General features: G+C 62.2%; 54 protein-coding genes and 1 tRNA gene (1 of these 55 only partly in view). 38 read left to right on the top strand and 17 right to left on the bottom strand.

Annotation, left to right across the window (positions count from 1 at the left end):
- A protein-coding gene (locus QSV46_RS34655; protein ID WP_314962310.1) for a glycosyltransferase family 4 protein crosses the window boundary here: on the bottom strand, positions 1 to 928 show its 5' portion. It extends 206 nt beyond the left edge of the window; 928 of the gene's 1,134 nt are visible here — the first part of the coding sequence; the start codon lies at positions 926 to 928; the stop codon falls past the left edge of the window.
- Between the two features lie 201 nt (positions 929 to 1,129).
- Between QSV46_RS34655 and QSV46_RS34650 the strand changes: the two genes are divergently transcribed.
- Positions 1,130 to 3,436: an exopolysaccharide transport family protein gene (locus QSV46_RS34650; protein ID WP_314962307.1), complete on the top strand. Its 2,307-nt coding sequence runs from the start codon at positions 1,130 to 1,132 to the stop codon at positions 3,434 to 3,436.
- Positions 3,437 to 3,625: 189 nt separating this feature from the next.
- Here the strand turns inward: QSV46_RS34650 and QSV46_RS34645 are convergent, their stop codons facing one another.
- The 3 genes from QSV46_RS34645 to QSV46_RS34635 form a co-directional block, all read right to left on the bottom strand.
- On the bottom strand, positions 3,626 to 4,066 hold the full coding sequence (locus QSV46_RS34645; RefSeq protein WP_314962304.1) for a hypothetical protein: 441 nt from the start codon (positions 4,064 to 4,066) through the stop codon (positions 3,626 to 3,628).
- Between the two features lie 82 nt (positions 4,067 to 4,148).
- Positions 4,149 to 6,848 carry a LamG-like jellyroll fold domain-containing protein gene (locus tag QSV46_RS34640; RefSeq protein ID WP_314962302.1) on the bottom strand — a complete coding sequence of 900 codons (2,700 nt, stop codon included), beginning with the start codon at positions 6,846 to 6,848 and terminating at the stop codon, positions 4,149 to 4,151.
- A 567-nt stretch (positions 6,849 to 7,415) separates the two neighbouring features.
- The gene (locus QSV46_RS34635; protein ID WP_314962299.1) at positions 7,416 to 8,597 is read right to left on the bottom strand and encodes a GNAT family N-acetyltransferase; all 1,182 of its coding nucleotides are present in this window, start codon (positions 8,595 to 8,597) and stop codon (positions 7,416 to 7,418) included.
- Between the two features lie 127 nt (positions 8,598 to 8,724).
- On the opposite strand from QSV46_RS34635, the gene QSV46_RS34630 reads away from it, so the two are divergent.
- A complete protein-coding gene (locus QSV46_RS34630; protein ID WP_314962297.1) occupies positions 8,725 to 9,768 on the top strand; it encodes a polysaccharide deacetylase family protein in 1,044 nt (347 codons plus the stop codon).
- Positions 9,769 to 9,773: 5 nt separating this feature from the next.
- On the opposite strand, the gene QSV46_RS34625 is transcribed toward QSV46_RS34630, so the two are convergent.
- Complete coding sequence (locus QSV46_RS34625) at positions 9,774 to 9,995, bottom strand: DUF2842 domain-containing protein (RefSeq protein WP_027529931.1); 222 nt, start codon at positions 9,993 to 9,995, stop codon at positions 9,774 to 9,776.
- Between the two features lie 109 nt (positions 9,996 to 10,104).
- Between QSV46_RS34625 and QSV46_RS34620 the strand changes: the two genes are divergently transcribed.
- On the top strand, positions 10,105 to 11,187 hold the full coding sequence (locus QSV46_RS34620) for a COX15/CtaA family protein (protein WP_314962289.1): 1,083 nt from the start codon (positions 10,105 to 10,107) through the stop codon (positions 11,185 to 11,187).
- A 24-nt stretch (positions 11,188 to 11,211) separates the two neighbouring features.
- Here the strand turns inward: QSV46_RS34620 and QSV46_RS34615 are convergent, their stop codons facing one another.
- The 4 genes from QSV46_RS34615 to QSV46_RS34600 all read right to left on the bottom strand — a co-directional run bounded on the left by QSV46_RS34615 (position 11,212) and on the right by QSV46_RS34600 (position 14,675).
- On the bottom strand, positions 11,212 to 11,556 hold the full coding sequence (locus tag QSV46_RS34615) for a hypothetical protein (protein ID WP_314962286.1): 345 nt from the start codon (positions 11,554 to 11,556) through the stop codon (positions 11,212 to 11,214).
- Positions 11,557 to 11,735: 179 nt separating this feature from the next.
- Positions 11,736 to 13,016, bottom strand: a complete 1,281-nt coding sequence (locus tag QSV46_RS34610) for an O-acetylhomoserine aminocarboxypropyltransferase (protein WP_314962284.1) — start codon at positions 13,014 to 13,016, stop codon at positions 11,736 to 11,738.
- Positions 13,017 to 13,154: 138 nt separating this feature from the next.
- The gene (locus QSV46_RS34605) at positions 13,155 to 13,739 is read right to left on the bottom strand and encodes a CoA-binding protein (RefSeq protein WP_314962281.1); all 585 of its coding nucleotides are present in this window, start codon (positions 13,737 to 13,739) and stop codon (positions 13,155 to 13,157) included.
- 111 nt (positions 13,740 to 13,850) lie between these two features.
- Positions 13,851 to 14,675 carry an enoyl-CoA hydratase gene (locus tag QSV46_RS34600; protein ID WP_314962279.1) on the bottom strand — a complete coding sequence of 275 codons (825 nt, stop codon included), beginning with the start codon at positions 14,673 to 14,675 and terminating at the stop codon, positions 13,851 to 13,853.
- 85 nt (positions 14,676 to 14,760) lie between these two features.
- Here QSV46_RS34600 and QSV46_RS34595 point away from each other — a divergent pair, with 85 nt between their 5' ends.
- The 6 genes from QSV46_RS34595 to QSV46_RS34570 all read left to right on the top strand — a co-directional run bounded on the left by QSV46_RS34595 (position 14,761) and on the right by QSV46_RS34570 (position 18,436).
- Positions 14,761 to 15,189 (top strand): PaaI family thioesterase, encoded by a 429-nt coding sequence (locus QSV46_RS34595; protein ID WP_314962275.1) that lies wholly within the window; start codon positions 14,761 to 14,763, stop codon positions 15,187 to 15,189.
- A gap of 157 nt (positions 15,190 to 15,346) precedes the next feature.
- The gene (rplM, locus tag QSV46_RS34590; protein ID WP_166815729.1) at positions 15,347 to 15,811 is read left to right on the top strand and encodes a 50S ribosomal protein L13; all 465 of its coding nucleotides are present in this window, start codon (positions 15,347 to 15,349) and stop codon (positions 15,809 to 15,811) included.
- Between the two features lies 1 nt (position 15,812).
- The gene (rpsI, locus tag QSV46_RS34585; RefSeq protein ID WP_314962271.1) at positions 15,813 to 16,292 is read left to right on the top strand and encodes a 30S ribosomal protein S9; all 480 of its coding nucleotides are present in this window, start codon (positions 15,813 to 15,815) and stop codon (positions 16,290 to 16,292) included.
- A gap of 230 nt (positions 16,293 to 16,522) precedes the next feature.
- Entirely contained in the window at positions 16,523 to 17,743 is a 1,221-nt protein-coding gene (locus QSV46_RS34580) for a GGDEF domain-containing protein (protein WP_314962268.1), read from the top strand.
- A gap of 57 nt (positions 17,744 to 17,800) precedes the next feature.
- Positions 17,801 to 18,037 (top strand): hypothetical protein, encoded by a 237-nt coding sequence (locus QSV46_RS34575; protein WP_314962265.1) that lies wholly within the window; start codon positions 17,801 to 17,803, stop codon positions 18,035 to 18,037.
- 102 nt (positions 18,038 to 18,139) lie between these two features.
- The gene (locus tag QSV46_RS34570) at positions 18,140 to 18,436 is read left to right on the top strand and encodes an antibiotic biosynthesis monooxygenase family protein (RefSeq protein ID WP_314962262.1); all 297 of its coding nucleotides are present in this window, start codon (positions 18,140 to 18,142) and stop codon (positions 18,434 to 18,436) included.
- Between the two features lie 6 nt (positions 18,437 to 18,442).
- Here QSV46_RS34570 and QSV46_RS34565 read toward each other — a convergent pair whose 3' ends face one another.
- Positions 18,443 to 19,579 (bottom strand): AI-2E family transporter, encoded by a 1,137-nt coding sequence (locus QSV46_RS34565; RefSeq protein WP_314962259.1) that lies wholly within the window; start codon positions 19,577 to 19,579, stop codon positions 18,443 to 18,445.
- A 247-nt stretch (positions 19,580 to 19,826) separates the two neighbouring features.
- On the opposite strand from QSV46_RS34565, the gene QSV46_RS34560 reads away from it, so the two are divergent.
- The 6 genes from QSV46_RS34560 (at position 19,827) to QSV46_RS34535 (ending at position 24,302) form a co-directional block, all read left to right on the top strand.
- Positions 19,827 to 20,600 (top strand): gamma-glutamyl-gamma-aminobutyrate hydrolase family protein, encoded by a 774-nt coding sequence (locus QSV46_RS34560; RefSeq protein WP_314962256.1) that lies wholly within the window; start codon positions 19,827 to 19,829, stop codon positions 20,598 to 20,600.
- A gap of 262 nt (positions 20,601 to 20,862) precedes the next feature.
- The gene (locus tag QSV46_RS34555; protein WP_314962254.1) at positions 20,863 to 22,251 is read left to right on the top strand and encodes a nodulation protein NfeD; all 1,389 of its coding nucleotides are present in this window, start codon (positions 20,863 to 20,865) and stop codon (positions 22,249 to 22,251) included.
- Positions 22,251 to 23,006: a slipin family protein gene (locus tag QSV46_RS34550; RefSeq protein WP_409997248.1), complete on the top strand. Its 756-nt coding sequence runs from the start codon at positions 22,251 to 22,253 to the stop codon at positions 23,004 to 23,006. Before QSV46_RS34555 ends, QSV46_RS34550 begins: the two co-directional genes overlap by 1 nt.
- 101 nt (positions 23,007 to 23,107) lie before the next feature.
- Positions 23,108 to 23,410, top strand: coding sequence for a type II toxin-antitoxin system HigB family toxin (locus QSV46_RS34545; protein WP_314962250.1), 303 nt, complete (start codon positions 23,108 to 23,110; stop codon positions 23,408 to 23,410).
- Positions 23,411 to 23,419: 9 nt separating this feature from the next.
- Entirely contained in the window at positions 23,420 to 23,797 is a 378-nt protein-coding gene (locus QSV46_RS34540; protein ID WP_314962247.1) for a type II toxin-antitoxin system HigA family antitoxin, read from the top strand.
- Positions 23,798 to 23,876: 79 nt separating this feature from the next.
- A complete protein-coding gene (locus QSV46_RS34535) occupies positions 23,877 to 24,302 on the top strand; it encodes a DUF6188 family protein (RefSeq protein WP_314962243.1) in 426 nt (141 codons plus the stop codon).
- A 71-nt stretch (positions 24,303 to 24,373) separates the two neighbouring features.
- Here the strand turns inward: QSV46_RS34535 and glnA are convergent, their stop codons facing one another.
- Complete coding sequence (gene glnA / locus QSV46_RS34530; protein ID WP_314962240.1) at positions 24,374 to 25,783, bottom strand: type I glutamate--ammonia ligase; 1,410 nt, start codon at positions 25,781 to 25,783, stop codon at positions 24,374 to 24,376.
- 153 nt (positions 25,784 to 25,936) lie between these two features.
- A complete protein-coding gene (locus QSV46_RS34525; protein ID WP_007603495.1) occupies positions 25,937 to 26,275 on the bottom strand; it encodes a P-II family nitrogen regulator in 339 nt (112 codons plus the stop codon).
- A gap of 382 nt (positions 26,276 to 26,657) precedes the next feature.
- On the opposite strand from QSV46_RS34525, the gene QSV46_RS34520 reads away from it, so the two are divergent.
- On the top strand, positions 26,658 to 28,157 hold the full coding sequence (locus QSV46_RS34520; protein WP_314962196.1) for an NAD(P)H-hydrate dehydratase: 1,500 nt from the start codon (positions 26,658 to 26,660) through the stop codon (positions 28,155 to 28,157).
- 4 nt (positions 28,158 to 28,161) lie between these two features.
- Here the strand turns inward: QSV46_RS34520 and QSV46_RS34515 are convergent, their stop codons facing one another.
- On the bottom strand, positions 28,162 to 29,463 hold the full coding sequence (locus tag QSV46_RS34515) for a multicopper oxidase family protein (RefSeq protein WP_314962363.1): 1,302 nt from the start codon (positions 29,461 to 29,463) through the stop codon (positions 28,162 to 28,164).
- Between the two features lie 154 nt (positions 29,464 to 29,617).
- On the opposite strand from QSV46_RS34515, the gene QSV46_RS34510 reads away from it, so the two are divergent.
- The 3 genes from QSV46_RS34510 (at position 29,618) to QSV46_RS34500 (ending at position 32,142) form a co-directional block, all read left to right on the top strand.
- Positions 29,618 to 29,702, top strand: a tRNA-Leu gene (locus QSV46_RS34510).
- Between the two features lie 173 nt (positions 29,703 to 29,875).
- Positions 29,876 to 31,237, top strand: coding sequence for a trigger factor (tig, locus tag QSV46_RS34505; RefSeq protein WP_314962193.1), 1,362 nt, complete (start codon positions 29,876 to 29,878; stop codon positions 31,235 to 31,237).
- A 269-nt stretch (positions 31,238 to 31,506) separates the two neighbouring features.
- Positions 31,507 to 32,142: an ATP-dependent Clp protease proteolytic subunit gene (locus QSV46_RS34500; protein WP_314962191.1), complete on the top strand. Its 636-nt coding sequence runs from the start codon at positions 31,507 to 31,509 to the stop codon at positions 32,140 to 32,142.
- Between the two features lie 62 nt (positions 32,143 to 32,204).
- Here QSV46_RS34500 and QSV46_RS34495 read toward each other — a convergent pair whose 3' ends face one another.
- The gene (locus QSV46_RS34495) at positions 32,205 to 32,411 is read right to left on the bottom strand and encodes a hypothetical protein (protein ID WP_314962188.1); all 207 of its coding nucleotides are present in this window, start codon (positions 32,409 to 32,411) and stop codon (positions 32,205 to 32,207) included.
- 177 nt (positions 32,412 to 32,588) lie between these two features.
- Here QSV46_RS34495 and clpX point away from each other — a divergent pair, with 177 nt between their 5' ends.
- The 3 genes from clpX to QSV46_RS34480 all read left to right on the top strand — a co-directional run bounded on the left by clpX (position 32,589) and on the right by QSV46_RS34480 (position 37,084).
- The gene (clpX, locus tag QSV46_RS34490) at positions 32,589 to 33,860 is read left to right on the top strand and encodes an ATP-dependent Clp protease ATP-binding subunit ClpX (protein ID WP_314962185.1); all 1,272 of its coding nucleotides are present in this window, start codon (positions 32,589 to 32,591) and stop codon (positions 33,858 to 33,860) included.
- Positions 33,861 to 34,185: 325 nt separating this feature from the next.
- Entirely contained in the window at positions 34,186 to 36,609 is a 2,424-nt protein-coding gene (gene lon, locus QSV46_RS34485) for an endopeptidase La (RefSeq protein ID WP_314962184.1), read from the top strand.
- Between the two features lie 70 nt (positions 36,610 to 36,679).
- On the top strand, positions 36,680 to 37,084 hold the full coding sequence (locus QSV46_RS34480; protein WP_314962182.1) for a GFA family protein: 405 nt from the start codon (positions 36,680 to 36,682) through the stop codon (positions 37,082 to 37,084).
- Between the two features lie 255 nt (positions 37,085 to 37,339).
- Here the strand turns inward: QSV46_RS34480 and QSV46_RS34475 are convergent, their stop codons facing one another.
- A complete protein-coding gene (locus QSV46_RS34475; protein WP_314962181.1) occupies positions 37,340 to 37,930 on the bottom strand; it encodes a tyrosine-type recombinase/integrase in 591 nt (196 codons plus the stop codon).
- Entirely contained in the window at positions 37,927 to 38,193 is a 267-nt protein-coding gene (locus QSV46_RS34470; protein ID WP_314962179.1) for a hypothetical protein, read from the bottom strand. The genes QSV46_RS34475 and QSV46_RS34470 overlap by 4 nt, the downstream gene beginning before the upstream one ends.
- 1,041 nt (positions 38,194 to 39,234) lie before the next feature.
- Here QSV46_RS34470 and QSV46_RS34465 point away from each other — a divergent pair.
- The 14 genes from QSV46_RS34465 (at position 39,235) to QSV46_RS34400 (ending at position 52,174) form a co-directional block, all read left to right on the top strand.
- Positions 39,235 to 39,780, top strand: coding sequence for a hypothetical protein (locus tag QSV46_RS34465; RefSeq protein ID WP_314962176.1), 546 nt, complete (start codon positions 39,235 to 39,237; stop codon positions 39,778 to 39,780).
- Positions 39,781 to 40,179: 399 nt separating this feature from the next.
- Positions 40,180 to 40,686, top strand: a complete 507-nt coding sequence (locus tag QSV46_RS34460; protein ID WP_314962174.1) for an A24 family peptidase — start codon at positions 40,180 to 40,182, stop codon at positions 40,684 to 40,686.
- Position 40,687: 1 nt separating this feature from the next.
- Positions 40,688 to 41,593, top strand: a complete 906-nt coding sequence (cpaB, locus tag QSV46_RS34455) for a Flp pilus assembly protein CpaB (RefSeq protein WP_314962171.1) — start codon at positions 40,688 to 40,690, stop codon at positions 41,591 to 41,593.
- An 11-nt stretch (positions 41,594 to 41,604) separates the two neighbouring features.
- On the top strand, positions 41,605 to 42,804 hold the full coding sequence (locus QSV46_RS34450) for a CpaE family protein (RefSeq protein WP_211398566.1): 1,200 nt from the start codon (positions 41,605 to 41,607) through the stop codon (positions 42,802 to 42,804).
- Between the two features lie 146 nt (positions 42,805 to 42,950).
- Complete coding sequence (locus QSV46_RS34445; protein WP_314962360.1) at positions 42,951 to 44,201, top strand: CpaF family protein; 1,251 nt, start codon at positions 42,951 to 42,953, stop codon at positions 44,199 to 44,201.
- Positions 44,201 to 45,130, top strand: a complete 930-nt coding sequence (locus tag QSV46_RS34440; RefSeq protein WP_314962166.1) for a type II secretion system F family protein — start codon at positions 44,201 to 44,203, stop codon at positions 45,128 to 45,130. The genes QSV46_RS34445 and QSV46_RS34440 overlap by 1 nt, the downstream gene beginning before the upstream one ends.
- Positions 45,127 to 46,038 carry a type II secretion system F family protein gene (locus QSV46_RS34435; RefSeq protein ID WP_314962163.1) on the top strand — a complete coding sequence of 304 codons (912 nt, stop codon included), beginning with the start codon at positions 45,127 to 45,129 and terminating at the stop codon, positions 46,036 to 46,038. Before QSV46_RS34440 ends, QSV46_RS34435 begins: the two co-directional genes overlap by 4 nt.
- Before the next feature lie 11 nt (positions 46,039 to 46,049).
- Positions 46,050 to 46,685 (top strand): methyltransferase family protein, encoded by a 636-nt coding sequence (locus QSV46_RS34430; RefSeq protein ID WP_314962157.1) that lies wholly within the window; start codon positions 46,050 to 46,052, stop codon positions 46,683 to 46,685.
- Positions 46,686 to 46,709: 24 nt separating this feature from the next.
- Positions 46,710 to 47,210, top strand: a complete 501-nt coding sequence (locus tag QSV46_RS34425; protein WP_314962154.1) for a hypothetical protein — start codon at positions 46,710 to 46,712, stop codon at positions 47,208 to 47,210.
- An 8-nt stretch (positions 47,211 to 47,218) separates the two neighbouring features.
- Positions 47,219 to 48,709: a pilus assembly protein TadG-related protein gene (locus tag QSV46_RS34420; protein WP_314962152.1), complete on the top strand. Its 1,491-nt coding sequence runs from the start codon at positions 47,219 to 47,221 to the stop codon at positions 48,707 to 48,709.
- Positions 48,709 to 49,131: a pilus assembly protein gene (locus QSV46_RS34415; RefSeq protein WP_314962150.1), complete on the top strand. Its 423-nt coding sequence runs from the start codon at positions 48,709 to 48,711 to the stop codon at positions 49,129 to 49,131. Before QSV46_RS34420 ends, QSV46_RS34415 begins: the two co-directional genes overlap by 1 nt.
- A 399-nt stretch (positions 49,132 to 49,530) precedes the next feature.
- Positions 49,531 to 51,147, top strand: coding sequence for a type II and III secretion system protein family protein (locus QSV46_RS34410; protein ID WP_314962147.1), 1,617 nt, complete (start codon positions 49,531 to 49,533; stop codon positions 51,145 to 51,147).
- An 11-nt stretch (positions 51,148 to 51,158) separates the two neighbouring features.
- Complete coding sequence (locus QSV46_RS34405) at positions 51,159 to 51,557, top strand: hypothetical protein (RefSeq protein ID WP_314962145.1); 399 nt, start codon at positions 51,159 to 51,161, stop codon at positions 51,555 to 51,557.
- A gap of 47 nt (positions 51,558 to 51,604) precedes the next feature.
- Positions 51,605 to 52,174 (top strand): tetratricopeptide repeat protein, encoded by a 570-nt coding sequence (locus QSV46_RS34400; protein WP_409997247.1) that lies wholly within the window; start codon positions 51,605 to 51,607, stop codon positions 52,172 to 52,174.
- Between the two features lie 48 nt (positions 52,175 to 52,222).
- On the opposite strand, the gene QSV46_RS34395 is transcribed toward QSV46_RS34400, so the two are convergent.
- A complete protein-coding gene (locus QSV46_RS34395) occupies positions 52,223 to 52,828 on the bottom strand; it encodes a hypothetical protein (RefSeq protein WP_314962142.1) in 606 nt (201 codons plus the stop codon).
- A gap of 1,098 nt (positions 52,829 to 53,926) precedes the next feature.
- Here QSV46_RS34395 and QSV46_RS34390 point away from each other — a divergent pair.
- Positions 53,927 to 54,559: an NYN domain-containing protein gene (locus QSV46_RS34390; protein ID WP_314962139.1), complete on the top strand. Its 633-nt coding sequence runs from the start codon at positions 53,927 to 53,929 to the stop codon at positions 54,557 to 54,559.
- A gap of 780 nt (positions 54,560 to 55,339) precedes the next feature.
- Positions 55,340 to 55,657 (top strand): hypothetical protein, encoded by a 318-nt coding sequence (locus QSV46_RS34385; protein WP_314962136.1) that lies wholly within the window; start codon positions 55,340 to 55,342, stop codon positions 55,655 to 55,657.
- Positions 55,658 to 56,076 lie beyond the last annotated feature (419 nt).

The following is a 56,076-nucleotide window of genomic DNA, read 5'->3' as shown; positions in this document are numbered from 1 at the left end:
CGGGGATGCCACCGACGCGGGCCGCGATCATGGGAACGCCGGCCGCTCCGGCTTCGATCACCACGTAAGGCATGGAATCGCCGCGCGAGGGAACGACCAGCAGCCGCCCCTTGGAGAAGCCGTAGCGCGCCTTGACGTGGCCGATGAAGCGGATGGCGGCGGTCAGGCCGAGCCTCTCGACCTGCGACTTCAGCGCCGCCGTTTCCTCGCCGTCGCCGCCGAGCGTGAGCGTGACCTTCTTGCCGCCTGCGTGCAGGCGCGCCACCGCATCGACCAGCAGATCCGCGCCTTTGATGTGCCTGAACTCGCCGACATAGGCGAGGTCGGTGGCATCGCCGGCGATGGCCACCGGCTCGAATTCCTCCGGCGTCACGCCGTTGAAGACGCAATGCACCACGCCCTTGGGCGTGCCGACGATGCGTTGATAGGTATCGCGGGCAAACGCGCTCTCGAACAGGAACAGGTCTGTCGCGTCCATCAGCGTACGCTCGAGCCGTGCGTAAAACTCGCCCTTGAAGGTGTTGAGCGGGTAATGCAGCGAGCCGCCATGCGGGGTGTAGATGCGGATGGCGTCGTCCGAGCGCCGCCGCATGCGGACGAAGGCGCCGGCCTTGGCGCCGTGGCCGTGCAGGACGTCCGGCTTGAGTTCGCCGATCAGGCGGCGCATCCGCAGCCAGACAAGAAAATCATCGGGCGACGGTTCACGGCGGATCGCGATCCGGTGCACGCCGAGTTTCAGCCGCGGCGCGAGCTCGGTCAGCGCCTTGTCCGCGCGCTCGCCGCCGGTGAGGCTGTCGGCGAGAATCCCGACGTGATGGCCGCGATCGACCTGGCCGTTGGCGAGGTCGATGATGTGGCGGAAGATGCCGCCCACGGGCGCGCGCACGGCATGGAGGATACGGAGCGGCCGGTCGGGAGAGGGGGGCATGATCAGAACCAGCGCTCGAAGGCGAATGCTCGAACAATTCTCGAAATATCCGGATGGATTAAGAGCCCTCGTGGTTAACAAACGGTGACGAGGATGCGCGCGCCGGTCGCGGCGCGACGCGATTAACCCAGCGGCAACCTTAATGGAGTGTAATCGCTCCGGTTGAGGTAGAGTCGCAGCGTTGCCCTGCGGGAGTGTTCGATGCGTTTAGCGTTCTGGCGTGCCGGCAAGGACAAGGCGGTGGTCGAGCGGGCTGTTTCGAAGTCCAGAGGCGAAGCCAAGGTGATCGAGGCCGCGCCGAAGGTCGAAGCAAGACCCGAGCCCGTTGCTGTAAAGCAGGCGCCGGTCGAATCCGGCGATATCGACCTGCACGCGCTCGGCGGCGCGCTCGCGCGCAAGCGCAGCTGGATCATCGTGCCGACGGTGCTCGCGCTCGTCGCCTCCGTCGCCGCAGTCAATCTGGTCACCCCCCGTTTCAAGTCCGAAGCCCGCATCCTGATCGACGGCCGCGAGAACGTGTTCCTGCGCCCGAGCAGCGACCGCGCCGAGGAGCGGCAGGCGCTCGACGCCGAGGCCGTCACCAGCCAGGTGCAGCTCGTTTTGTCGCGCGATCTCGCGCGCGAAATCATCAGGAAGAACAAGCTCGCGGAACGGCCCGAATTCGATCCGGTGCTGCAAGGGATCTCGCCGCTGAAGTCGCTGGCGGCGCTGATCGGCATCGGCCGCGATCCATTCTCGATGACGCCGGAAGAGCGCGTGCTGGACGCCTATTACGAGCGCCTCCAGGCCTACGCCGTCGACAAGTCGCGCGTGATCGTGATCGAATTCCAGTCCGCCGATCCGGATCTTGCCGTGCGCGTCGCCAATTCGATCGCGGACGGCTACCTCGTGCTCCAGCAGAGCGCGCGTCAGGAGCAGGCCAAGAACGCCAGCCAATGGCTTGCGGGCGAGATCGAGAGCTTGCGCAAGAAGGTCTCCGATGCCGAGGCGCGGGTGGAGGACTTCCGTTCCAAGTCGAGCCTGTTCGTCGGCACCAACAACACGACGTTGTCGAACCAGCAGATGGGCGAGGTCAACACCCAACTCAACAATGCGCGCTCGATGAAGGCGGATGCGGAATCCAAGGCGCGGCTGATCCGCGAGATGATCCAGAGCGGCAAGCCGATCGAGGCCTCGGAAGTCCTAAACTCGGAATCGATGCGCACGCCGTCCCAACAGCGCGTGGCGTTGCGGGCCCAACTGGCCGAGCAATCCTCGACGCTGCTCGGTAATCATCCGCGCATCAAGGAATTGAAGGCGCAGCTCGCCGACCTCGATACCCAGATCCGGGACGAGGCTGCCAAGATCGCCCGTTCACTGGAAAACGACGCGCGTTTCGCCAGCGGACGTGTGCAGGAATTGACGGTGAGTCTCGAACAGCTCAAGAAGCAGGCGACGTCCACCAACGGCCAGGACGTGCAGCTCCGCGCGATGGAGCGCGAGGCCAAGGCGCAACGCGATCTGCTGGAAACCTATCTCGCCAAGTATCGCGAGGCCAACACCCGCGAGACCATCGACACCGCGCCGACCGACGGGCGCATCATCTCGCGCGCCGTCGTCTCGAACACGCCGGCCTATCCGAAGAAGCTGCCAATCGTGCTGATCGCGACGATCGCAACGCTGCTGCTCTCGTCCGGCGTCGTCGTCACCGGCGAGCTGCTGCGCCAGACCGCGCCGCGAGCGGCGTCCGTGTTCACCCCGGCGCAAACGCAGGCGTCGGTTCGCCAAGAATCGGTTCGCCAAGAATCGTTTGCCGGATCGTTTGCCGAACCGTTGGTCCAGCCTGAGGTCGAGCCGATCGCGGATCCGGTCAGGACTGAGCCCGCGCCCCTTGCGCCGGAGATGACGGCCGATGCCGATGTCACCGAATTCGCCGAGATCGAACGTCTGGCCGGCAGCCTGCGCGCCGCAGGCCCGGCGGCGAAGAAAGTCACGGTGCTCGGCACCGCGGCCGGCGAAGCGATTACGCTCTCGACGCTGACGCTGGCCCGGCACCTGGCGCGTGATGCACGCGTCGTCGTGGTCGATCTCGCCGCGTGCTCGCCGACCATTGCCGCCGTGTCCGTCGACGCTTCCGCGCCCGGCCTTGCCGAGCTGATGCAGGGTGAGGCCTCGTTCGCGCAGGTCATCACGAGGGACAAGCTGTCGCGGCTGCACCTGATCATGGCGGGCCGTCCGGGCTTCGACCGCAGTCTGCTGCAATCGCCCCGCGTGACCCTCGCAATCGACGCGCTGCTGCGCGCCTATGACCATGTGCTGCTCGATGCCGGCAGCGCCTCGGATCTTCCGGCGGAGCTGCTGACGGCGCAAGCCCGCGCCGTCGTGGTGCCCGATGCGTCGATGGCGCCGGATGCGCGCGCGCTGATGTGCGAGCAGCTCAGGGCCGTCGGCTTCAGCGAGGTGACGATGCTGAGCAGGTCCGTGCAGCCGTCGAACGCGATGGAAACACCGCGCGTGGTCGCGGCTTGACGTTCTTTCCCGCTCCCCTTGTGGGAGAGGGTGGCTCGCCGCAGGGCGGCGAGGCGGGTGAGGAATATCTCTCCGCGAATCTTGTTGTCGTTTGAGTCTGCGGTGCGACCCCTGATCCGGCGCCATAGCCGATGCGAAGCATCGGCGTTTTTAAGAAACGGCGACCGAAGGCCGCCTATGCCGTGCGGCCTAGTTCCGCCGAAACACCTCCGTACACCACGCCTGCTGATCTTCGGGCTTGCCCACAAAAGCACACGCAAAAGGGCCACCGGTTACGCCGGCAAGTTTTCCAGTTCCCGTGACGATGTTCTCGCCTGTTGCCTTGCCATCGGTAACCGTGATTGTAAACGACCCCTTTAATTGGTCGTCGCCGTCGCCCCAGGTGAGTTCGCCCTCACCCTTACCGGTCTGTTGCGTAAGACGGTAGGTCCCCGAGGCTGGTGCCAGGTGCAGAGGACCGCTGCCTGTGTCGTTGAAGGTGATCCCCCACAGGGTGCCGTAGGCAACACCGTTTTCCACACGTTCTTGGATCAGCTTCCACCCAGCGTGGATTTTAATCGCGCCGGCGTCGTCCGCCGATGCCGGCACCATCAACGCGGCGGCCAACATCGAAGCAAAAAAAGCCTTCATTTTGCTGTCTCCTTTGGACTTGTGGGTCCCAGCAAAGGCACGCTGTCCGTATGGTTTTCCGCCTGAATGACGCGGCCATTACCTACAGCAAAAAGTCCGAGGCGCTGAGATTGAGGTTGGTGCCGGTCAATTGGATCAGAAAGTCCGCCGCCGTATTGCCGTTCACATCGGCCTGCACGAAAGTATTCCCGCCGCTCTGATACCAGGTCACGCTGTTAGCAACGACGCTGCTGTTTTGACCGGCGAATGAAAATGCCTGGTTGCCGTTCTGCGAGGCGTTTGCGTCGATGGCGGCAATATCAATCTTGTCGGTGCCATGAACGAAATCTTGTAGGATATCAAACTGGGCGGGCGCGCTGTCCGCGGAGGCGGAAAAGGCAAAATTGTCGGCACCGGCCCCACCGGTCAACGTATCCGCTCCAAGCCCGCCGACTAAAGTGTCGTTACCTGCTCTTCCGTCGAGAAGGTCGCTTCCAGCAAGGCCCGACAGCATATTCTTTCCGCTGTTGCCGGTGATGTTGTTGTCCAGAGCATTGCCGGTCCCGTCGATGTTGCCAGGCGCTCCCGGGCTGAGCGTCAACCACTCGAAGTTCGCACCCAGCGTAAAGTTGATGGAGGACAGCACGGTGTCAGTGCCGCCACCGGTATTCTCTATCAGGACGTCGCCGATGTTATCGACGAGGTAGGTGTCGTTACCTGCACCGCCGGTCATCGTGTCCTTTCCTGATCCGCCGTCGAGGGTGTCGTTTCCAGCTAACCCTTGAAGGGTGTCGTTGCCGCCGAACCCGCGGATGAAATCCTCTTCGTCCGTTCCAGGCGGCAACGTCTCCGCTTTATCAGTCCCAGTGATAATGGCTCCGGGTACATTCTGCACGGTGACCGCAATCGCCTGCGCGTCGATGCCGCCGTTGCCGTCGAAGGCTTGGACGGTTACGTCGTAGACGTTATTGCCGCCGACATCGGTCGGAGCCTCGAAGTTCGGCGCCGTGAGGAAGGCGAGCGCACCGGTCGTTGCGTTGATCGTGAACTTGGTGGCGTCTGCACCGCCAATGATTGAATAGTTCAACGTCTGTCCGGCATCCGGGTCGGTTGCCGCAACCGTCGTCACCGCGGTGGTATTTTCGGATATCGAGATTGCACCCGGCGCCGCCGCACCGTGCTGATAGCCCTGTTGGATCTCGGCTTGCGACAGCGCGGAATGGTAAATCCCAACGCCATCAAGGCTGCCGCCGAATGTGATTCCAAGGCCGTCATTGGTATAGCCGATAGTCAACGGTGTAGAAGCGTCCGGAATGGGTACGGCAGGGGCAGTGCCAATCAGGTCTCCATTGACGTAGAATTGGTACGTCGACCCAGTTTCGGTCAGATCGATAAGGTACCATTGTCCCGGTGTCGGGTTAAATGGCACCTCGGCGAAATAGGCCTGGCCAGCAGTGTTATTGACGTGGAAGCCGAGATGTCCAGAGTAGGCATCAAGAACCCATTTGTTTGTAGACCCACCTCCCTCGTCATGCGCCACAAGGACGTCCCCAAGTTGTCCTGCAGAACCGCTTGGAATTGAGCTAAAATTGGCCCAGACCTGAATGGAAAAATCGCTGCTGCCGAAATTCCAATCAGAAGAATTCGGGACGCTGACATAACCAGGATTGGAGCCGTCAAACTGCAGCGCATTCCCGGTGACGCCCGGTACGTGAGTAGTGCCTATGATTGTGCCGTCGTGCTCGCCTTGCTGATCGCGCGCGATCGAACCACTGGTTTCATCGAAGGAGTAGAAGGCAGCCACCTCATTGTTGCTACCTCCATTCGAGGTGATCGTCGGCGCCTCATTCGCATTCTGCACGGTAACCGCGATCGCTTGCGTATCGGTACCGCCGTTGCCGTCCGAGGCTTGGACAGTCACGTCATAGACGTTGTTGGCACCGGCATCGGTCGGCGCCTCGAAGTTCGGCGCCGTGAGGAAGGCAAGCGCGCCTGTCGCTGCGTTGATCGAGAACTTGGTTGCGTCCGCGCCGCCAGTGATGGAATAGCTCAAGGTCTGTCCGGCATCTGGATCGGTCGCCACAACCGTCGTCACCGCGGTGGTATTTTCGGATATCGAGATTGCGCCCGGAGCTGATGCGCCATCCTGATAGCCCTGCTGGACCTCGGCTTGCGACAACGCGCGGTGATGGATTGCCACACCGTCAATCTTGCCGTCGAAGTAAAAAGCATCCTCGGCCTGGCCGATTGTCAACGGCGCGGCGACATCCGGGATGGCTAATGTCTCATCGGCCGAGCCGACAAGTCGCCCGTCGACATAAAATTGGTAGGACGATCCAGACTTGGTGAGAGCGAACGCGTACCACTGGCCGATTGTGGGCTGAAATGGTGCCGAAATAGAGAAGCTCCCTCCGATGGATGGGTTGACTACGTGAAAGTCAATGCTGCTCCCGTTGAAATTTATGAGCCATTTATTTTGTGTTCCACCACCTTCGTCTTGCGCTATGGGGACGTCACCATTGAGACCGCCGCCGGGGATGGAGTTAAAATTGACCCAGAACTCGATCGTGAAGTCGTCGCTTCCCAAATTCCATTCGGATGAATCCGGCACGCTGACATAGTCCGACGATCCGTTGAATTGCAGGGCATTGCCGCTGACACCCGGCACGTGAGTGGCGCCAATAATCGTCCCGTCGTGCTCGCCTTGCTGATCTTGCGCGATCGAACCACTGGTTTCATCGAAGGAGTAGAAGGCAGCCACCTCATTGTTGCCGCCCCCGTTCGAGGTGATAGTCGGGGCCATATTAGGGTCCTCCTGCACGGAGTGGAGCGAAAGCAAGGCGCTCATACATACAAACACGAATGCGGTTTGCATTCAGAAAGGCTGAAGTTTCGAAAAAGTGCCTGCCGATGGCACCAGCGCTGCCACTTCGAAAGAAACGGCGAGATCGGTACGTCGCCGTTTTGCGGACAGCAGATGGCAAAAAATGCCTGCCTGCGGTGCCTATGCTCTCGATACAATAGAAATGCAATATGCCGGATTGGGTACTCAGGGATGATTAGTGAGTTCGCCCGGTTATGGGCGAGGTGACCGTTTGGCAGAGGCACCCGAGAATCGGCAGGATAGCAAACATGACCGTGATCCCATTTCGGCGCCGCCGCACATTCCTGAGCTGGCCCACTATTCCGGGCACACTAGTTGCCCGCGGCGCAGGTCGTGGTGCGGCTGACGTTGCGTCCGCCGATGCGGCTAGGGCCGCCTCACCCGCGTTCAATGGCGGATAAAGAAAATAGCTCCGGGCGAATCGACCAGAGCCGCTCCCTTCCATAGAGCGTTTCGACGAGGGGCGGCTTTGCGGCTGCCGGAAGCCTACCCGAACGCCTGCCGCAGCCGGCGCGCCAAATCAAACAGCATCTGGTTCTGCTTCACCAGGCGCTTGCCGTGGCTGAGCGAAGACATCGCCATCGCCGCGAGTTTTCCGCGCGAGGTCAGCGGAACAAAACTGTCGAAGATGGCTTCGTCGTCCTTGCAGAACATGCGCTTGTACTCGTCCGAGCCGATGCCGAGGTCGAGCGAGCGGTAGCCGCGCTCGGCATAGCGGTCGATGATGTAGCGCATCAGGATCAGGCCCGGGCTGTAGCGGGCATGCTCGGACATTGTGTAGGTGTTGAACATCGTCGAAAAGCGCTCGCCGTCGGCGACGCCGGCGAAGATCGCGATCACCTCGTCGTCGCATTCGAGTGCGTGGATGTCGATGATGCGGCCTTCGCCGCGCGGCGCAAGGCACGCGCTGCGGATGAATGCTTCGACGCCCGGCTCGGCGAAGACGTTCGGCAGTTTTTGCTCGGCCATCCGCGCCGGCTTGACGCGGAAGAACCACTCCAGCAGACGGGTGACGTCCGCATCCGTCGTGGCAAGGTGATAGCGATAGCCGGCCAGCGCCTGGAGCTTCTTCTCCTTGCTCTTGAGGCGGCGGCGAAAGGAACTGCTGATCCGCGACGCTGGCGGCCCGCCCGGCTCCATCGCCAGCAGCGGGCAGCCGTTGATCGCGCTCTGCCGCGGCAGCAGCGCAAGCGGATTTTGCTGGTCGTGCCAGTGCAGCGGCTGCTGTGTCAGCGAGAGCACGTCGGCATGCTCGCGCAGCGGCGCAAGCAGCACGTCGAGATCGGCGGTCACCGTCTGCGCTGCGAACTCGGCGTTCCACAGGCCCATGTTGAAGGTGGTATGCTTGCCGCCCATGAAGCAGGCCGTGCGTACGCCGTGACTTTGGCGCAGCGAGAGCGGCAGCAGCAGCAGCGGCCGGCGATCCGCGTCGCGGGCGATGACGATGAAGGGATTGGAGCCTTCGCGGCTGCCCACCAGTTGCTGCCACGGGCTGAGCAGGTCGAAGCGCTGGTAGGGCGTGAAGAGGTGGCCGCTCTCCTCGAAGGCGCGCCAGACCGCCTCGGCCTCGCGGAGATCGGTGACGATATCGACATGCGCGATACGGCTCGCGTGCGACTGCGCGGGCGATTCTGCCGTCCGGCTTTGCATCGCCGCAGCCATGGTCATTCACGAAACCTGTCGAGAAATCAAAATAAGCGTATTTCGGCCTGGGGCCGACCTTTGCAAAGAAATGTCAACAAAGGGTAATGACAATAGCTGAGGGAACAGGCCGCCGAACGCAAAGGTGGGGATCGTGGCATCCGACGACAGCTGGCTGGAGCGGTTGCGGCTTGAGCTGGCCTGGTTCAGCGGCCAGGCCGCACTGCGCAGCCGTGGCGCCGGCGCCATCCTGCGCTTCCAGCGCGTGCGGCCGCGGCGGCGCGGTGGGTTCCAGCCGCTGCGTGAGAACGAGATCAGTCCGCAATTTCTCGACCGCGTCATCCGCGCGCTGAAGCGGTGGAAATATGACGTCCTCGGCATGGACGATGTCTGCGGCCGTGCGGTGACGCTGCCGGAGGGGCGGCGCTTCGCGGCGCTCACCTTCGACGGCGCCAACAAGGACCTGATCAGCTTCGCCTATCCGGTGCTGGCGCGCCACGCGGTGCCGTTCACGATCTTTGTGCCGACTGCGTTTCCCGATGGCGTCGGCGAAGCCTGGTGGCTCGGGCTCGAGCAGGTGATCGCGCGCGAGAGCCGCGTCAGCCTGATGATGGGTGAGAGAGAACAGCGCTTCACCGTCACTGATGATGCCGAGAAACAGGCACTGTACTCGTTCATCGAAGGCTGGCTGCGCTCGTTGCCGCCGGCGGATCTGTCGGCCGCGATCGCCGATCTCTGCACGCGGTACCGGATCGATCTTGCCGCGCTCTCGCGCGAGGCGTCGATGGATTGGGAGGATCTGTCGAAGCTGGCGGCCGATCCGCTCGTCACGATCGGCAGTGCGACCGTGAACTATCCGGTTCTCGCCAACATGAAGGATGCCGCTGCGCTGCGCGAGATGACGATGGGCAGGGCGGTGGCGGAAGCGACCTTCCACCGCGAGATCCGGCATCTCGCCTTTCCGTTCGGCGACCGCTCCTCGTTCCGGCGCAGCCATGTCGTGATGGCGGAGGAGGCCGGCTTTGCCAGCGCGGTGACGACAATCCCGGGCGTCGTGGACGCGGAGGGACGCACCAATCTGCGCGCGCTGCCGCGCATTTCCTGGGATGGCCGGGTGCGCTCGCTACGCATGCTGCGCGTACTGGTATCGGGCGTTGCCTTTGCGCCGGTGAAGCCGACGGGCCGCGCTACGAACTAGACGCGCTACGAACTAGACTTGGCGCGATCCGGCCGCTGCATCCAGCTCACGATCGGCATCGCCGGCAGCACCCAGCCCATGCCGACCACCACGTAGTAGATCGCCTGCCGCCAGCCGGATTCGGCGATCCACGGCATCTGCGCCAGCGCCATGCCGAGCAGGGCCCAGACCGTGGCCAGCACCAGAAGCAGGATGGCGCCGAGGAACTTGCGGGTGCGGATCGTCATGGCGGAACAGTGCGGCTTTCGCGAAACTTGCGCTGCGGGAGCCGGGGACTATAAGGGGCACGCAGTCCGGTTCAAGTCTCTTTGAAACATGCTTGGTTTCGCCCTTGAAATGACGACGATTTCCGCTCCAACCCACCCGCATCGCGCCGTGCGCTGGTGGCTGATCTGCGTGGCCGCGCTGATCGCGCTGATGGTGCTGGTCGGCGGTGCGACGCGGCTGACGGAATCCGGCCTGTCGATCGTCGAATGGAAGCCGGTCACCGGCAGCGTTCCGCCGCTGTCCGAAGCGCAGTGGACGGAAGCATTCGAGGCCTACAAGAAGATCCCGCAATACCGCGAGCTCAACGCCGGCATGAGCCTGTCCGAGTTCAAGGAGATTTTCTGGTGGGAATGGAGCCACAGGTTTCTCGGCCGCTTCATCGGCCTCGCCTATCTGCTGCCGTTCCTGTTCTTCCTGTGGCGCGGCGGACTGTCCGGTGAGTTGAAGCGGCGGCTGTGGTTGCTGTTCGCGCTCGGCGGCCTCCAGGGCGTGGTCGGCTGGTGGATGGTGGCCTCGGGCCTGACGGAACGGGTCGAGGTCTCGCAATATCGGCTGGCGACGCATCTGATGCTCGCGCTTCTGATCTTCGCCGGCATCGTCTGGACCGTGCGGCGGCTGCCCGGGCGGCCGCAGATCGCAGCGCCCGCGCGGCTGCGCTTCACCGCCGCGCTGCTCCTCCTCGCGACCCTGCTGCAGATCTATTTCGGTGCGCTGGTCGCCGGCCTGCGCGCCGGGCGTGCCTACAACACATGGCCGCAGATCGACGGCGCGTTGATTCCCTCAAGCGAGCGGCTCTGGTTCGAGACGCCGTGGTGGCGCAACATGTTCGACAATGTGCTGACGGTGCAGTTCGAGCACCGCATGACGGCCTATGCGCTGTTCGTGCTGGCGGCCCTGCATGCGATCGATGCGGTGCGTTCGCGGACAGGTGCCGCAACTGGCGGCGCGCTGTGGCTGTTCGCGGCGGTCAGCTTGCAGGCGGTGCTCGGCATCCTCACGCTGCTCAACCAGGTGCCGATCGGGCTCGCGCTCGCGCACCAGGCGGTGGCGATCGTGGTGCTGGCGCTTGCGGTGATGCAGGCGGAGCGGCTGGCTTCGCGGCAGACGGCCGAGGCGCAGCCGCGCGCGCTTCCTGTCGGTCAGCCCGGCTGATCACCATCAGCCCGGCTGATCAGATCAGCAATAGCCGTAGATGCCGCACGAGTAGGGCAAGCGCCAGAAATAGTCGACCTGCTTGCCGCCGTAATACGAGCCCTGATAATCGTAATCCCAGGGGCGGCCGTAATAGCCCGGCAGCGTGTGCGAGCCGGGCAGCAGCGGGGTGCCCGGCAGATTACGGATGTAGCTGCCGATGCCGTAGGCCGGCGAGATCAGCGCATCCGGATCGGTGTCGACATAAACCCTGGGCGGCTCCTGCGGCGGAGCAGCGGCGCGCCGCTTCGGCGTCGCCGGCAGATCGGCGGCGAGGGCGCTCGAGAGCGTCAACATCGCCGCAAGGGCAGGCACCATCCAGCGCAGCATCGTCGGCTCCGAATCAAAGGGGGCGATCCAAAGACGATGTATGCGGCAGATATAGTTAATGATTGTTAACGGGGCCGTCGTTCCGGGGCGGTGCGAAGCACCGAACCCGGACTCCAGAGATAATCATGCCACTTCGAGATTCCGGGTTCGCGCTGTCGCGCGCCCCGGAATGACAAGAACTACGCCCCCAGCGCCTGTTCCAGATCCGCGATCAAGTCTTCCTTGTCCTCGATGCCGATCGAGAGCCGCACCACGTCGGGGCCGGCGCCGGACCTGACCTTGGCGGCGTCGTCGAGCTGGCTGTGCGTGGTCGAAGCGGGGTGGATCACCAGCGAGCGGGTGTCGCCGACATTGGCAAGGTGCGAGAACAGCTGCAATTTCGACACCAGGCTGACGCCGGCGTCATAGCCGCCCTTCAGGCTGAAGGTGAACACGGCGCCGGCACCCTTCGGCGCGTATTTGCGTGCGAGCTGGTTGTACTTGTCGCTTGGCAAGCCCGCATAGCTCACCGACGCCACCGCCGGATGGCCGGCGAGGAATTCGGCGACCGCCTTGGCATTGTCGCAGTGCCTCTGCATGCGCAGCGGCAGCGTCTCGATGCCGGTGAGGATCATGAAGGCGTTGAACGGCGACAGCGCCGGTCCGAGGTCGCGCAGGCCCAGCACGCGGCAGGCGATCGCGAAGGCAAAATTGCCAAAGGTCTCCTGGAGGCGGATGCCGTGATACTCCGGGCGCGGCTCCGAAAGCATCGGATATTTGCCGCCGGTCGACCAATCGAAGGTGCCGGCATCGACGATGATGCCGCCGAGCGAATTGCCGTGGCCGCCCAGAAATTTCGTCAGCGAGTGCACGACGATGTCGGCGCCGTGGTCGATCGGGCGGATCAGATAGGGCGAGGCCAGCGTGTTGTCGACGATCAGCGGCACGCCGGCTTTGCGCGCGACCGTCGAGATCGCCTCGATGTCGGTGATGCTGCCGCCGGGATTGGCGATGGACTCGATGAAGATCGCCTTCGTGCGCGGCGTGACCGCGCGCTCGAAGCTCTCGATGTCATCGGGATCGGCCCACACCACGTTCCAGCCAAAACTCTTGAACGCATGCGTGAACTGGTTGATCGAGCCGCCATAGAGTTTTCGCGCGGCGATGAACTCGTCGCCGGGCTGCAGCAATTGCTGCAGCACCACGACCTGCGCGGCATGGCCCGAGGCGACGGCAAGCGCGGCGGTGCCGCCTTCGAGCGCGGCAACGCGCTCTTCCAGCACCGCGTTGGTGGGATTGCCGATGCGGGTGTAGATGTTGCCGAACGCCTGCAGGCCGAACAGCGAGGCGGCGTGGTCGGCGTCATTGAAGACGAAAGAGGTCGTTTGATAGATCGGGGTCGCGCGCGCACCGGTTGTCGGATCGGGCTGTGCACCGGCATGCACGGCGAGGGTTGAAAATCCCGGAAGGCGATCGCTCATTGAGGGCGTCCTGTTCTCGTGGTCTGAAATCGCGGGGGATGCTGATGGGCGCTGCGGGCGCCGTCAAGGCGCCGCTTCACATCGACACGATCTTGCTACGCATTGTCGCGTTTGCGAAATGGATCGTTCGCAATTGCGTCAGCTTTGCTCGGTCTTGTTTTTGGCGGCGCGGTCCGATGCCGCGGTGTCGCCACCACCGACACTCATCCGATTGAGGGACAGGCGCATGCCTTGCGTCGGCGCCGGCGGACGCCTGGAACTCAGCGTGCGCGAATTGACGCCCATCCACGAGATCTCGGACGACAGACGGCCGTATTCGATCTTGGGGCAGCGGTTCATCACGACCTTGATGCCGACCGATTCAGCTCTTGCAGCCGCTGCATCATCGCGCGCACCGAGCTGCATCCAGATCACCTTCGGCAGCGGATCGAGCGTGAGCGCCTCTTCGACGACGGGCATGATGTGGCTGGAATTGCGAAAAATGTCGATCATGTCGACGGGGCGGCCGATGTCGGACAGCAAGGCGACGAAGGGCCTTCCGAGCAGCTCCTTGCCGACGTGGCCGGGATTGACCGGGATCATGTCGTAGCCGCGCTGCGCCAGATATTTGAACGCGAAATAGCTCGGCCGCACGTTGACCGGCGAGGCGCCGATCATCGCGATCGACTTCACGCTATTGAGGATGCTGCGGATGTAATTGTCGGGATAGGCGTCGTGGTTCATCTTTTTCTTTCGTTCGTCATTCCGGGGCGATGCGCAGCATCGAACCCGGAATCTCGAGATTCCGGGTTCGGCTCTGCGAGCCGCCCCGGAATGACGGTGTAACAAATACAGTCACTCGTCCCGCCAGGTCGGGGTGCGCTTCTCGATGAAGGCGCCGATGCCTTCTTCGGCGTCGCGCGCCATCATGTTTTCGGTCATGACCTCTGCGGCATAGCGATAGGCCTCGGCAAGGCTCATCTCGGCCTGGCGGTAGAACGCTTCCTTGCCGAGCTTGACAGTGTAGGCGGATTTCAACGCGACCTGTTGGACGAGCTCGATCGCGGCGCCGAGTTCGCTGCCGGCGGGCACGACGCGGTTGACCAGGCCGATCTCGCGGGCGCGGGCGGCCGTGACCGGCTCGCCGGTCAGCAGCATCTCCATCGCCTGCTTGCGCGGCACGTTGCGCGACAGCGCCACCATCGGCGTCGAGCAGAACAGGCCGATGTCGACGCCCGGCGTCGCGAAGCTCGCATCCTCCGACGCGATCGCGAGATCGCAACTCGCAACGAGCTGGCAGCCGGCTGCCGTCGCGATGCCCTGGACGGACGCGACCACGGGTTTCGGCAGGTGCACGATTGCCTGCATCATCGCGCTGCACGCGGTCATCATCTCGGCGAAGAAGGCGCGGCCGCGATCCGGGTCGGTGCGGCGCGCGGTCAGTTCCTTCATATCGTGGCCGGCGGAGAAGGCCGGGCCGTTGGCGGCGATCACGACGCCGCGGACCGCCTTGTCGTTTCCGATCTCGTTGAGCTCGGCATGCAGGCTAGCGATCATCGCGGCCGACAGGCTGTTGCGGGCGGCCGACCGGTTCAGCGTCAGCACCGCGATGGGGCCCAAGGTCTCGCGCAGCAGGATCGGCGGTTGCGGGGTGGGGGCGCGGGCGGCCTGGACGGACATTGACGCGATTTCCGTTGGATGATTGCAATTGGATGACGCAGGTAACTTAATGTAACAGAGCAGGCGAAGCGAGGGCGGGGACGGTATGGCATCAGCGAAAATGAGCGTGGCGGAGGTCGAGCAGTTTCTCCGCGACGAGTTTCCCCAGGCCTTCAGCGGCGACGACATCACGATCGAGAGCGCGGACGGCCAAACCTGCCTTCTGCGGCAGCGCTATAGCGAAAGGATGCTGCGGCCGGGCGGAACCGTGTCCGGCCCGACGCTGATGGCACTCGCCGATTTCGCGATGTACGTGGTGCTGCTGTCCGCGATCGGACCGATCGGGCTCGCGGTCACCACCAATCTGAACATCAACTTCCTGCGCAAGGGGCAGCCCGGGCAGGACGTACTGGCGGAGGCGCGGCTGCTCAAGCTCGGCAAGCGCCTCGCGGTCGGCGAGGTGAAGCTCTTGTCCGGCACCTCGCCCGATCCAATCGCCCATGTCACTTCGACCTATTCCATTCCAACTGTTTGAGCTTTTTACAGGTAACATAGCACCATATTTTCAACCCTTTGATAATGCAGGATTAAATTAGGCCCATGGGCATTGACCGTTGCGCGTCTCTTCTCTAGAAACCCCCGCAGTCCGGTGCGGTGTTCGCGCCGATGCTCCCGTCCACGGAAACTCTGACATGAAAACCTTTTCGGCAAAGCCGGCTGAGGTGACGAAGAAGTGGGTGCTGATCGACGCCAAGGGTCTGGTTGTCGGCCGTCTCGCCACCATCGTCGCCATGCGCCTGCGCGGCAAGCACCTCCCGACCTACACCCCGCACGTTGATTGCGGCGACAACATCATCATCATCAACGCGCAGCATGCGGTCCTCACCGGCCGCAAGCGCGAGCAGAAGACCTACTACAAGCACACCGGTTACGTCGGCCACGTCAAGGAGCGCACCGCGCGCCAGATCCTCGAGGGCAAGCACCCCGAGCGCGTGCTCGAGAAGGCCGTCGAGCGCATGATCCCGCGTGGTCCGCTCGGTCGCGTGCAGATGGGCAACCTCCGTGTCTATGGTGGCGCCGATCATCCGCACGAGGCGCAGCAGCCCGAGAAGATCGACATTGCCAAGTTGAACCGCAAGAACACGAGGGCCGCATAACATGGCCGAATCCATCCAGTCGCTCGACCAGCTCTCGCAGCTCAAGACGGCGGCCGCGCCCGAGGCGCCGAAGCACGAGAAGAAGGTCGACAAGTTCAACCGCGCCTATGCCACCGGCAAGCGCAAGGACGCGGTCGCCCGCGTCTGGATCAAGCCGGGTGCCGGCAAGGTCACGGTCAACGCGCGCGAGGTCGAGGTCTATTTCGCCCGTCCCGTGCTGCGCATGATGATCGAGCAGCCGTTCTCGGTGGCCGCGCGTTCCGGTCAGTACGACGTAATCTGCACCGTCGCCGGCGGCGGTCTGTCCGGCCAGGCCGGTGCCGTCCGTCACGGCATCTCCAAGGCGCTCACCTATTTCGAGCCCGAGCTGCGCACAGTGCTCAAGAAGGGCGGCTTCCTGACCCGCGACTCGCGCGTGGTCGAGCGCAAGAAGTACGGCAAGGCCAAGGCCCGCCGGTCCTTCCAGTTCTCGAAGCGTTAATCGCTTCGGCCGCATTCGTCGCGAAAGCGGCTTCAATGAGATGCAAAAGGGCGCTGATTTCAGCGCCCTTTTTGTTGTTCGTTTGTATGCAAATTGATGGCGTGTTTCCGGAAAACTTGGCCTGGCATGAAAACCTGAATGGAACCCGCGGGACATAGCGTCGCATCTGGAAGGGCGCGCAAATCGGCTGTGCCGATCGCGTAACTGCTATGTCTAAGAGGGGGGCCGACATGATGTCGCTCGATAGCATCACGCTCTATTTGGTTGCCACCATGATTGCCGCACTGCTCGGCGCCATGATGGTGTTCTTCGGCAAGCAGGAGAACAGTCCTGCGCTGAAATGGTGGGGTACCGCCTATCTCCTCGGCGCCGCTTCCGTCGCGCTGTGGACTGCGGCCGGCGACAAGCTCGGGCCGCAGCTTTACCTCGCGCTGAACGCGGTCGGCTTCGTCGCCTGCGGCATGGTGTGGAATGCGGCGCGTGTCTTCCATGGCCGCAAGCCGAACTGGCCGGGTCTTCTCGTCGGCGCGCTCGCCTGGGCCGCTGCCGCCACGCTGCTCGATCCCGCTGCGTCCATGCTGCGCATGCTGGTCGGCGCCGGCATCGTCTCGGTCTATGCGGCGCTGACCGCGAGCGAGCTCTGGGTCGAGCGGCGCAAGAGCCTGCAACGGCGCTGGCCGGCCTTCGTGGTGCCGGTGATGCACGGCTGCGTGCTGATGTTGCCGATCCTGATCGGCAGCTTCCTGCGCCCGCACGATGCCGGCTTCTCCGGCAGCATCTGGCTCACCGTGTTCGCGGTCGAGCTCGTGCTCTATGCCGTCGGCACGGTCTTCGTGATCTTCATGCTGGTGTCCGAGCGTACGGTGACTGCACACCGGACCGCCGCGTCCACTGATCCCCTGACCGGCATGCTGAACCGCCGCGGCTTCTCGGAAGCCTGCGCGCGCGTGATCGAGCGCGAGGCCAAGGCCGGTCGCCCCGTGACCGTGATGATCTTCGACATCGATCATTTCAAATCGATCAACGATCGCTTCGGCCATCCTGCCGGCGACGAGATGCTGAAATTGTTCTCGACCGTCGTCGTCAGCAATCTGCGCATGACCGACCTCTCGGGCCGGATCGGCGGCGAGGAGTTCGCGGCGCTGCTGCCGTGTGCGCTGGAGGAGGGCGTGCTGGTCGCCGAGCGCGTGCGCGAGGCGTTCGAGACGTCCGGCGTCGTGGTCGACGAAGGGCCGGTCGACACCACCGTCAGCATCGGCGTCGCCGGCGGTCCGGCCGGCACCGAGCTCGAGGTGTTGCTAGCCTCGGCCGACACCGCGCTCTACCAGGCCAAGCGCGGCGGCCGAAACCGCGTCGAGGCGGCGGAGGAGCTGCCGCTGTCGCTGGAGAACTGGCGCCGCCAGAGCGCCGCGCGGATCGGTGCGCCACAGGCGCGTCCGGCCACGGCCTGAGCCGAATGGCGCCTGCGGTAATCCTCTGTTTACCATTCGATCCCTACCATTGCGGTCATGGAATCGATCCGTCGACAGAACCCGCAGGCTGCCCTGATGTCGCTCGAAGCCCACGCCGCCTCGGCGCGTGGCGGCTTCGCCTGCCTGTTCTCGACCGCGGACGAATACGAGAGCGCGTTGATCACCGAGCGCCGCGCGCAGGGGCGCTACACCCAAGGCCGCAGCTACTGGCCTTTCGCGCTGTTCGCCGGTTGCGCGCTGATCGTGGCAGGGACCGCGCTGCTGTTCGCCTGAGTGATCTGCATTTTTGGACCGGGCAGGGCGCCGTTCCGGCGCCTTTTTCTTTGTCGCGGGCTACGGTAGACACACCCATCGAACAGAAAAGGGTGGAAACCGATGATCACCGAGATCGCGCAAATCGACGTCAAGCCGGGCAGCGAGAAGGATTTCGAAGCCGCCGTCGCCAAGGCCAAGGCCGCCTTCGGCCGCGCCAAGGGCTTTCACGGTTTTGAGCTGCACAAGTCGATCGAGAAGCCGCAGCGCTACCGGTTGATGGTGAAATGGGCGACGCTGGAGAACCACACCGTCGATTTCCGCGGCTCCGAGAATTTCACCGAATGGCGCGGCCTCGTCGGCCAGTATTTTGCCTCGCCCCCGGAGGTCGAGCACACCGAGACCGTCCTGACGAGCTGAACCGCCTCAGGCCGCCTCTGCCAGCGGCGGCGCGTCATACGTCTTGAAATGATCGATCATGACTTTGGCGATGGCGACCAGCGGCAGCGCCAGCGCCAGACCCCAGATTCCGAACACGACCCCGAGCAGGATCTGGAATGCGAACAGCGTCGCCGGCGGGATGTCCAGCGCCTGCCGCTGCAGCAGCGGCGTCAGCACGTAGCTCTCCATCGCGTGCACGCCCATGAAGAGGAGAAAGGCCGACAGCGCCGGAATCCAGCCCGAGGCAAGGCTTGCCAGCACCACGACGACGCCGGCGATGATGGCGCCGACGGTGGGAATGAAGGCGAGTAGCCCGGCCTGAATCCCCAGAATGAACGAGCCGGGGATGCCGATGACGGCAAGCCCGATCCAGGTCACCAGGCCGACCGCAAGCATGACGGTGATCTGCGCGATCAGCCAGCGCTCCAGCGTCTCGCTGATGCGGTCGACGACGAGGGTGACGCGGGTGCGATGCCGGGCCGGCGCCAGGAACAGCAGGCCGTCGTGATAGACGGCGGGTTGAGCGGCAAAGGCCAGGCCCAGGAACAGCACGATGAAGATGTTCCCCACGCCGTGGATGGTGCCAAGCAGCAGCTTGAAGGTCTGGCTCACGATCGCGCCGCCGCTGGAGGCGAGTGCGCCGGCACCGGGCAATGGACCGCGCGAGGCCGCTCCCGGCGACGGCGTCGAGTCCGGCGCACTGGCGGAGGAATCAGACGCTGTATTGCCGAGATCGAAAAAGCTGGTGTCGATGCCGTGGTTCTCGAGGAAGGACCGGACATTGGTGATCTGCGACTTGATGGTCTTGCTCAGCAGCGAGGCCTGCTCGGCGATGGTGGCGCCGCCGAGATAGGCAACGCCCGCGAGCATCACGGCGAGCGCTGTGCAGACGATCGCGAGGCGGACCGGATGAGGCAGGTGCACGCGGCGGCCGAGCGCGCCGGTCAGCGCGTTGAGGCCGACGCCGAGCAGCATGCCGGTGAAGATCAGGAGCAGCGTCGCGGCAAAATACCAGGTGAAGACCAGCATTGCCGTGAACAGCACGACGCCGATGCCGCCGACCGAGATCGACCAGGCCAGATCGCTGCGGGACCGGAGCCGTTCATCTCTGGGAATTGTCACGTCGGATCCTTTTCGGCGACTGCACGCAGGGCACTCTTTCGTGAATTTCCGCCCGGGATCAAGCCGGACCAAGCGCCGATTTGACGCGTCCACGGCCGCGGGCAAAGCCGCCGGGCGCGAGACGGCTGCCCGGGGCCGGGTATTTGCGCGAAAATAGCATTGCCGTCCCGCAATCCCTTCTGTTGAATTTGTTCCATCCCAAGGGCATGTTTAGGGAATCTTTTTCGGCGGGAGGTCGGAACGGGAGATGAGAAAGCCGGTCGTCGGCGTGATCGGGAACGCCCATCGCGTCGAAAATCGATTTCAGGTCCAGATGGTCGGCGAGCGTAATCTGCGCGCCGTGGCCGAGGTCTCCGGCGGCCTGCCGGTAATGTTCGCGGGAGCGCCCGACATCACTGATATCGGTGCGCTGCTCGATACCGTCGACGGCATCGTGCTCACCGGCGCCCGCGCCAACGTCCATCCGACCCGTTTCAACGTCGATCCGTGCGAGGCGCACGAGCCCTACGACATCCACCGCGACGAGGTCGCGCTGGCGCTTTCGGTCGCCTGCGTTGCCCGCGGCATCCCGCTGTTCGGAATCTGCCGGGGCTTGCAGGAGATGAACGTCGCCTTCGGCGGCTCGCTGCATCCCGAGATCCGCGAAATTCCCGGCCGCATGAACCATCGCATGCCCCGGCTCGAGAGCGGCGAGATCCATCCCGATCCGACCGTGGTGTTCGCCGACCGTCACGAGGTCGACCTGACACCCGGAGGCGCGTTCGCGAAGATCCTCGGCTGTGAGAAAATCCGGGTCAATTCGCTGCACGGCCAAGGCATATTGGAGCCCGGCAAGCGCGTGCTGATCGAAGGCATCGCCGAGGACGGCACCATCGAGGCGATCCGCATCGCGGAAGCCCCGACCTTCGCGCTGGGTGTGCAATGGCACGCCGAATACGACCCGCAGCACAATCCGATCAACCGCAAGCTGTTCGAGGCGTTCGGCGAGGCGCTGGTGGAGCGGCAGAAGGCGGCGGCCTAGGCGGTCCAACGCTGATAGGCGCGCTTTCGCCGCACCGTCATCGCGTTTCAATTTGCTCTCCAAATGGCAGACACATGCGCCGCCGCCGCGGCCGTCTGGACACCCGCCGAAGGCGACGCCGACTGCGTAGCGCAATGGCGTCGAGACGGATCTCGCGGTTCGCCCCGCAGATTGCATCGCACAATCGCAACGGCGGACAACGCGCCGCCGCATTGAGGTTTGGGAGACGAGCACCATATCTTCGGCAAGGGAGAGCCCTGCCGTGCAGACCAAAAAGGCGGCCCTCGTTGCTGCGATTGGCGTCGTGGCATTGTTCTTCTGCCTCCTTCCGATCTCGGCGGAGGAGAATCGTCGTCTTGCCCTCGTCATTACGATCGAGGGAGCCATCGGCCCGGCATCGGCGAGCTACGTGAAGGAAGCATTGGTCACGGCAGGGCAGCAACGCGCCGAGATCGTGATTCTTCGGATGAATACGCCCGGCGGCCTGAATTCCAGCATGCGCGACATCATCGCCGATGTGCTCGCCTCGTCCGTTCCCGTCGTCGGCTACGTCGCGCCGGCGGGCGCCCATGCGGCGAGTGCCGGGACGTATATCCTCTATGCCAGCCATATCGCGGCGATGGCGCCAGGCACCAATATCGGTGCCGCGACGCCGGTGCAGATCGGCGGACCGCTTCCGGGCCTGCCGAGCGGCACACCCGACAAGGGCGGCAAGGACAAGAAGGACGGCGAGCAGCAGGGCGAGCCGAAGGATGCGATGACGGCAAAGGCGACCAATGATGCGGTCGCCTTCATTCGCAGCCTTGCGGAGCTGCGCAACCGCAATGCGGAGTGGGCCGAGAAGGCGGTCCGTGAGGCCGCCACCCTCTCTGCCAATGCCGCGCTACAGACACATGCCGTCGATCTGGTCGCGCGCGATCAGGCTGAATTGCTGCGAGAGCTCGATGGCCGCGTGGTCGAACTCGCCGGCGGCAAGACGCAGCGCCTGGCGACGCAGGGCGCCGTCATCGAGACCATCGACCCCGGCTTGATCTCCCGTTTCCTCGCGGTCATCACCGATCCGAACGTGGCGTTCATCCTCCTGATGGTCGGCATCTACGGCCTGATCTTCGAATTCATGTCTCCCGGCGCAGTCGCTCCGGGCGTGGTCGGGACGATCTGCCTGCTGCTCGGCCTCTACGCCCTCAACCTGCTGCCGATCAATTATGCCGGCCTCGGCCTGATGCTGGTCGGGATCGCTCTGCTCGCCGTCGAGGCGTTCAATCCCACCGTGGTGGTCGGCCTTGGAGGCGTCATCGCCTTTGTGCTGGGCGCCGTCATGCTGATCAGGATCGAAGCGCCAGGCTATCGGCTGTCGTGGTCGGTCATCGCCGTCGTCGCGGCGATGTTCACGGGTTTCGTCCTGGTCGTGCTCAGCGCGCTCCGGCGCGCCCGCCGCGGTCCGCTACGGGTCGGCGCGCAAGCGATGCTTGGCCTGGCCGCCGAGGTGCTCGACTGGAGCGGGAACGAGGGGCACGTCTTTACGCATGGCGAACGCTGGCAAGCCCGGGGCGCCGACAGCTTCAAGCCCGGCGAGAGGGTCGAGGTCGCCGACATCATCGACTTGACGCTGGAGGTTCGGCGTCCGAGCGGCGAGGGAGGTCAACTGTGATGATTGAATATTCGATCTATGCGGTGCTTGCGCTGATCGTCGTCCTGTTTCTCAGCCAGGCCGTTCGCATCCTCAGGGAATACGAGCGCGGCGTCATCTTCACGCTCGGCCGCTTCGCCGGGGTGAAGGGGCCGGGCCTCATCATCCTCATTCCGGTCGTGCAGCAGCTCGTCAGGGTCGATCTCAGGGTGATGGTGCAGGTGGTGCCGCCCCAGGACGTGATTTCGCGCGACAACGTCTCGGTCAAGGTCAATGCGGTTCTCTATTTCCGCATCGTCGATCCCGAGCGCGCCATCATCAAGGTCGGCGACTACATGGCTGCGACCAGCCAGCTCGCCCAGACCACGCTGCGCTCCGTTCTCGGCAAGCACGATCTCGATGAAATGCTGGCCGAACGCGACCAGCTGAACGCCGACATCCAGGAGATTCTCGACAAGCAGACCGACGTCTGGGGCATCAAGGTCACCGGCATCGAGATCAAGGACGTCGATCTCAACGAAACCATGGTGCGCGCGATCGCCAAGCAGGCGGAGGCGGAACGGTTGCGGCGCGCCAAGGTGATCAACGCGATGGGCGAGCAGCAGGCCGCCGAAAAGCTGGTCGAAGCCGGCCGCATCCTCGCACAGGAGCCGCAGGCAATGCAGCTGCGCTACTTCGCGGCGCTGCACGACATCGCGGGCGAGCGGTCGTCGACAGTCGTCTTCCCGCTGCCGGCCGGCCTGCTCGATCATCTGTTGCCGCGGCGGGAAGCGTGATGATCCTCTAACGTTGCCGGAAGATGACGCACGGATCGCGAGTTCGGACTCGCAGCTGTGAGACGCTTGACGAATTGTTCCCAATATGGGAATATTGCTTCGTGAGGATTATCAAGCAATCCACGTTGGCCAAATTCGCGACGGTAAATCCCAAGGCAAAGCCGGCGCTGACCCGATGGGTGAAACTGGTCAAGACGGGCAATTGGACCTCGATGAATGAGATCCAGGTGACCTTTCCTGGGGTCGTCGCTCTGAACGGTGAGCGCGCGAGGTTTGAAATCGCCGGCGGCAACTTTCGGCTGATCGTCTCGTTTTCGTTCAAGCATCAGATCCCATTCATCAAGTTCATCGGCACCCATGCAGAATACGACAAGGTCGATGCCTTGACGGTCGCAAAATACTGAGGAGCTATCATGGATATTCGCCCTATCCGTACCGAAGCGGATCATGATGCGGCGATCGCTGAAATCGAGCGGCTCTGCGGAGCCGAGCCTGGGACCGACGACGGCGATAAGCTCGATATCCTTGCGACGCTCGTCGAAAAATACGAGAACGAGCATTGGCCGATCGACACGTCGCGCATCGATCCAATCGACATGCTGACCTACCTGATCGATGAGGGCGGGCATACACAGGCGGAGCTTGCTGAGTTGCTGGGCTCCCGCTCGCGCGCGTCCGAGATTTTGAACCGAAGGCGTGCGCTGACGGTCGAGATGATCTTTCGGATCAGCGAGGCCTGGAAAGTGCCTGCCGAACTACTGATCAAGCCGTATCGGTTGAGCGCCGCTTAGCACTTGGGATGGGTCTCGCGTCAGCGAAACTCATCGCTGTTTTGCGAGCGACGGCTTCGGCGCTGTGGAGAGATAAGGGATGGATGTCAATGAGACCCTGACCGCGCATCTTTCTGGCCGCCATCTCGTGACGATAGCACGCAGGGAATACGATTGGAGTTTCAGTTTCGGGGATGCTGTCGCTTCACGGCTGAGCGCCGAATGTCCATGGCGGATTATCGACGGGAACAGAATCGCGTTCGCAAGCAGTGATGACGGTCATGAATTCGGTCTGGCGACCCCGCTCGATGGCGAGAAAGTTGCGTTAAGTCTTCTCGGAGAGAAGCCCGTCGAGCGCGTTTCAATCCGCTTGGACACAGGAGACCTGTCGATTTCGTTTTCTGACAAGGTCGTCCTGGAAGTTCTCAATATGTCGTCTGGGTATGAGGGATGGCAGATCGCCATTCCGGGGCTATCCATCGTTGCGACCGGAGGCGGAGAATTAGCGATCTTCGCCAAAAAATAGGAGAGCTAGTCCCCAAACGAAAAGGCGCCCCTCGGGGAGCGCCTTTTGCTTGTCGCATATAGTCGGCCGGATCAGCCCGAATAATACATCTCGAACTCGACGGGATGCGGAGTCATCTCGAAGCGGGCGACTTCGGTCATCTTCAGCTCGATGTAAGCGTCGATGAAGTCGTCGTCGAACACGCCGCCGTTCTTGAGGAAGCCGCGGTCCTTGTCGAGGTTTTCCAGCGCCTCGCGGAGCGAGCCGCAGACGGTCGGGATCTGCTTCAGCTCTTCCTTCGGCAGGTCGTAGAGGTCCTTGTCCATCGCCGGACCCGGATCGATCTTGTTCTTGATGCCGTCGAGGCCGGCCATCAGCATCGCGGCGAAGCCGAGATAGGGATTGGCCATCGGATCGGGGAAGCGCACCTCGACGCGCTTGGCCTTCGGCGAAGCGGTGTAGGGGATGCGGCAGGAGGCCGAGCGGTTGCGCGCGGAGTAGGCGAGCAGCACGGGGGCCTCATAGCCCGGGACCAGACGCTTGTAGGAGTTGGTCGACGGGTTGGTGAAGGCGTTGATCGCCTTGGCGTGCTTGATGATGCCGCCGATATAGTGGAGGCAGGTCTCCGACAGGTCGGCGTATTTGTTGCCGGCGAACACCGGCTTGCCGTCCTTCCAGATCGACTGGTGCACGTGCATGCCCGAGCCGTTGTCGCCATAGACCGGCTTCGGCATGAAGGTGGCGGTCTTGCCGTAGATGTGCGCGACCTGGTGGATGCAGTATTTGTAGATCTGCATGTGGTCGGCCATCAGCGTCAGCGTGTCGAACTTCATGCCGAGCTCGTGCTGGGCGGAGGCGACCTCGTGATGGTGCTTCTCGACCTTGACGCCCATCTTGGCCATGGCGCCGAGCATCTCGGAGCGCATGTCCTGCACCGAGTCCTGCGGGGGAACGGGGAAGTAGCCGCCCTTGGTGCGGACGCGGTGGCCGAGATTGCCGCCTTCATATTCGGTGTCGGAGTTGATCGGCAGCTCCGAGGAGTCGAGCCGGAAACCGGTGTTGTAGGGGTTGGCCGAATAGCGCACGTCGTCGAACACGAAGAACTCTGCTTCGGGGCCGACGAACACGCTGTCGCCCACGCCCATCGACTTCACCATGGCCTCGGCCTTCTTGGCGATGCCGCGGGGGTCGCGGTTGTAGGGCTCGCCGGTGGTCGGCTCGAGCACGTCGCAGGTGATGACCATGGTGGTCTCGGCGAAGAACGGATCGATCGTCGCGGTCACCGGATCGGGCATCAGGCACATGTCGGACTCGTTGATCGCCTTCCAGCCGGCGATCGAGGAGCCGTCGAACATCGTCCCTTCGGCGAAGATGTCGTCGTCGATCATGCTGACGTCGAACGTCACATGCTGCCACTTGCCGCGCGGATCGGTGAAGCGCAGGTCGACGTACTTAACGTCGTTGTCCTTGATCGATTTCAGGACGTCTTTGGCGGTCTTCATGCATACCCCTTTTGGCTCTGCGGGTCGGTTTCCAGATGAGCAAAATTATTCTCGCTTTCGGCGAGTTTTTGCGCGACCGCACAAACGAAATCAGGCCGCCGAAGCAGCCTTATTTCCTGTCAGAGTGTCGCAAAATGCGGGATAGCACCCGGCTCAGATAGCGTCCAGCCCGGATTCGCCGGTCCGGATGCGGATCGCCTCTTCGATATTGGAGACGAAGATCTTGCCGTCGCCGATGCGCCCGGTTTGCGCGGCGCGGCGGATCGCGTCGATGGCGCGCTCGACCAGATCGTCACCGATCACGATCTCGATCTTCACCTTGGGCAGGAAGTCGACGATGTACTCTGCGCCGCGGTAAAGCTCGGCGTGCCCCTTCTGCCGGCCGAAGCCCTTGGCTTCGGTGACGGTGATGCCTTGAAGGCCGACTTCCTGAAGCGCTTCCTTCACCTCGTCGAGCTTGAATGGCTTGATGATGGCTTCGATTTTCTTCACTGCGCGCCTCCCGGCCTTTCGATCAAATAGCAACGTCTTCGTCAGGATGCGCTTTTCTTAACGCACGATGTTGTCTTCGCGATGCCGGGATCCCCTGACCAGTCCGGCAACAACGGCCGGCCACACCCTGTGAGATGCCAGTGAGCACGACGAACCGAAGCGGCTTCCTCGAAAGCAGGGTCTATGCCAAGTTGCAAATGCCCTGATTATTGGAGCGTTATCAGCCTTTTAACGAGCATCTCTGATAGGTGGAGCCGACCGGTTCAAAATACCTAAGACTACGAAATAGGCAAACGGTCAATGTGTGTGCAGGTATCTGTTCCTTGTATGGGATCGGCACGGAAGATGCCTCTCGAAGAGGCGGTTGTACCAGGGAAGTGGCATGGAAGTTCTGACCAACGCTGAAATGCAGCGGGCCGACCAGCTCAGCATTGCGGCTGGCACGCCCGGCTTCAAGCTGATGCTGAGCGCCGGCCAGGCGGTCGCCGATGCCGCCAATGCGCTGGTGGCGGAGGGATCAATCCTGATCGTGGCCGGCCCCGGCAACAATGGCGGTGACGGCTTCGTCGCAGCCGCCGAGCTCGCCGCCCAGGGGCGCGAAGTCTCGGTGATCCTGATGTGCGAGCGCGACCAGCTCCAGGGCGACGCGGCCTCCGCCGCGCGCGGCTGGAAGCACCCGGTGCTGCCGTTCAATCCGCAGGCGATCGGACGACCTGCGCTGATCATCGATGCGCTGTTCGGCGCGGGCCTAGGCCGTCCCGTCGACGGCGAGGCGCGTGCGATGATCGAGACGATCAACGCCAACGGCGCCCCGGTGCTCGCGGTCGACCTGCCGAGCGGTATCAACGGCACCAGCGCGGCCGTGATGGGCGTTGCGGTCAACGCCACCGAGACGGTCACCTTCTTCCGCAAGAAGCCGGCGCATCTGCTGCTGCCGGGCCGGATGCATTGCGGCCGGGTGCGTGTCGCCGACATCGGCATCGAGGCGCAGGTGCTGGACGAGATCGCGCCGCGGATCTTCGAGAACGACCCGGATTTCTGGGGGACGGCCTTTCCGGTGCCGCGGATCGATGGCCACAAATTTGCCCGGGGCCATGTGCTGGCGGTGTCGGGCGACATGGCCGCGACCGGCGCGGCACGGCTCGCCGGGCGCGGGGCGTTGCGCGCCGGCGCGGGCCTGGTGACGCTGGCAAGCCCGCGCGATGCGCTCGCGATCAATGCGAGCGCGCTGACCGCGATCATGGTTCGCCCCTGCGACACCGCGATCGAATTCGGCGAGCTGCTCGCCGACAAGCGCTACAACACCTGCATGATCGGCCCCGGCGCGGGCGTCGGTGAGCGTACCTGCGATCTCGTCCACACCGCGCTGACGGCGCAGCGGCGCCTGGTGCTGGATGCGGATGCGCTGACGAGCTTTGCCGCGAACCCCGAGCGGTTGTTCGAATCGATCAAGTCCTCGCAGGACAATGCAGTGGTGTTGACCCCGCACGAGGGCGAGTTTCCGCGGCTGTTTTCCGATCTCAGCAACAAGCACCCGGGACGCTCGAAGCTGGAACGCGTCCGCGCCGCCGCCGAGCGCTCCGGCGCGGTCGTGCTCCTGAAGGGCCCGGACACCACCATCGCCGCGCCCGACGGCCGCGCCACCATCGCGGCCAACGCGCCCCCCTGGCTCGCCACCGCCGGCGCCGGTGACGTCCTTGCCGGCATCATTGCAGGGCTGCTGGCGCAAGGCGTGCCGGCGTTCGAAGCCGCCAGCATCGGCGTATGGATGCACGGCGAGGCGGCCAGCGAAGCGGGCCCGGGGCTGATTGCGGAGGACCTGACCGAGACGCTGCCGGCGGTGCACCGGCGGATCTATAGCGCGCTCGGCATCGAATACTGAACGTTCACTCCACCGCGTACCAGCGCACCAGCCGCGGTGCGGCCCAGTCGGTCGCGACCGATTCGATCAGCCATCGTCCGGGAGACGTCGCGGCGAATGCGATGCGCTGGGTCTGGCCGGGTTCAATCGCGAGCGTGTCGAGCCAGTAGGGCTTCCAGCCGTCGTCGAGCCTGTCGAGCAGGCGAAAATGGTGACCGTGCAGGTGGAACACGGTCGCAATGGGGCCGGGGTTCTTGAGCGCCAGCACGACGGTGCGGCCGGCCTTGGCGTGGAAGACGGGGGCGGAGGCGGTGGAGAAACTTGCGGGCCGTGTCCAGCCGGCCTCGGGCGCGCCGAGCGCGACATCGAACCGCAGGGCGCCTCGCAGGTCGAGCTTCTCGGGCAGATCGTTCAAGGGGAGTGTCTGAGGAGACGACAGCGGCTGGCGCTCCAGCTTGCCAGAGATCGTGAGTCTTCCGATCTGGCGCGCCTCCTTGCCGTCGTGCACCAGGAATCGGGCCGACGCGGCCGCATCCACAAAGGCGTCGGCCCGCGCGCCGGGGGCCAGCACCAGAGCGCCGTTGCGCGCCGGGAATGGCTCAGCCGGCTGTCCGTCGAGAGCCATGACCTGGACCTCGTGGTTCTCCAATTTGATCGCCAGAACAGAACGTTGGGAGCCGTTGATGAAGCGCAACCGGAGCCGCTCGCCGAGCGAAGCTGAGAGTTCGAATGAAGTTTGGCCGTTGAGGGTAAAGAGCGGTGTCGTGTCCCTGGGCTCGCTGCCGGGGGGAAGCGCGCTGCCGTCCGGCCGCAGGCGCCATTCCTCGATCAACAGGATCTCGTCGCGATCGACCGCGACGCGATTGGCCTCCGCGGCGATGATCGGGAGCGGACGCGCGGGTAGCTTCAGACCGTCTTCGAAGAGGCGGAAGTCGACCGCCAGAGTTCCCGCATTTGGGATTGAAACAATTGAGGTTTCAGTCACATCCGGTGCGGTCGGCGCGCGTCCCCGCAACGGGTCGGCGGCAGCCGGGCCGTTGACGCCGTACCAGACTGGCGCAAGCGGGACAGGCAGGTCGTTGCGGAATACCACCTCGCAGCGATCGCCGCGCTTGAGACGGACGTTCCCAAGATGGCTTACGGCGGCGAGCTCCCAGACCGGTATAGCCGGCTGCCCGGGTCTGAGAGCCAGGGTTGTCGCCCTTGCCTGGAGGGCGAGCTGGGCCGTTTTGGCAGGGGCTGCGCCGCCTGCGATCACCCCGACCGCCGATGCTGCAAGCCCGGCCAAAACCTCACGCCGGCTAGGGTCAAGGATCCGCGTTGTCATGATCCGATCCGGATCATGCCGCGCTGGATAAGTCCAGCCATCGTGCCTACTTGAACCCTGTCTCCAGCCGGCCATTTTTTTGCTGCGAACAGTCAGGCACATGCTATAAGCCCGGCCGCCCGCGGCATCGCGGCCGGTCTTGATGCAAATTCACGCGGGCGTGGCGGAACTGGTAGACGCGCTGGATTTAGGTTCCAGTGACGAAAGTTGTGGGGGTTCGAGTCCCTCCGCCCGCACCAAGCGCTTTCAGCGTTTGCACGGATTACGAGATCTGCTTTCTCGCGGATGTTTGTCCGCCTTGAAGCGGTCCGATGAGCCACCGGCGTTGAGGCGTTTGCCTCGCGCCGGACCGATTAATGACAGCGTCCCGACGCATGCGTGCCGGGACCGAACGAGAAGAAGATTGGACGCCATGCAGGTCACAGAAACCCTCTCGGAAGGCTTGAAGCACGAGTTCAAGATCAGCGTTCCAGCGTCTGACCTCGACACCAAGGCCGGCGCCAAGCTCGTCGACCTCAAGGACAAGGTCCGCATCAACGGCTTCCGTCCCGGCAAGGTGCCGGTCGCCCACCTCAAGAAGGTCTATGGCCGCTCGGTGATGGCCGAGACCATCGACCAGACCATCCGCGACACCAACACGCAGCTCTTCTCCGAGCGCGGCTTCAAGCTCGCGACCGAGCCGAAGATCACCATGCCGAGCGAGCAGGCCGAGGTCGAGGAACTGCTGAGCGGTAAAACCGATCTGACCTACACGGTCGCGATCGAGGTGGTGCCGTCGATCGCGCTCGCGGACTTCAAGAGCTTCCAGGTCGAGAAGCCCGTTGCCGACGTGTCCGACACCGACGTCGACGAGGCGATCAAGCGCATCGCCGACAGCAACCGCGGCTATGCCGCGAAGGCCGAGGGTGCCAAGGCCGAGTCGGGCGACCGCGTCACCATCAACTTCAAGGGTACCATCAACGGCGAAGTCTTCGAGGGCGGCACCGGCGAGGGCATCCAGGTCCTGATCGGCTCCAACACCTTCATCCCCGGCTTCGAGGAGCAGCTCACCGGCATCGGTGCGGGCGAGACGCGCACGCTGAAAGTGTCGTTCCCCAAGAACTACATGAACGACAAGCTCGCCGGCCAGCCGGCCGAGTTCGAAACCACCGCGACCTTGATCGAGGCGCCGCAGGACATCGCGATCGACGACGAGTTCGCCAAGACGCTCGGCCTCGAATCGCTCGACAAGCTCAAGGAAGCCGCGCGCGAGCGTCTGGCCGCCGAGTTCGCGACCGCGACGCGCCAGCGCGTCAAGCGCGCGCTGCTCGACCGCCTCGACGAGGCGCATCGCTTCGAGGCGCCGCCCTCGCTGGTCGACGAGGAGTTCAATCTGATGTGGAACTCGGTCAAGGCCGAGATGGATTCGGCCGGCAAGACCTTTGCCGACGAGGACACCACTGAGGACAAGGCCAAGGAAGAGTACCGCAAGATCGCCGACCGTCGCGTGCGGCTCGGCCTCGTGCTGTCCGAGATCGGCGAGAAGAACAAGATCACCGTGACCGATGACGAGGTCGGCCGCGCCGTGATCGAGCGCGCGCGCTCGATGCCGGGCCGCGAGAAGGAGGTCTGGGACTTTTATCGCAACAACGCCCAGGCGTTGGCCCAGCTTCGTGCACCGATCTATGAGGACAAGGTTGTCGATTTCATTCTCGAACTCGCCAACGTGACCGAGAAGAAGGTCTCGCGCGAGGACCTCTACAAGGACGACGAGGCGGAAAAGACCGCCGCCTGAAAGCCTTGAGACCAGCCTTCTATTAAGGATGATCAGCGAAGCGGCCCGGCTAGCCATGTGGCTGGCTGGGCCTCTTTGCGAGAATCAGCTTCAAGTGGCCGGTGGATTAAGCCTTAATTCGCTCCGCACTTGTCTGGCGCGAATTGGGCTATATCTGTCGGTACGCCTTCTACTTCTACCAAGTTCCTGCATCACGGGACGTCCATCGGCCTGCCGGCCAATCCAGTCCAGACTGGCGATGTCCGCCTCTAGAAAACCCTAGGTGACTCATGCGCGATCCGGTTGAAACCTACATGAACCTCGTGCCCATGGTGGTCGAGCAGACCAACCGTGGCGAGCGCGCCTACGACATTTTCTCGCGCCTGCTGAAGGAGCGCATCATCTTCCTGACCGGGCCGGTCGAGGACGGCATGTCGACGCTGGTCGTGGCGCAGCTGTTGTTCCTTGAGGCGGAAAATCCGAAGAAGGAAATCTCGATGTACATCAACTCGCCGGGCGGCGTGGTGACGTCGGGCCTTGCGATCTATGACACGATGCAGTTCATCCGCCCCCCGGTCTCGACGCTGTGCACGGGACAGGCCGCCTCGATGGGCTCGCTGCTGCTCGCCGCCGGCGAGAAGGACATGCGCTTCTCGCTGCCGAACGCTCGCATCATGGTCCACCAGCCCTCCGGAGGCTTCCAGGGCCAGGCCACCGACATCATGCTGCACGCCCAGGAAATCCTGAACCTGAAGAAGCGGCTCAACGAGATCTACGTGAAGCACACCGGCCAGACCTACAAGACGATCGAGGACGCGCTGGAACGCGACAAGTTCCTGACCGCGAACGACGCCAAGGAGTTCGGTCTGGTCGACAAGGTCATCGACAAGCGCGCCGAAGAGGCCGCGCCGGCGAAGACCTCGTAGCACTACCGGGGTTGCAACTGCGATCCCCCCGATTGCAGGGGATCGTCAGGGCTGCGTTCACGTTAAGGACGCATCTGAAGGGCGCGCAAAGCAGTTTTGCGCCCTTCGACAGGCAGAAAGTTCCGCTTTCGTGCTTGTTTTTCGTGGCAATCCAGCAACGCCGGGGTGGTTTCGATCACTTCGCCCGTGCCAAGACCTGAAATCACGGTATTGTCACGGGTAGCCGGCGACCCCCGATTAGCGAATTCTTGATAGTCGGGTGACAGCATGGTTGGCTACGATTGATCGGTTATGATCGCGGGGAATCGAGTGACCGTGATTCGCACGGGATGTAACGCGTAGGCCTTTTTTGGTACGGAATTTGCTCTACTTAAGCTTCATGCCGGCCGTCGTGTCGGAATGGAGCGATCGAGCGGAACGGGATCGAACCGCGGACGGAGACAGGAATGAGTAAGGTCGGCACGAGCGACTCCAAGAACACGCTATATTGCTCGTTCTGCGGCAAGAGCCAGCACGAAGTCCGCAAACTGATCGCGGGTCCCACGGTCTTCATCTGCGACGAGTGCGTCGAGCTGTGCATGGACATCATCCGCGAGGAGAACAAGTCCTCGCTGGTGAAGTCGCGCGACGGGATTCCGACGCCGAAGGAAATCTGCAAGGTGCTGGACGATTACGTGATCGGTCAGAACCACGCGAAGAAGGTCCTGTCGGTCGCGGTGCACAACCACTACAAGCGCCTCAACCACCAGACCAAGCATAACGACGTCGAGCTCGCGAAGTCGAACATCCTGCTGATCGGTCCGACCGGCTCGGGCAAGACGCTGCTCGCGCAGACGCTCGCCCGCATCCTGGACGTGCCCTTCACGATGGCAGATGCGACGACGCTCACCGAAGCCGGCTATGTCGGCGAGGACGTCGAGAACATCATCCTGAAGCTGCTGCAGGCTGCCGACTACAACGTCGAGCGCGCCCAGCGCGGCATCGTCTACATCGACGAAATCGACAAGATCAGCCGCAAGTCCGACAATCCCTCGATCACGCGCGACGTGTCGGGTGAGGGCGTGCAGCAGGCGCTGCTCAAGATCATGGAAGGCACGGTGGCTTCGGTCCCGCCGCAGGGCGGCCGCAAGCATCCGCAGCAGGAGTTCCTGCAAGTGGACACCACCAACATCCTGTTCATCTGCGGCGGTGCGTTTTCGGGCCTGGAGAAGATCATCTCCGCGCGTGGACGGTCGACCTCGATCGGCTTCGCCGCCCAGGTGCTCGCGCCGGAAGACCGCCGCACCGGCGAGATCTTCCGTCACGTCGAGCCTGAGGACCTCCTGAAGTACGGTCTCATCCCCGAATTCGTCGGGCGTCTGCCGGTCGTGGCGACGCTCGAGGATCTGGACGAGACCTCGCTGAAGAAGATCCTGACCGAGCCGAAGAATGCGCTGGTGAAACAGTACCAGCGGCTGTTCGAGATGGAGAACATCGAGCTGACCTTCGCCGACGAGGCGCTTGGCGCGGTTGCCCGCAAGGCGATCGAGCGCAAGACCGGCGCGCGTGGTCTGCGCTCGATCCTCGAAGCCATCCTGCTCGAGACCATGTTCGACTTGCCGGGCCTCGAAGGTGTGGAAGAAGTCGTGATTTCGCGCGAAGTCGTGGAAGGTACGGCACGTCCGCTTTACATCTACGCCGATCGGTCCGATCGCGCCGTCGAGAACGCCAGCGCCTGATCTCTCGGCGCTGGAACGCTCCAGCCGTCTCATCTGTTGGTGGCTGCGGAAAGTACTTCCGCAGCCGGTGTTGCGTCGCTTGTCCGCGTGCGTAAGCGCCTGATGGCGCCTGTCTTTCAATGACTTGACACCCCCCCTGTCGATAGCCACCTAATGTCGGCGGCGAGCAAGTATTCCGTTCAGATTCGCCTCAGTTCCGATCCGGCGAGCCGGTCCAAATCTACCAAAGGACCGACCGGTTCTGCGGGTCACCTCGGCACCTTGTGGCGGTTGCGCATGAGCATGGCGGGCTGCGAGCAAGGGGGCAAAGCAAAAGGAAAAGGCCATGACTAATCCAAAACCCCGGCCAACCATCGTCCATGGCGAAACGCACGCCTATCCCGTGCTGCCGCTGCGCGACATCGTCGTCTTCCCGCACATGATCGTTCCGCTCTTCGTCGGCCGCGAGAAGTCGATCCGCGCGCTCGAAGAGGTGATGAAGAACGATGCGCTGATCATGCTCGCGACGCAGAAGAACGCGTCCGACGATGATCCGGCGCCCGATGCCATTTACGAGACCGGTACGCTTGCCAGCGTGCTCCAGCTCTTGAAGCTTCCCGACGGCACCGTGAAGGTGCTGGTCGAAGGGCTCGAGCGTGCGCGCGTGCAGAAATACACCGATCGCAGCGAGTACTATGAAGCGACCGCCGTCGCGCTTGCCGACACCGACGCGAAGTCGGTCGAGGCCGAAGCGTTGTCGCGCTCGGTCGTGTCCGACTTCGAGAGCTATGTGAAGCTCAACAAGAAGATCTCGGCCGAGGTCGTCGGCGTCGTGCAGGCCATCACCGACTTCGCCAAGCTCGCCGATACCGTTGCTTCGCATCTCGCCGTCAAGATCGCAGACCGCCAGCAAATCCTGGAGACGCTGTCCGTCACCACGCGCCTGGAGAAGGTGCTGGGCCTGATGGAGAGCGAGATCTCGGTGCTGCAGGTCGAGAAGCGCATCCGCTCGCGCGTCAAGCGCCAGATGGAGAAGACCCAGCGCGAGTATTATCTCAACGAGCAGATGAAGGCGATCCAGAAAGAGCTCGGCGACGACGATGGTCGCGACGAGCTCGCCGATCTCGAAGAGAAGATCTCCAAGACCAAGCTCTCCAAGGAAGCGCGCGAGAAGGCGCAGCATGAATTGAAGAAGCTGCGCCAGATGTCGCCGATGTCCGCGGAAGCGACCGTCGTGCGCAACTATCTCGATTGGCTGCTGTCGATCCCGTGGAACAAGAAGTCCAAGGTGAAGAAGGATCTGGAAGCCGCACAGGCGGTGCTGGATGCCGATCACTACGGACTGGAAAAGGTCAAGGACCGTATCGTCGAGTATCTGGCGGTACAGTCGCGCGCCAACAAGCTGACCGGGCCGATCCTGTGCCTCGTCGGGCCTCCCGGCGTCGGCAAGACCTCGCTCGGCAAGTCGATCGCGAAGGCGACCGGGCGCGAGTTTGTGCGCGTCTCGCTCGGCGGCGTGCGCGACGAGGCCGAGATCCGCGGTCACCGCCGCACCTATATCGGCTCGATGCCCGGCAAGATCATCCAGTCCATGCGGAAGGCGAAGTCGTCCAATCCGCTGTTCCTGCTGGACGAGATCGACAAGATGGGCGCCGATTTCCGCGGTGATCCGTCCTCGGCCTTGCTTGAGGTCCTCGATCCCGAGCAGAACGGAACGTTCAACGACCACTATCTCGAGGTCGACTACGATCTGTCCAACGTGATGTTCATCACGACCGCGAATACGCTCAACATTCCAGGTCCCCTGATGGACCGCATGGAGATCATCCGGATCGCGGGCTACACCGAGAACGAGAAGGTCGAGATCGCGCGCAAGCATCTGATCCCGAACGCGGTGTCCAAGCACGGCCTGGACTCCAAGGAGTTCGCGATCGACGACGACGCGCTGCTGCTTTTGATCCGCCGCTACACCCGCGAAGCGGGCGTGCGCAACCTGGAGCGTGAGCTCTCCACACTCGCCCGCAAGGCGGTGAAGGAGCTGATGATCTCCAAGAAGAAGTCGGTCAAGGTCACCGAGAAGACTCTGGAAGAGCTTCTGGGCGTGCCGAAGTACCGCTTCGGCGAGATCGAGAGCGAGCCGCAGGTCGGCATCGTCACCGGCCTTGCATGGACCGATGTCGGCGGCGAGCTGCTGACGATCGAAGGCGTCATGATGCCCGGCAAGGGCAAGATGACGGTCACCGGAAACTTGCGCGACGTCATGAAGGAATCGATCTCGGCGGCGGCGTCCTATGTCCGCTCGCGCGCGATCGTCTACGGCATCGAGCCGCCGCTGTTCGACCGCCGCGACATCCACGTGCACGTGCCGGAAGGCGCGACGCCGAAGGACGGTCCGTCGGCGGGCGTCGCGATGGCCACCGCGATCATCTCGGTCATGACCGGCATTCCGGTCCGCCATGATGTCGCGATGACCGGCGAGATCACGCTGCGCGGCCGCGTGCTGCCGATCGGCGGCCTGAAGGAGAAGCTGCTGGCCGCTGCCCGCGGCGGCATCAAGACGGTGCTGATCCCCGAGGACAACGCCAAGGATCTCACGGAGATTTCCGATGCGATCAAGGGCGGCATGGAGATCATTCCGGTGTCCCGTCTCGACGACGTCGTCGCCAAGGCGCTGGTGAAGAAGCCGGTGCCGATCGTCTGGGAGGAGGACGCCAAGGTGACGGTGAAGCCGGACGGCGACGAAGCCGCCGGCGGCCTGACCGCTCACTGAGATCCAGCGAAACATGATAAAGCGGCGCCTTCGGGCGCCGTTTTTGTTTCAGGAGCAAGGAGACGGGGCGATGCGGATCGACGGTCAGTGCCATTGCGGGCAGATCACCTTCGAGGCCGAGGTCGATCCCGAGGCGGTCTCGGTGTGCCACTGCACCGATTGCCAGACCCTGACCGGATCGCCATTCCGGGTGACCGCGATCTGCACCAAGGCCGACGTGAAGCTGACCGCCGGTACGCCCAAGGTCTATGGCAAGCGCGGGGACAACGGCCGCATGCGCTTCCAGCACTTCTGCGTCGACTGCGGTTCCCCGCTGTTCACCAGCGGCGAGGGCGAGGAGGCCGACGATTGGGGCATCCGCTGGGGCTCAATCCGCCAGCGCGACAAATTGCGGCCCGTCAGGCAGATCTGGTGCCAGTCGGCCGCGGTCTGGATCGACGCCGTGCCGCTGCTGCCGGGCCGGCCGGGGGATTGAGCCGAGATCGCTGGGATAGTATTCGTCTTGAAAAGCCCGCCTTCGCCTAAACGCCTTCGGCGAGAGACAGCCTTCGCCCGCTTCGCGCCACCGCGCCTCGGCTGGCTTGCCGAGCCGTAGCCTGCGAAGCAGGCGAAGGCTGGTGGGCGGTCACGGATTCGAACCGCGGACCCTCTCGGTGTAAACGAGACAAAGCCGATTAGCGGCATTGAAATCGCTTCGTTTTTGCAGCGTGCTGTGCCGCTTCGTTCACGATCAATTCTGTTGTTTCTGGTACGTAACTGGTACGTCGGACCGGCCAAGCCGATGCGACGACGCGACCACGCCATCGAACCCACCGGGGATGTGGTGGCCGTAAACCTTCTTGATGATCTGGATCGAGGCGCCGCAGTAGTCCGACACCTTGTCGATTGGCACGCCCGAACGCAGATACCAACTGATCGCGGTATGCCTCAAGGTGTGCGGGATCACCTTCAATTCCTTGATCTCGGTGGCGAGCCCGGCCTTCTTGATCACCTCATCCCAGCCGTTGCTGACCCGTTGCACCGGCTCTCCCTGAAACTCCACCACCGCCTTGCTTGAAATGCCGAGTCGGTGCCATCGCCGGATGTGGGCGAGCAGCCGGGGCGGCAAGTCAACAGTGGGTTGCCGTTTGTTGGTTTGCTTCTTGCCGTAGGCCAGCCGCCGAAATTGCCCGGTCTCAAGATTGATGTGTCCGCGACCAATGGTCGGCATCAGGGCGGCGCCGCAGATGGCGCCTGCGCGTGTGCCGGTGTAGAGCCCGGCCAACACGAAACGCGCGATGTGACGCGACGTATAGCGCCCGTTCTCGCGACCGTTCCTCACTTCTCGCTTTCGCCATGCCGCCCAAATGATCTGTGCTGCTCATCCCGAGTAAGCCAGCGCTCGCGCGCTGGCGCTGCGTCCGGGAGCACCGGCCGGAACAGCGTCTGCACACCGCCGACCATGTCGCGGATGTGGTAGTTGATCGCCGCCGCCAATGTCTCCAGCTCGCGCCTCGCCGCACTCAACGAGCCCCGCTGTGCGGCGTAGGCACGCTGTAGCGCTCCAGTCATCTCGCCGATGGTGTGCTCGCCGAAACGAGTCACACATCGCGCAGCGCGCTTCGCTGATGCGTCGGCGCGGCTGGACCCTGACGATGGTGCCCCTGATCGCCGCGCGCATGGGCGGGCTTCTCAGCACAAAGCCCGCGGGTTTCCCCGCGGGCCGTGGCCCCCGGACGAGTAACGGGGGCATGCGCCTATTGGCCCTTGCGGGCAGGAGGTCGGCGCAAGCATCAGGCTGTCACTGCCGGCGAGGTCCCGCAAGACGAAACCCGCTTCGTCTTTACAACCTTTTACCCCCAGCGGGGCCATGCAGCCCTGTTCCGTCTTGACGGCCGCAATAGCAGGCGCATGATGCAGCCAGGTGATCGACCGGCCTCTCGCGCCACCAGTGCCCATAGTGACCAGTGCCCACGGATCAGCGCCCCCTAGGGGGAATGCATCCAACAGTGCCAGCGTCCATCAGTGCCAGCGAAAGCGAGCATCACCTCCGCGGTTAGGAATAGGGGCCACCCGGCTGATCACCGGGTGGCCTTTCCCTTGAAGAGCGCCGCGAATCTCCGACGTCAAATCCGGGTTGTTCTACGCGCGTAGACCTACGCGTGCAGCTCGGCCGCCGCCTTCGGCGGCTTCGGCCCTGGCACCCTGCGTTTCTGGTCGTCGGTTTCGAGGAGCGAGCTGGCAACGGCCGCTGCAGCTTCAGGTCTTCGTCCGAAGGCGGTCATCCAGATCTCGACTTCTTTGGGGCGCCGGGATCGGCATCGTCTTCATCGTGCCGCCTCTTTACCGGCGGCGCTTCACATCCAAGTGCACCTGATCGACACATCGTTGTACCGGCCCCGGTAGTCTTGCTCGATCCACGGGTCGTCACCGATGCGAACATCGTCGATTTTCCACAGGCGAAGGCAGATCCATCTGGCTTGGGCGCTCTGAAGGCATCGGGCATACCTCGCGGCACCGGCCGCAGGGTGTGCATGCGTTCAGAAGACGATCGATGTCGTTGCTGATCGCCTTGCTTGTCAACTGCTTGCCTGAAGTGCGTTATCGATCTTCATTCAGACAAGAATCTGAACTGGAGTCGGGTTCATGCCGGTACAGGAACTGTTCCGCGGCATGATCCAATGGGTCCGTCAGTTGCGCGGACTGTCTGACACCGACGCAAGCGCCAACGCGTCGCGGGGGCCAAGCCGGCTACGGCTGAGCGCTCCTGGAAACGCCAGCACGCTGTCGCGGTCGGTCGAACTCCGGCTGATCAGCGAATGGTTAACGGGAAGGAGGAGTACTCCGTTTGATCCGCAGCACCACTCTACGGAGCACGCCAAACCTCCGGATCAGACACTACAAAGAAAGCTGGTTGGCTGCAGGGGTCTTTTCGCCAACGAACGTTCCGATGTTTATCACCTCAAGAGAAGGATATTTCCTATGCTGCGTTATTACGTCATGACGAAGGAAGCCATGAAGCGTCTGCGCGCGGACCGCGACGGCGTAGTGTCGTTCGAGTACATCATTGTCGCAGCTTGCATCATCGGCGCAGTGACAGCTGCGTTCGGTACCGGAGCCGGTGGGGCTATCGCGACGGCGCTGTCTGGCGGGATCACCGCTATCACCACCGCGTTCACTGCGGCCGTGTAGCAAAGGCGTCCCACCCCAAGAGGGGGGCGTCGCAATCTGCCCCCCACTTTTTTAGGCGTGCAATCATCATTGAAGTCCTCCCACAGCCGCGTTTCTGAAAGTCCCGCCGTTGGGCCATATGTTGAGGTGTTGCCTTAAGCCCGCGGACGCGTTGAAGCGTCTGAGCGCGGACGAGAGTGGTGTGGTGTCTTTCGAATACGTGATGGTTGCGGCTTGCATAGTCGGCGCGGTGAGTGCTGCCTTCGGCACGAATGCAGGCGGAGCTGTCGCGACCGTGCTGGCGAGCGGGATTAGCGCGATCAGCGCCGTTATCGGCGCTGCCGTCGGAGGCTAATACGGCCGTCTGGGCTCACGGAAGCGCAGGCGATCTGTCGCTAGATTGTTTAAGGCGTGTGTTTGATGAGTTGGATAGTTGCCATAACTTCGTCTCTCGAAATCCTTCTGTTGCTGTATGTCGCAACAATTGATGTTGCGACTCGCTTGATCCGAAATGACATCTGCCTGGCGCTGGCGCTCCTCGGGATTGCAAGTCAGTTGGCCAGCCCAATGGAGCTCGTTGAATCCCTGGTTGCCGCGACAATCGTGTTCTTGCTGCTGCTTATGATTTACCAGAGGGGATGGATTGGCGGCGGCGACGTCAAGTTGCTGGTTGCCTTGGCGATTGGTCTCCCGCTGACAGGCGTGATTCAGTTATTCACCATCACCGCTCTGGCTGGCGGCGTTCTTGCTTTGGTTCATCTGATGATGCGCCTCCTTCCATATCCCAGGCTGGCACCCGCCGGATCGTCGCTCGTGCGCCGCGTCTACGCGGTCGAGCGTTGGCGCCATTTGCGACACGCACCGCTACCTTACGGGGTTGCCATAGCCTGCGGTGGTATCTGGACCGTTTTCAGCAAAGGACTTTGACATGTCATCCGCTTTGCGTCTCTCGATCATCATGGTGTTCCTGTTCGCGACCGTCGCGCTCGGGCTCATCGCCTACAGCATGAACGTGCCGAAAGCGGAGGTCCCTGTCGCACAGGTCACGGAGAGTACTCCGGCGCCTCCCACTGTCGGGTACTTTGTCGCGGCACACCCGCTGCCGAGAGGGACACTGGCGCGCGACGAGGATTTCGAGGTGCGCTCGTCGCCGCCAGGTAATGTTCCGACAGAGGCGATCCGTGATACGCCCGACGCCAAGATCGGACTTCGCGGGTCTCTGGTTCGCAACTTCCTCGACACTGGCAGTCCTGTCACATCCAAGGACATATTGCGCCCGCGCGAACGGGGTTTTCTCGCCAGCGTCCTCGCACCGGACAGCCGTGCCATCAGCATCAACGTTGACGCCGCGTCTGGCGTCTCGGGCCTGATCTGGCCGGGTGACTATGTAGATGTCGTGTTGACCCTGGAGTCGACGACGCTGGCCGAGAAGCCAAATCCAGACTACCAGCATGGCACGCTGAGCGAATCCGTTGTTCACAATGTTCGAGTTGTCGCGATTGACCAGGATATTGTGCAAAGTGGCTCGGCCAGCAATGCCACAGCCGGTAAAGTCGCGCACACTGTATCGCTGCAGCTCGCGCCAGAGCAGGTCAAGAAAGTCACAGTCGCAGCAGTGCTCGGAAAGCTCTCCTTGGCCGTACGGTCAGCGGTCGATCGACAGGACATAGGCGACACGGCCGCGACGGTGGTGGTTTATGCACGCAACAGCGGCACGAAATACTCAGTCAGAAGGGACGATGCAGGCAACACGCGCACGCTGTTGAGCGGCGACGTGTTGCCGGCAATTGGCCCGTCAACGCCGGTCGCTTCGGCCGTTTCGTCACGTCGGTAAGGGAGGCAGTGGTGAACGTTAACATTGCAGCAGTCAGTCCGCCTCAAGAATCAGCATCGGTTGTAACGCGCAACCAAATCGTCTGTTTCGTCAATGACGAGCTTAGCGCAGCGGCTCTGCGCAAGGGCCTCGAGGGTAGCAATTTATCGATCAGGCGCGGCACGATCCGTCATGCCATACGGATGCTCGAAACCGACACCGAGCTATCCGCGTTGGTGGCGGACATCAGCGGAATCGATGATCCATTTTCCGAACTGGAAAGGTTGGCCGCCGTCTGCCCACCCGATGTCCGGGTGGCTCTGATCGGCGAGAGCAGGGAGATCACCTTCTACCGCGAGCTCATGGAAATCGGTTTGAGCGAGTACCTTCCGAGGCCGCTCACGCGCGATCTGGTGCTGCACCAGCTACGTCCGAAACTGCTTGGCGACGTGGCGCCCGGTGCTGCCGATCGTGGCGGGCATGTGATCTCGATCTGCGGCGCTCAGGGCGGCGCCGGCGCAACGAGTATCGCTATCAATCTCGCGCTGCAACTGGCCGAGACCACAAAAGCCAAGGTCGCACTGCTCGACCTTCATCTACAAAACGGTGAAACAGCCGTGATGCTGGGTGTTCGGCCCGGGCCAGGGCTGCGCATCGCTCTGGAAAACCCGATGCGGGCGGACACGTTGTTCCTCGAACGCGCGGCAATCGATATCAACGAGCGAGTTTGCCTGATTTCCGCCGATGAGGAGTTGGACGCGCAGCTCGACATCACTGAAGCGGGCGTGAGACATGTCCTGGGTCTGCTCCGTCAACGGTTCAATTACATCGTTGTCGATATACCAGTCCCGTTTCCGCCATCGATCCATCCGGTGATCACGCTTTCCCGGCACGTGCTGGTGCTGCTGGAAGCGGAGGTGACCGGACTTCGCAATGCCCATGCACTCCGCACCGCCGTCACCAACATCGCCGGTAAGGATCGCGTGTTTACTTTGCTCAATCGTGCCGATCGTCCCGGCGGCCTTCCCAGGGCGACGATTGTCAAGGCCTTGGGCGCAGAACCCGACATGGTGATTCCAGATCTCGGGAAGGGGATGACCCAGGCGGTCAATCTCGGAATTCCAGCCCTAAAGCACGTACGAGGATTGCGACGTCACCTCGCCCCAATTGTCCGGGAGATCGCAGGCGTCGGTGCCGAACGGAAGGGATGGTTGAGGAGGCTGCTCGGGTGACGAAAAAATTTGGTAGGCGCGAAGACGACACGCCAGCTCGTTTGCCTGCATTGCCACTAAGCTTGCCTGCATTGGCGCCGAACCTGCCTGCGCCAAGCTCGCCAGCAGCTACGCTAAGGCACGACGAACCTTCTACCCAGCGGCCGGTGATGCCGGCCTTGCTGCGTGAACGGGTCATAGAGCAGATTGAGCCGTCGGTGGCCGCAACAGTCTCGCGTGATGTTCTTCGGCGGCAGATTGAGGAAATCATCCATGGAATCGCCAACGAGGAACGGCTCGAACTGTCAGGTCGCGAGCAGTTTCAGCTAGCGGACGAGATTGCGGACGACATGACCGGCTACGGGCCGCTCCGTCCACTTCTGCTGGATCAATCGATCAACGATATCATGGTCAACGGACCGAGTAACGTTTACGTCGAGCGACACGGCAAACTGGAACGGATCGCGGTGCGATTCCGCGACAATGATCACATCGCATCCGTAGCACAGAAGATTGCAGCGCAGGTCGGCCGGCGCGTTGACGAATCCAGTCCTATGGTGGATTGCCGCTTGCCGGACGGCAGCCGGGTCAACATCATCTTCCCGCCGCTGGCGATTCATAGCCCCTGCATTTCGATCCGTAAATTTCCCAGCCGCCGTTTGGATACGGCCGGCATGATTGCAAACGGCTCGATGACTACGGCCATCGGACAATTGCTGGAGATTGCCGCCAGATCCCGACTCAATGTTCTGGTCTCCGGCGGTACCGGTTCCGGCAAGACGACGCTGCTCAACGCCATGAGCCAGTTCATCGATCACAGTGAGCGCGTCGTCACTATCGAGGATGCAGCAGAGTTGCAGCTTCAACAGCCTCACGTGATCAGCCTTGAGACCCGTCCTCCGAGCCTCGAAGGCACGGGGCAGGTGACACAACGCGATCTGGTGTGGAATGCCCTGCGCATGCGTCCCGACCGGATCGTCGTCGGCGAGGTGCGCGGGGCCGAAGCATTTGACATGCTCCAAGCGATGAACACCGGCCATGATGGTTCGATCTCCACGGTGCATGCAAACTCCGCGCGCGATGCAATGACTCGTATTGAAAACATGGTGCAGATGGGGCAGCCAAATCTGCCGCTGCGGGCCATCAGATCTCAGATCGTCGCTGCACTGGATCTCATCGTGCAGGTAGAACGCATGCGGGATGGACAGCGTCGCGTTATCCAGATCAGCGAGGTGATCGGCCTGGAAGGCGAGGTGATCACCACCAATGACATCGCCGCGTTCGAGTACGAACAAGAGGATGTTCACGGGCGGATATCGGGCAGCTACAGGTCCACCCACGCCGTCCCGAAGTTCAAGAGCCGTCTCACCTATTATGGGCTGGATCGAGCCTGGACTGAGGCTATGAGGCAGCTGTAATGCCGGAGCTTTTGACAACCATCGACCTGGTGCTGCTGATATGCGCAGCAGCCGTGACGTTGTGGCTCGACGCGCGACAACGACGCATCGATCGTCAGCTAACGATAGCTCTGCCAGTTTCGGACTTGGCGGACCTACCCTCCATTCGTCGGTTAGAGGCCGGGTCCCGCTGGCAGTTTGTCTTCCGCATCGTCAGTTACGACGCCGGGATCGCTTACGCTTGGCACCCCGCCTATATGCTATTTGCCGGTGTGGTCGCAGCGGCTGCAATCCTTTATGCCAATAGCGTGCTCAAATATTCTGACCTCTACGCGTATCCGGCGGCTACAATTGTAGCGATCATGGTGGTGCGAGGTCTATTTGGATGGCAGCGAGATCGTCTCGCCAGTCAACTTTTTCGACAACTGCCCGACACGATCCAGCTAGTAACAAGTACTGTTCGATCCGGGCTACCCGTGACCGAAGCATTTCGCACCATCGCTCGCGAGATGCCGCAACCGACAGCTGGGCAGTTTGCCATCGTATGCAGCGAAGTGAGTATGGGGAGACCTCCAGAGGAGGCTGTTGAAGCTGTCTATCGGCGAACGCAAGTGGCGGAGTACGGGATCTTTGCGGTCACACTTGCAGTCCAGCTGAAGGCAGGTGGCAGTTTGTCCGAAACCCTGCAGACACTGGGAGATACAGTGAGGCAGCGGGTTGCGCTCGCTGCTCGCGCAAAGGCTCTGGCAGGAGAGGTGATCTTTTCCTCACGAGCGCTTTCGTTGTCGCCCATAATTGTCGGTGGGCTGCTATACGCGATCAATCCGGTAACAGTCGATCTGCTGATCTATGATCCGACGGGAAACAGGTTGCTGGCTTACGCGGCAGCCTCGGTGATTGTCGGGTCCCTTGTGATACGTTGGATGGTCAGAAGGGAAACAGAACTATGACTTTTGGTCTCAGTTTGGCGGCCCTGGCCATAGCACTTGCGACTGCGACTCTCGTGCTGATGATCCACGAACTACACATTCGTGCCTTGAACCAGCGGGTGTCAAATGCAGTGCTGGGTGTTCCTGGCCGGTCAGCGCCCCTCCGGGACATGACCGGTTGGCTTTCGTCGCTCGGCATGCGGTATCGACGCTTCTACTCTGCGGAAAATCTGGACCAGCTCCGAACCATCGTTCAATCGTCAGGTTTGAATCCTCATCGAGCCTTGTCGATCTGGATCGGTGTCAAAACCATCAGCATGTTCTTGTTCCCGGTCATTGCCTTGTTTGTTGCGCAGATTCTTGGGAAGCCACTCACGGACGTGCTGGTCTTCAGTCTCATTGGCGTGGTGATCGGGATCATGGGGCCGCGGTTGATCCTGTTGGTTCTAAGGCGCCGGTTTAATGCCGGCATTCGGCTGGGCACGCCGGATATGATCGACTTGCTGGTTGTCTGCAGCGAAGCGGGAATGGGTCTTGAAAGCGCGCTGGAACGCGTAGCGGAAGAAATGAAACAGACCAATCCCCCCATGGCCCGGGTTTTGTACGGCCTTCTTGATGATCTCCGGATACTGCCAAATCGCAGCGAGGCATTCGAGAAACTGGCATCTACGTCGGAGGGGCTTCGCCGGTTCGGCACCATGGTCAGCCAAAGCCTGCAATACGGAACGCCACTGAGCCAGGCTCTGCGCAGCATCGCTATGGACCTCCGGCGAGAACGTATTACCGACCTCGAGGAAAGGGCGCACAAGTTGGGTGCCAAGCTGACTATTCCGATGGTGTTGTTCCTGCTTCCAGCCATGTTCGTCATTCTGGGTGGGAGTCCGTTTCTGCACCTCGTCCGTACATTCTCCAGCATCGGTGTGAAGTAGCCATGAGTACCATGACGCTGTCGAAGAATCCGTCTTACGAGTGGGTGATGCAGCTGCTCGGCAGCATGTGGTTCACGTTGCTGGCACTTTGCGTCGCCATCAGAATTGGGTCATTTATCGATCCCTGGCCGTCGCTTCTGTCGAGTTTTTGCCTTGCCGTCTTCTACATGCTCCTGGCGGTCTTGATCATGACGAGGTCGCCGGCAAAGGCGCATGCGGATGGGGTGTTGCCCAGGGTAGCTGCGTTCGTCGGCTCCTATTTACCGTGGACGATCTCGTTCTTCGGCAAAACCGAGCAGGCGTTGCCAAACTTGCTGTCCACCGCTTGCGTTCTGATCGGCATGATCATGATGCTTATCACCATCCGACATTTGGGGCGGTCGTTCAGCTTGGTGCCACAAGCGCGTTCGGTCGTGCAAACCGGCCCCTATCGATGGATCAAGCACCCGCTTTATTTCGCGGAAGAGATCGTGATTGTGGGCGTGGTGCTGCAATATCTGACGCCGATAACGGCGCTCGTGCTGGTCCTGCATATCGGCGTTCAAGTATGCCGGATTCTTTACGAAGAAGATCTGCTTCGGCGCACCTGCCCGGAATATTCCAGTTACGAAGCATCGCGTTGGAGACTGGTCCCTTATGTTTGGTGAGCGGCCATGCGTGGCCGAACTGTCATGGACTTCGTTCAATTTGGTCGTGCTCGGAATCGGCATCCGGACGTGCTAGGTGCCCGTAGCGGCGCACGCGCGAGCCATAAAAAGTCTCTCATCGCCGATCAACGCGGCGCCGTCGCGTTTGAGACAATGTTCGTCTACGCGTTGATAGTGGCGTTTCTGCTGACGCCTCTTGCCGACGTGGCTGCCGCGGGCTTCCGCTTCATCGCTGGGTGGTCGGCATTGCGTTCTTTCGGGCAATACATCCAGTACAAGAATCCGCCCGACCCGGCTAACCCGGGGACGTGGAGTTCAGGGCTGCAGAAGAACGTCGCAGGATATACCATCAGCAACATTCAGGTTTGGTGCGGAAGCAGTGTGTGCTCCTCAGGCAACCTTACTCAGATCCCCAAATACTTCACGTTTTCGACGACTGTCACTTTGGCTCCGATCGTGTGGAGGCCGGTGCTGTGTCCCAACTCCTGTACGTACACGCTATCTTACTCAGAACGCTTCCAGTAGGTGTTCCCATGCGCAATCTGCTCCGTTCCCAACGAGGCTCGGCCGCATTCGCGACAGTCATCGCCCTCGTGCCGCTCATCGGAGCGGTTGCGCTCGGGGCCGAGGCCGGGTCGTGGTACGTCACCAGGCAGCAAGGGCAGAACGCCGCCGACGCAGCGGCCTACGCCGGCGCCTTGCGGCTTTCATGCGATATTGCTGGTGCGGCGAACTGCGGTACATCAGTGGATTATCAGAGCAGGGTATTCGCGGCGCAGAACGCGTTCTGCAACTCCGGGGACGCCTATTCAGGTTGTGCGACCAGCCTTCCGAGCCGGGTCTCGCGAACTGTGCAGGTCGATATCGGCAACTACAGTGCGGGCTCGTTCACGACGCCGGCTGCGGGCACCGGGAACGCCGTTCGCGTCAGGGTGAGCCAGCAACAGCCGGCCTACTTGGCGGCGGTACTGGGTGCGACCACCGTCCCCATCCCCGCCCAAGCCATTGCTCTCGTTCAGAACCCGAGCAAAGTGTGCGGCTTGGCGCTTGGACCTGATCCGAACGGTGGCGGCGCGCTAAAAATCGGCGGTAACGTCACCAACAACGGAACGGGTTGCCCGCTGATGTCGGATGCGAGCGTCCAGTTTGCCAGCACACCATCTTTCACCGGGCCGGGGTGGGGCGTCTATGGTGCAACTGGCTGCAGTCCAGCTAACACCTGCGCTAGTCCCGGAGTAACGCACAACTACTTTATGCCTCCTGCGATGGATCCATTGCAGGGACTGCAGACTGCGTCGTTCAACAACACCTTCACCAATACGAATGTAACTGGCAATGTTAACCTCGGACAATCAACGTGCCCCGCTTCGGTACCAGCTGGCACGACCAAATGTTTTCCGATTAGTCCCAACACTGCTAGTACGGCGTACAAAAGCATAAATGTGTCGAACGGAGAGTATTATTATTGTTCCGCCACAACCACAGCACGATACTACTTTAGCGGGAGCATAAGCGTCAACGGCGGCGGGACCTTCGCTTGTGACCCACGATCGCCAGTTACAGCCTACTTTAAGGCGGGCATAAATGTTAACAGCGGGGGGACGGCAACTCTTGCCGCAGGAACGTACTTCACTAATGGTGACATAAGTCTTGGCGGGACCGTCACTGGCACAAGCGTGACACTCGTGTTGCTCGGAAATTCGAAATTCACCATCAACGGTGGTGCGATTAACCTCTCCGCTCCTACGACGAACAATTTCTCTTCTGCTCTGGATGGCGTTCTGATTGACGATCAATCGACTGGGGCCGTCAACATCAACGGCAACGGCGTAGCTCGGCTAGCGGGAGCGATGTACTTTCCCAAAGCAGATGTGTCGTTCGGTGGGACGGCTCAACCTTCCAATACGACCTGTTCGCAAGTGATCGCCAAGACGCTCGACATGACAGGTAGCGCCTACCTGAGCACGGATGCATGCCTTCCGGCCACCATCGCTTACACCCAAGTCGTCGCTTTGGTGCAGTGATGAGAAAGCTCGACAATCGCGGCATGGCGGCGTTCGAATTGGTCCTCGTCTTCGTGCCGCTTTTCACATTGATGTTCGCCATCTTCGATCTGGCGCGCTATGCGATCACGGTGCAGTCGTTGCGCACGCTGTCGAGCGCCAGTGCGCGGGCAATGATGATCCAGTGCTACACGCCTGCCGTAACCGGCCTGACGCCGAGCACATCACCCTCGAGCTGCACCGGGGATTACCTATCGGCCACGCAGAAGCAGGCTGCTGCGCCCTTCTTGTATAGGAATGGCAGTTCTTCGCCGACAGTCAGTACCACCTCGGGAGCCAGTGCACTCACTGTGACAGCCTCTCAGGCCGGCTTCGCTATGGTGATGCCGATCTGGGGAACAAGCCTCAATGCGCCGACCGCATCCACGACAATTCCCTTCTAGTCGTCGCGGCCAACCGTCCTGGAATGCGCCTGGATTTCGGCAGGCGAAGAGAATGAGTCCCAGTTGCTCGCACAGAAATTTTCCGAAAAACCGACGGGAACTTGCCAAGGGGGAGGGCCGGCGGGAACTCGTGCGCGGCTGCCGCAGGACAGTTCAGAGCAGGTGTGAAAAGTGGTGCTCGCTGGCAACATTGCAAAGTTTTCTCTGCTCTTGCCGCAGTGCGGTAAGCGTCTCTTCTTGCAAGGAGGCGGAATGAGGGATGTGATGTTGGAAATACGAAATAACGATTTGTAATGGGATAGAGAGTAAACTCTGCGCGTGGTGCGCGGAGAGGAAACGTTAGGGGCATCGAGCACGTAGATTTGCGGGGATAGCCGTGGATCGCAGTGGGGGACTCGAATGGGTGGCGGTCGCGTTTCGGATAAGGTTTCAGGTAAGAGACTTCTCGCCTTCGGCGTCATGGGTCTTGGCGCAGCGGTGATCTTGTTGGGGGCCGCTGACCGCGCGGAGGCTGCAGACCGGCGGGGCTCCTCTGGCGGCGGCGTCTTCGTCAGCGAAATGAGCGACGTCCAGCGGGTCAAGGTGGTCGTCAACAAGTCACGCACCTTCAAAGTCGACACTGCTTTTGCCACGATTGTTGCGGGCTCGCCTGATATCGTCGACGTGAAGTCGCTGAGTGACCATCTGATCTATGTACAGGGCAAGCAGACCGGCACCACCAACGTCATCCTGTTCGACAGTTCGATGAAGCAGATCGGGATCCTCGACGTCGAGGTCGTGATCGATACCGGGAACTTGCAGCAGAACATCCGGACCAGCACCGGCGGCCAGGGTATTCGCGTCTCGGCCTCCGAGGGGCAGGTGGTGCTCAGCGGAACCGCCGCCGACGCGGTTGTGGCCGAGCGAGCCATGGCGATCGCCACCAGCACCGTTGCGAAAGGGGGCGTCGTCGTCAACGCGATGAGCGTTGCGGCGCCGCAGCAGGTGATGCTGGAAGTGCGCTTTCTCGAGGTCAACCGGGACGCCGGTCGAAACCTCGGCGTCAATCTCTATGCGGCGAATGCCAACGGCACCAACGTTGGGAATACGGGGCTCGGAGCGGCGACGGCAGGTCGACAGCCAATCGGTTCGCCTCCGGGGGCAGGGAGCCTCCCGGTCCTCGGAACATTGGGTACGCTCGTTGGCACTGCGGGCGGTATAGCTCCGGTCCCGTTCGGAAGCTTGTTGACCAGCATCGTTCGGACGTCCAACGGCGGCTCGGTGGACTTGTTGATCTCGGCGTTGGAAACCAAGGGATTGGCTCGCCGGTTAGCCGAGCCGAACTTGACCACGCTTTCCGGCGATGCCGCTCGCTTCCTGGCCGGCGGTGAATTTCCAGTGCCTGTAGCGTCCACGGCCGGTACCGCTGGTCTCGTGCCAACGGTGACTATCGAATTCAAGAAGTTCGGCGTTGAGCTGGCTTTCGTGCCCACCGTTCTCTCGCGCGGCGTGATCAACCTTCGGGTCGAACCTTCGGTCAGCGAGCTTGATTTCTCCAATGCGGTTCAGATTGCGGGGACGATCATTCCGGCGTTGACCCGCCGCGACGCGCGGACCACGGTCGAGCTGCGCGACGGCCAGAGCTTTGCGATCGCCGGCCTGCTCCAGACTCGCAACCGCCAGGACGTTTCGCAATTGCCCTGGATCGGCTCGGTGCCGGTAATCGGAACCTTGTTCAGTAGCAAGTCGTACCAGCAGCAGGAAACGGACCTCGTCATCATCGTCACGCCGCGCCTGGTTGCGCCGGCGGCACCCGGTCAGCAACTGGCGTCTCCGCTCGACTCCCGCCTTCCGGCCAATGACGTCGATTTCTTCCTCAATGGCCAGATGGAAGTCCGCAAACGTTACAATGATTATGTCAATTCGGGCGGTGACGTGAAGGGCCCGTACGGCCACATCATCGCTCCTGAGGTCAGGGTGCCCGTTCCGGCACCGGCCGCCGTTGCCGACCAGCCCGTCGTGAAGACCCTCAACTAGCGGAGCGAGAGATGACCATAAGGTATCTGGTTCTGTTCGCGCCGTTCCTGCTCGGGGGATGTTACGGCGTCGCCGGTCATGACGAGGTGGACCGCTACTTCCAGCGGTCCGATACCATCACGATGACCGCAGGCGATGCCAAGCAGGTCAACGCCGTCACCCATACGATCCATCCATGGCCGCGATACGTGGGTGACCGCAGGATCGCATACGACGCTCGGCGCGTCGGTGCCGCCGTCACACGCTATGGCAATACAACACGGCCCGTGGATCAGCTTCCCGATATCGGACAGGCGACGGAAGCAATGGGCCAGCGGCCTCCCGTCACCCAGAATGTCAACATCGAAGGATTGCCGCCTGGATCGAACGCGGGAGTATCGGTGCCGGTCGGTGGAGCACCGACCAGGTAAAGGAGCCAGGGGGCCTTGGCCTTGGGTAATCTGACGATGATATTTCAATGAGTCCGATGAGCCGGGCGGGGACGAGAGTTATGCGGCGCATCATCTTTATGCTGACCTGTTGCTGGTTGGCGACCGGCCTTGCTGGGTGTGAAACCACGCTGAGAGACGCGGCTATCGTCGCTCCCGTGGAGCCGCCGGGCGGCGACCCCGTGCAGGAACCGACCGACGTCAAATATTATCCTTCGGACGAGCCCGTGCGGCTGGGGCTGGAGCATTTCAATCGCGGCAGCTACGGGATTTCCCAGCGCTACTTCAAGGACGCCGTCGAGAAATCGCCGAAGGACGTGACAGCCTGGGTTGGCCTGGCGGCAAGCTATGATCGGTTGCGTCGGTTCGATCTTGCGGACCAGGCGTACGCCCAAGCGATCAGACTTGGAGGCGAGACTGTCCAGATCCTCAACGATCAGGGCTATTCGCTGATGTTGCGGGGCAATTTGAACGGCGCGCGTCGAAAATTTGAGAAGGCTTATTCGCTCGACCCGACCAACCCGGTGATCGCCAATAACCTTGAGCTCCTCAATGGCAGCCGTCGGTTCATCGAAAGGCCGCCGAACAATCAACCCTAGGCGGAACAACTGGCCGCAGTTTGATTTTTATTGAAAGTTTGGTCTCGGCTAGTTCGGACCCAGCACGGCGTCTACCCGCCGACTGCCATTTCTGACGATGATGATCACCCCGTTTCGAATTGTAAATCTGGCGCCGAGCAGCTTTGGTATTTTCTCCGTGAGCGGTGACGGCAGCGGGATCATCGCACCATCCACGAAATCGCCGACCTTGATGGCGTCTGCCGGAGCGCCTATTGAGGGAGCCGGCTTGATATACACCTTGATCTGTTGAATTTCCTCGGACGAGAGAGTCAATGCGGCCTGCGTTTCGCCAATACGATTGCTTCTCTCGATCGCCGCCTTGTCCTTTGCATCCTGCTGCTGTTCAGCCTGACGCCTTGCCTTCTCGGCTTGATCCAGTTGCGCGACCCGTTCCTTGAGCGGTGCAAGCTCGCGATGAAGCGCGACGACCTCCGATCTCAATGACTTGATCTGGGTGAGGGCGATCGCCGCGCCGACGCATGCGACGATCACGATCAGGCTGAACAACGCAAGGATGGCGCCCGTCGCTTCCCGGCCCCGGCGTTCGGATCCGGCATCGGAGATGTCTTGCGAAGGACCAGGGCGTATTCGATCTAGCAATGATCGTGCTTTCGCCATAACGGAAGTGAACATGCCTGGTCTCCGAGAGTGCTTCGCTTGATGCGGCGGCTAAGCCGGCAACTTAGGTGGACATTGAGACGGCCCGGAGACCGCCCGATCGCTGCGGGGCCCTGCATTCGACTGGGAGCAGGCGGGCCAGCCGATGTCCTGATGGGACAGTGTACGGCCTGCGGCGATGACGCGAACTCCGGCAACCCGTAAATTTCCCAAGTGTCGGCAACCAGCCGCGCTGGTTGAGTGGCGCCAGGTTGAGTGCCGCATCATGAAAACACCAAAGCCAAAGCAATGGACGGATCACGAGGTCCAGCAATTGTCCAGGCTAGCCAGGGCAGGAGCTGGCGTATCGAAGATAGCAGCCGAGCTGGGCCGCTACACCGGATCAGTGAAGCGAATGGCGCGTAGTTTGAGAATACTGTTGAAGAAGTAGACACACTCGCGACTTTGCTGGCTTTGGTAACATCCAGTCGCGTACAGCCGACGGTGCTGCCGGCAACGCGGTGATCACGCTCGCCGACGGTCGACCCGAGCAAGGCTCGGCGCCGCCTCGGTTCTTTCTACAAGGCGCACGGAACTACGAGGCCATCCTTCGCTGTGACGGATCCGGCGAGTGTCCTGCTCGTTGAGCCAGACCTCTGTTGGACGCTTTCGATCTCGCAGATCGATAGGGGGCCGAGAGCAGGATCAGGAAGAGCGCTCTAGCTGCTCTGTATCTGGCAGCGGCGCGGCTGTCCTCCCGTCCGGACATCACGGTCCTCCGTTCCCGGGTGCACACGCGCCAAGTCCATGCTCGGCCTCGCCGTTCTAAGACGATGTCAAAGATTTCGAGTCGGTCAGGCATTGCGCTGCACAAAATTGCGGACAAGTCGAGCATAGCCGAAGCGGCTGATCCTATCCACCTGGGACGGACATACCCTTTTACGCGGGCCGGGCGGAATTTTCGTAGCCCTGGGGTGTTGCGAATTTAATTTTGGCCAAAGCAAAACTGTTTGAAGGCTAAAGGACCGCGGTATAGCATGGGAAAGTCCGCTTTGATGAAAGCTTTGGAAGTGCCGCCTCATCGGCGGGTTCATATTCCCGCAGCATGGCACTTCGTGCTTCCGAGATCACAACATGTCGTCTCCCAGCAAGATTGCGCTCTTCATCGACGGAGCCAATCTCTATGCCACAGCCAAGACGCTCGGCTTCGACATCGATTATAAGCGCCTGCTGGGCGAATTTCAGAGTCGCGGTACGCTTCTGCGCGCATTCTACTACACTGCCACAATCGAGGACCAGGAGTATTCCTCGATACGTCCGCTCATCGACTGGCTTGATTATAACGGCTACACGGTCGTCACCAAGCCGACCAAGGAGTTCATCGACGCCGGCGGCCGGCGCAAGGTCAAGGGCAACATGGACATCGAGCTCGCCGTCAATGCGATGGAGCTCGCCGGGCATATCGACGAGATGGTGCTGTTCTCCGGTGACGGTGACTTCAGGTCCTTGGTCGAGGCGGTGCAGCGGCGCGGCGTGCGGGTCAATGTTATTTCCACGATTGCGAGCCAGCCGCCGATGATCGCCGACGAACTGCGCCGCCAAGCCGACGTGTTCACCGACCTTACCGAACTCCAAGCTAAGATCGGTCGCAATCCGTCCGAACGCCCAGCTCCACGCGAGCGTGAGTTGCGCTATCGCCCGCGCCAGATCCCCGAGCATCAGACCGTCGCCGGACCGAAGGGAAACGACAGCGTTCTCGAGAGCTGATTCTCAGCGAGACTGCTGGGGTGAAATCCAGAAATTGCTAGGGCTCGGTTTGCCAGCGCACTTGCTCGTTCGTCGAGCTCGGTCTCGGAGGGATGAGCGCGACGAATAAGCCCGGCATTTGCGCCGGGCTGATCGCCAATATGGTTCGGTTCTCAGCAACGGACCGACTAAAGAAGATTCTTCGTGGTCAGTCGGTTCGGATTGTGACATTGAATCCCTACTGGCGAGCTTCGCGCATGGTGTTGCTGCCCGGTACCTCCGCGGAGGTGCGCGGGTCGTGCGGAGCTGCGCAACGGCGCTCAACAAACAGACTCGAAACTGATGTGAACCCTGATGCGAAATTAGTTCCGCTCAGACGCGCTGCCGGAATTAATTGGGCGCGGCCAAACCACAAATTTGATTACGAGGCATAATCATGATGACTCTACCGCAAAATTAAAAAATATCCTTGGGGAAAACACGGGAGGTTCGAGATGGAAGCTGTCCGCCGTTTTCGCGCAATGGCGTTGCTCTGCCGGCAGACCGCCGCGCGTTGTCCCGAGAGGAGTTGGAAGCTGCTCGCAGAAGCAGAGTACTGGGAGCATTTGGCGGCTTCGGCTGTAGCTCACTGAGCGTCGGACCACCCCTCCTTAGTTCGGGTCATTCAGGGGCAGGCAAAGTCCAGTACTCGCCTGGCTTATACCTGCGCTAGGGAACACCTGCGGATGACTGTGGAGGAGCTTAGAGAAGCGGAGAAGCTTCGAAGTAAGCTCCGACATATCGAAGCGAGAACGATTCCTGTTGAAGCGCACCGTCCGTCCTGGGTGTGCCTTCGCTATCCGCCGCGACAAAGCGGTGGCGAGTCCCGCCATCTATTCAGGACAGAGCGGCCATCTCGAGTTTCGCTCGACGACACACATCGAAACAGAGCAACGAGCCGATCACCTTCCCAGAGCTCAACGTCGTGCTCGCCATGCATTTGCTCGGCTCGACGTCTCGCCATCTGCTCGTCAATGCAGTCGATCTTTCGTGATTTTGCCGGGGCTGGCATTTCATCCCGAACAAGATTTCAACCGGCAGGGGCCGCTGAAAGGCGGCCCGTTCTCATTCTCGGTTTGAAGCGGACTTCAACTGTTCAGCAGGTCCTCGCCAGGCGCCAGCAGCCGCACGTAGGGTCCCGCTCTCGTGTAGCTCAACCCAGCCCTTCTCGATTGCGCATCTGAGGCCGGCGCCGAACTCGCCGCCGCTGCCACCCAAGGTGAACATGAACGGCGCGTTGATCTTCTCGATGTGGATGCGGCCGTCCTGGACCGGCTCGATGCTGGCGGCGAGCCGAACGAGTTGGCGGGCGGCGGCGGATCGGCGAACAGGCGGTTGGCTGCAAACCTCACGCTGCCACCTTGCCTTTCGCCAAGCTTGCGAGGTCCTTCCAGGCCAAAGCGGCCCGCAACCACATCAACCTGCGGCGCGGCAATCAGGATGGAAGTGCAGCGTCAATCAGGATGAGAGAGCTTCGCGGGGCTCGTGACGCAGGGAGG

Source organism: Bradyrhizobium cosmicum (assembly GCF_032290525.1).
Taxonomy (GTDB): Bacteria; Pseudomonadota; Alphaproteobacteria; order Rhizobiales; family Xanthobacteraceae; genus Bradyrhizobium; species Bradyrhizobium cosmicum_A.
The sequence above is the reverse complement of the archived record's forward strand: the minus strand, read 5'-3'. Positions and strand labels throughout refer to the sequence as shown.

What these genes read in the sequence shown, in the direction of transcription:
- QSV46_RS34495 (WP_314962188.1), bottom strand. Translation starts at nt 32,411, where the DNA reads ATGCTGTCACCCGACTATCAAGAATTCGCTAATCGGGGGTCGCCGGCT.
- clpX (WP_314962185.1), top strand. Translation starts at nt 32,589, where the DNA reads ATGAGTAAGGTCGGCACGAGCGACTCCAAGAACACGCTATATTGCTCG.
- QSV46_RS34420 (WP_314962152.1), top strand. Translation starts at nt 47,219, where the DNA reads ATGCGCAATCTGCTCCGTTCCCAACGAGGCTCGGCCGCATTCGCGACA.
- QSV46_RS34390 (WP_314962139.1), top strand. Translation starts at nt 53,927, where the DNA reads ATGTCGTCTCCCAGCAAGATTGCGCTCTTCATCGACGGAGCCAATCTC.
- QSV46_RS34580 (WP_314962268.1), top strand. Translation starts at nt 16,523, where the DNA reads ATGATGTCGCTCGATAGCATCACGCTCTATTTGGTTGCCACCATGATT.
- QSV46_RS34570 (WP_314962262.1), top strand. Translation starts at nt 18,140, where the DNA reads ATGATCACCGAGATCGCGCAAATCGACGTCAAGCCGGGCAGCGAGAAG.
- QSV46_RS34410 (WP_314962147.1), top strand. Translation starts at nt 49,531, where the DNA reads ATGGGTGGCGGTCGCGTTTCGGATAAGGTTTCAGGTAAGAGACTTCTC.
- QSV46_RS34400 (WP_409997247.1), top strand. Translation starts at nt 51,605, where the DNA reads ATGAGTCCGATGAGCCGGGCGGGGACGAGAGTTATGCGGCGCATCATC.
- tig (WP_314962193.1), top strand. Translation starts at nt 29,876, where the DNA reads ATGCAGGTCACAGAAACCCTCTCGGAAGGCTTGAAGCACGAGTTCAAG.
- QSV46_RS34605 (WP_314962281.1), bottom strand. Translation starts at nt 13,739, where the DNA reads ATGAACCACGACGCCTATCCCGACAATTACATCCGCAGCATCCTCAAT.
- QSV46_RS34650 (WP_314962307.1), top strand. Translation starts at nt 1,130, where the DNA reads ATGCGTTTAGCGTTCTGGCGTGCCGGCAAGGACAAGGCGGTGGTCGAG.
- QSV46_RS34460 (WP_314962174.1), top strand. Translation starts at nt 40,180, where the DNA reads ATGAGTTGGATAGTTGCCATAACTTCGTCTCTCGAAATCCTTCTGTTG.
- QSV46_RS34620 (WP_314962289.1), top strand. Translation starts at nt 10,105, where the DNA reads ATGACGACGATTTCCGCTCCAACCCACCCGCATCGCGCCGTGCGCTGG.
- QSV46_RS34550 (WP_409997248.1), top strand. Translation starts at nt 22,251, where the DNA reads ATGATTGAATATTCGATCTATGCGGTGCTTGCGCTGATCGTCGTCCTG.
- QSV46_RS34395 (WP_314962142.1), bottom strand. Translation starts at nt 52,828, where the DNA reads ATGTTCACTTCCGTTATGGCGAAAGCACGATCATTGCTAGATCGAATA.
- rplM (WP_166815729.1), top strand. Translation starts at nt 15,347, where the DNA reads ATGAAAACCTTTTCGGCAAAGCCGGCTGAGGTGACGAAGAAGTGGGTG.
- QSV46_RS34600 (WP_314962279.1), bottom strand. Translation starts at nt 14,675, where the DNA reads ATGTCCGTCCAGGCCGCCCGCGCCCCCACCCCGCAACCGCCGATCCTG.
- QSV46_RS34500 (WP_314962191.1), top strand. Translation starts at nt 31,507, where the DNA reads ATGCGCGATCCGGTTGAAACCTACATGAACCTCGTGCCCATGGTGGTC.
- cpaB (WP_314962171.1), top strand. Translation starts at nt 40,688, where the DNA reads ATGTCATCCGCTTTGCGTCTCTCGATCATCATGGTGTTCCTGTTCGCG.
- QSV46_RS34615 (WP_314962286.1), bottom strand. Translation starts at nt 11,556, where the DNA reads ATGCTGCGCTGGATGGTGCCTGCCCTTGCGGCGATGTTGACGCTCTCG.
- QSV46_RS34405 (WP_314962145.1), top strand. Translation starts at nt 51,159, where the DNA reads ATGACCATAAGGTATCTGGTTCTGTTCGCGCCGTTCCTGCTCGGGGGA.
- QSV46_RS34515 (WP_314962363.1), bottom strand. Translation starts at nt 29,463, where the DNA reads ATGACAACGCGGATCCTTGACCCTAGCCGGCGTGAGGTTTTGGCCGGG.
- QSV46_RS34540 (WP_314962247.1), top strand. Translation starts at nt 23,420, where the DNA reads ATGGATATTCGCCCTATCCGTACCGAAGCGGATCATGATGCGGCGATC.
- QSV46_RS34440 (WP_314962166.1), top strand. Translation starts at nt 44,201, where the DNA reads ATGCCGGAGCTTTTGACAACCATCGACCTGGTGCTGCTGATATGCGCA.
- QSV46_RS34465 (WP_314962176.1), top strand. Translation starts at nt 39,235, where the DNA reads ATGCCGGTACAGGAACTGTTCCGCGGCATGATCCAATGGGTCCGTCAG.
- QSV46_RS34610 (WP_314962284.1), bottom strand. Translation starts at nt 13,016, where the DNA reads ATGAGCGATCGCCTTCCGGGATTTTCAACCCTCGCCGTGCATGCCGGT.
- lon (WP_314962184.1), top strand. Translation starts at nt 34,186, where the DNA reads ATGACTAATCCAAAACCCCGGCCAACCATCGTCCATGGCGAAACGCAC.
- QSV46_RS34560 (WP_314962256.1), top strand. Translation starts at nt 19,827, where the DNA reads ATGAGAAAGCCGGTCGTCGGCGTGATCGGGAACGCCCATCGCGTCGAA.
- QSV46_RS34430 (WP_314962157.1), top strand. Translation starts at nt 46,050, where the DNA reads ATGACGCTGTCGAAGAATCCGTCTTACGAGTGGGTGATGCAGCTGCTC.
- QSV46_RS34415 (WP_314962150.1), top strand. Translation starts at nt 48,709, where the DNA reads ATGAGAAAGCTCGACAATCGCGGCATGGCGGCGTTCGAATTGGTCCTC.
- glnA (WP_314962240.1), bottom strand. Translation starts at nt 25,783, where the DNA reads ATGAAGACCGCCAAAGACGTCCTGAAATCGATCAAGGACAACGACGTT.
- QSV46_RS34575 (WP_314962265.1), top strand. Translation starts at nt 17,801, where the DNA reads ATGGAATCGATCCGTCGACAGAACCCGCAGGCTGCCCTGATGTCGCTC.
- QSV46_RS34520 (WP_314962196.1), top strand. Translation starts at nt 26,658, where the DNA reads ATGGAAGTTCTGACCAACGCTGAAATGCAGCGGGCCGACCAGCTCAGC.
- QSV46_RS34425 (WP_314962154.1), top strand. Translation starts at nt 46,710, where the DNA reads ATGGACTTCGTTCAATTTGGTCGTGCTCGGAATCGGCATCCGGACGTG.
- QSV46_RS34640 (WP_314962302.1), bottom strand. Translation starts at nt 6,848, where the DNA reads ATGGCCCCGACTATCACCTCGAACGGGGGCGGCAACAATGAGGTGGCT.
- QSV46_RS34535 (WP_314962243.1), top strand. Translation starts at nt 23,877, where the DNA reads ATGGATGTCAATGAGACCCTGACCGCGCATCTTTCTGGCCGCCATCTC.
- QSV46_RS34625 (WP_027529931.1), bottom strand. Translation starts at nt 9,995, where the DNA reads ATGACGATCCGCACCCGCAAGTTCCTCGGCGCCATCCTGCTTCTGGTG.
- QSV46_RS34595 (WP_314962275.1), top strand. Translation starts at nt 14,761, where the DNA reads ATGGCATCAGCGAAAATGAGCGTGGCGGAGGTCGAGCAGTTTCTCCGC.
- QSV46_RS34435 (WP_314962163.1), top strand. Translation starts at nt 45,127, where the DNA reads ATGACTTTTGGTCTCAGTTTGGCGGCCCTGGCCATAGCACTTGCGACT.
- QSV46_RS34645 (WP_314962304.1), bottom strand. Translation starts at nt 4,066, where the DNA reads ATGAAGGCTTTTTTTGCTTCGATGTTGGCCGCCGCGTTGATGGTGCCG.
- QSV46_RS34635 (WP_314962299.1), bottom strand. Translation starts at nt 8,597, where the DNA reads ATGACCATGGCTGCGGCGATGCAAAGCCGGACGGCAGAATCGCCCGCG.
- QSV46_RS34480 (WP_314962182.1), top strand. Translation starts at nt 36,680, where the DNA reads ATGCGGATCGACGGTCAGTGCCATTGCGGGCAGATCACCTTCGAGGCC.
- rpsI (WP_314962271.1), top strand. Translation starts at nt 15,813, where the DNA reads ATGGCCGAATCCATCCAGTCGCTCGACCAGCTCTCGCAGCTCAAGACG.